This is a genomic window from Pseudomonas sp. GW821-FHT03E01, from assembly GCF_059420765.1.
The window spans coordinates 1-43,989 of the sequence record NZ_JBWKUI010000027.1; the positions used below are offsets into that span (position 1 = coordinate 1).

Annotated in this window: 50 protein-coding genes and 2 pseudogenes; 36 read left to right on the forward strand and 16 right to left on the reverse strand. The window is 56.6% G+C overall.

Features of this window, described 5'->3' with window-relative positions; all coding sequences use genetic code 11:
- Both AC07VO_RS29125 and AC07VO_RS29130 read left to right on the forward strand, forming a co-directional pair.
- Positions 1-2,241 (forward strand): DUF637 domain-containing protein (locus AC07VO_RS29125; RefSeq protein WP_492568355.1); only part of this gene is annotated, 2,241 nt, incomplete at its 5' end.
- Positions 2,238-2,510 (forward strand): colicin immunity domain-containing protein, encoded by a 273-nt coding sequence (locus AC07VO_RS29130; RefSeq protein WP_086944858.1) that lies wholly within the window; start codon positions 2,238-2,240, stop codon positions 2,508-2,510. The genes AC07VO_RS29125 and AC07VO_RS29130, both read left to right, overlap by 4 nt.
- 30 nt (positions 2,511-2,540) lie before the next feature.
- Here AC07VO_RS29130 and AC07VO_RS29135 read toward each other — a convergent pair whose 3' ends face one another.
- Entirely contained in the window at positions 2,541-2,768 is a 228-nt protein-coding gene (locus AC07VO_RS29135; protein ID WP_086944859.1) for a hypothetical protein, read from the reverse strand.
- Between the two features lie 374 nt (positions 2,769-3,142).
- Here AC07VO_RS29135 and AC07VO_RS29140 point away from each other — a divergent pair, with 374 nt between their 5' ends.
- The 11 genes from AC07VO_RS29140 (at position 3,143) to AC07VO_RS29190 (ending at position 12,944) form a co-directional block, all read left to right on the forward strand.
- Positions 3,143-3,790, forward strand: a complete 648-nt coding sequence (locus AC07VO_RS29140; protein WP_225609348.1) for a transposase — start codon at positions 3,143-3,145, stop codon at positions 3,788-3,790.
- Between the two features lie 9 nt (positions 3,791-3,799).
- Positions 3,800-4,156: a hypothetical protein gene (locus AC07VO_RS29145; protein ID WP_225609347.1), complete on the forward strand. Its 357-nt coding sequence runs from the start codon at positions 3,800-3,802 to the stop codon at positions 4,154-4,156.
- Positions 4,157-4,653: 497 nt separating this feature from the next.
- On the forward strand, positions 4,654-5,085 hold the full coding sequence (locus AC07VO_RS29150) for a hypothetical protein (protein WP_225609346.1): 432 nt from the start codon (positions 4,654-4,656) through the stop codon (positions 5,083-5,085).
- Positions 5,086-5,389: 304 nt separating this feature from the next.
- Positions 5,390-5,746: a hypothetical protein gene (locus tag AC07VO_RS29155; RefSeq protein ID WP_086946476.1), complete on the forward strand. Its 357-nt coding sequence runs from the start codon at positions 5,390-5,392 to the stop codon at positions 5,744-5,746.
- Between the two features lie 500 nt (positions 5,747-6,246).
- Positions 6,247-6,666, forward strand: a complete 420-nt coding sequence (locus tag AC07VO_RS29160) for a hypothetical protein (RefSeq protein WP_495007728.1) — start codon at positions 6,247-6,249, stop codon at positions 6,664-6,666.
- A gap of 143 nt (positions 6,667-6,809) precedes the next feature.
- Positions 6,810-7,415 carry a hypothetical protein gene (locus tag AC07VO_RS29165; protein WP_086946477.1) on the forward strand — a complete coding sequence of 202 codons (606 nt, stop codon included), beginning with the start codon at positions 6,810-6,812 and terminating at the stop codon, positions 7,413-7,415.
- A gap of 297 nt (positions 7,416-7,712) precedes the next feature.
- Complete coding sequence (locus tag AC07VO_RS29170; RefSeq protein WP_225609345.1) at positions 7,713-8,360, forward strand: transposase; 648 nt, start codon at positions 7,713-7,715, stop codon at positions 8,358-8,360.
- A 91-nt stretch (positions 8,361-8,451) separates the two neighbouring features.
- Positions 8,452-8,769, forward strand: a complete 318-nt coding sequence (locus AC07VO_RS29175; protein WP_173861196.1) for a hypothetical protein — start codon at positions 8,452-8,454, stop codon at positions 8,767-8,769.
- A gap of 675 nt (positions 8,770-9,444) precedes the next feature.
- Positions 9,445-10,440: an isocyanide synthase family protein gene (locus tag AC07VO_RS29180; RefSeq protein WP_086946167.1), complete on the forward strand. Its 996-nt coding sequence runs from the start codon at positions 9,445-9,447 to the stop codon at positions 10,438-10,440.
- Positions 10,440-11,156, forward strand: coding sequence for an HAD family hydrolase (locus AC07VO_RS29185; RefSeq protein WP_086946168.1), 717 nt, complete (start codon positions 10,440-10,442; stop codon positions 11,154-11,156). The genes AC07VO_RS29180 and AC07VO_RS29185 overlap by 1 nt, the downstream gene beginning before the upstream one ends.
- 27 nt (positions 11,157-11,183) lie before the next feature.
- The gene (locus AC07VO_RS29190) at positions 11,184-12,944 is read left to right on the forward strand and encodes an isocyanide synthase family protein (RefSeq protein WP_192351872.1); all 1,761 of its coding nucleotides are present in this window, start codon (positions 11,184-11,186) and stop codon (positions 12,942-12,944) included.
- Between the two features lie 72 nt (positions 12,945-13,016).
- Here the strand turns inward: AC07VO_RS29190 and AC07VO_RS29195 are convergent, their stop codons facing one another.
- Positions 13,017-13,310, reverse strand: coding sequence for a fructose-bisphosphate aldolase (locus AC07VO_RS29195; protein WP_086946169.1), 294 nt, complete (start codon positions 13,308-13,310; stop codon positions 13,017-13,019).
- A gap of 509 nt (positions 13,311-13,819) precedes the next feature.
- Here AC07VO_RS29195 and AC07VO_RS29200 point away from each other — a divergent pair.
- From AC07VO_RS29200 to AC07VO_RS29215, 4 genes are all read left to right on the forward strand, one after another.
- Positions 13,820-14,242: an HD domain-containing protein gene (locus tag AC07VO_RS29200; RefSeq protein WP_086946170.1), complete on the forward strand. Its 423-nt coding sequence runs from the start codon at positions 13,820-13,822 to the stop codon at positions 14,240-14,242.
- Positions 14,243-14,607: 365 nt separating this feature from the next.
- The gene (locus AC07VO_RS29205) at positions 14,608-16,299 is read left to right on the forward strand and encodes an Hsp70 family protein (RefSeq protein WP_086946171.1); all 1,692 of its coding nucleotides are present in this window, start codon (positions 14,608-14,610) and stop codon (positions 16,297-16,299) included.
- Positions 16,300-16,305: 6 nt separating this feature from the next.
- Entirely contained in the window at positions 16,306-17,688 is a 1,383-nt protein-coding gene (locus AC07VO_RS29210; RefSeq protein ID WP_086946172.1) for a J domain-containing protein, read from the forward strand.
- Positions 17,689-17,967: 279 nt separating this feature from the next.
- Complete coding sequence (locus AC07VO_RS29215) at positions 17,968-18,171, forward strand: hypothetical protein (RefSeq protein ID WP_086946173.1); 204 nt, start codon at positions 17,968-17,970, stop codon at positions 18,169-18,171.
- Between the two features lie 209 nt (positions 18,172-18,380).
- Here AC07VO_RS29215 and AC07VO_RS29220 read toward each other — a convergent pair whose 3' ends face one another.
- Positions 18,381-18,578 (reverse strand): PLDc N-terminal domain-containing protein, encoded by a 198-nt coding sequence (locus AC07VO_RS29220; protein ID WP_064618452.1) that lies wholly within the window; start codon positions 18,576-18,578, stop codon positions 18,381-18,383.
- 387 nt (positions 18,579-18,965) lie between these two features.
- Between AC07VO_RS29220 and AC07VO_RS29225 the strand changes: the two genes are divergently transcribed.
- Positions 18,966-19,877 carry a LysR family transcriptional regulator gene (locus AC07VO_RS29225; protein ID WP_018930232.1) on the forward strand — a complete coding sequence of 304 codons (912 nt, stop codon included), beginning with the start codon at positions 18,966-18,968 and terminating at the stop codon, positions 19,875-19,877.
- A gap of 15 nt (positions 19,878-19,892) precedes the next feature.
- Here AC07VO_RS29225 and argE read toward each other — a convergent pair whose 3' ends face one another.
- The 5 genes from argE to AC07VO_RS29250 form a co-directional block, all read right to left on the reverse strand.
- Positions 19,893-21,044, reverse strand: a complete 1,152-nt coding sequence (argE, locus tag AC07VO_RS29230) for an acetylornithine deacetylase (protein ID WP_086946174.1) — start codon at positions 21,042-21,044, stop codon at positions 19,893-19,895.
- Positions 21,041-21,718, reverse strand: coding sequence for a DUF1028 domain-containing protein (locus tag AC07VO_RS29235; RefSeq protein ID WP_086946175.1), 678 nt, complete (start codon positions 21,716-21,718; stop codon positions 21,041-21,043). The genes argE and AC07VO_RS29235 overlap by 4 nt, the downstream gene beginning before the upstream one ends.
- 156 nt (positions 21,719-21,874) lie before the next feature.
- Positions 21,875-22,291: a RidA family protein gene (locus AC07VO_RS29240; protein ID WP_018930235.1), complete on the reverse strand. Its 417-nt coding sequence runs from the start codon at positions 22,289-22,291 to the stop codon at positions 21,875-21,877.
- 24 nt (positions 22,292-22,315) lie between these two features.
- Positions 22,316-23,626 (reverse strand): flavin-containing monooxygenase, encoded by a 1,311-nt coding sequence (locus AC07VO_RS29245; protein WP_086946176.1) that lies wholly within the window; start codon positions 23,624-23,626, stop codon positions 22,316-22,318.
- Between the two features lie 659 nt (positions 23,627-24,285).
- Complete coding sequence (locus AC07VO_RS29250; RefSeq protein ID WP_086946178.1) at positions 24,286-25,080, reverse strand: NAD(P)H-dependent oxidoreductase; 795 nt, start codon at positions 25,078-25,080, stop codon at positions 24,286-24,288.
- A gap of 86 nt (positions 25,081-25,166) precedes the next feature.
- Between AC07VO_RS29250 and AC07VO_RS29255 the strand changes: the two genes are divergently transcribed.
- The 5 genes from AC07VO_RS29255 to AC07VO_RS29275 all read left to right on the forward strand — a co-directional run bounded on the left by AC07VO_RS29255 (position 25,167) and on the right by AC07VO_RS29275 (position 28,047).
- Positions 25,167-26,060 (forward strand): LysR family transcriptional regulator, encoded by an 894-nt coding sequence (locus AC07VO_RS29255; RefSeq protein WP_086946250.1) that lies wholly within the window; start codon positions 25,167-25,169, stop codon positions 26,058-26,060.
- Positions 26,061-26,155: 95 nt separating this feature from the next.
- Positions 26,156-26,944 carry a DeoR/GlpR family DNA-binding transcription regulator gene (locus tag AC07VO_RS29260; RefSeq protein ID WP_064618439.1) on the forward strand — a complete coding sequence of 263 codons (789 nt, stop codon included), beginning with the start codon at positions 26,156-26,158 and terminating at the stop codon, positions 26,942-26,944.
- A 61-nt stretch (positions 26,945-27,005) separates the two neighbouring features.
- Complete coding sequence (locus tag AC07VO_RS29265) at positions 27,006-27,242, forward strand: hypothetical protein (protein WP_007942075.1); 237 nt, start codon at positions 27,006-27,008, stop codon at positions 27,240-27,242.
- Positions 27,243-27,365: 123 nt separating this feature from the next.
- The gene (locus AC07VO_RS29270; RefSeq protein WP_081626573.1) at positions 27,366-27,590 is read left to right on the forward strand and encodes a hypothetical protein; all 225 of its coding nucleotides are present in this window, start codon (positions 27,366-27,368) and stop codon (positions 27,588-27,590) included.
- 58 nt (positions 27,591-27,648) lie between these two features.
- Complete coding sequence (locus AC07VO_RS29275; protein WP_064618435.1) at positions 27,649-28,047, forward strand: YfeK family protein; 399 nt, start codon at positions 27,649-27,651, stop codon at positions 28,045-28,047.
- Between the two features lie 43 nt (positions 28,048-28,090).
- Here AC07VO_RS29275 and AC07VO_RS29280 read toward each other — a convergent pair whose 3' ends face one another.
- On the reverse strand, positions 28,091-28,942 hold the full coding sequence (locus AC07VO_RS29280; RefSeq protein ID WP_086946179.1) for a CAP domain-containing protein: 852 nt from the start codon (positions 28,940-28,942) through the stop codon (positions 28,091-28,093).
- Between the two features lie 183 nt (positions 28,943-29,125).
- Here AC07VO_RS29280 and AC07VO_RS29285 point away from each other — a divergent pair, with 183 nt between their 5' ends.
- On the forward strand, positions 29,126-29,746 hold the full coding sequence (locus AC07VO_RS29285) for a cell wall hydrolase (protein WP_086946180.1): 621 nt from the start codon (positions 29,126-29,128) through the stop codon (positions 29,744-29,746).
- A gap of 35 nt (positions 29,747-29,781) precedes the next feature.
- Here AC07VO_RS29285 and AC07VO_RS29290 read toward each other — a convergent pair whose 3' ends face one another.
- A complete protein-coding gene (locus AC07VO_RS29290) occupies positions 29,782-31,128 on the reverse strand; it encodes a PAS domain-containing HWE histidine kinase family protein (RefSeq protein WP_173861195.1) in 1,347 nt (448 codons plus the stop codon).
- Between the two features lie 517 nt (positions 31,129-31,645).
- On the opposite strand from AC07VO_RS29290, the gene AC07VO_RS29295 reads away from it, so the two are divergent.
- The 3 genes and pseudogenes from AC07VO_RS29295 to AC07VO_RS29305 all read left to right on the forward strand — a co-directional run bounded on the left by AC07VO_RS29295 (position 31,646) and on the right by AC07VO_RS29305 (position 35,008).
- The gene (locus AC07VO_RS29295; protein ID WP_050563969.1) at positions 31,646-33,547 is read left to right on the forward strand and encodes a potassium transporter Kup; all 1,902 of its coding nucleotides are present in this window, start codon (positions 31,646-31,648) and stop codon (positions 33,545-33,547) included.
- A 20-nt stretch (positions 33,548-33,567) separates the two neighbouring features.
- Positions 33,568-33,738: pseudogene (locus AC07VO_RS29300) on the forward strand (LysR family transcriptional regulator); the annotation flags it as partial.
- A gap of 220 nt (positions 33,739-33,958) precedes the next feature.
- On the forward strand, positions 33,959-35,008 hold the full coding sequence (locus AC07VO_RS29305; RefSeq protein ID WP_086946182.1) for an alpha/beta hydrolase family protein: 1,050 nt from the start codon (positions 33,959-33,961) through the stop codon (positions 35,006-35,008).
- Between the two features lie 135 nt (positions 35,009-35,143).
- On the opposite strand, the gene AC07VO_RS29310 is transcribed toward AC07VO_RS29305, so the two are convergent.
- Positions 35,144-35,305, reverse strand: a complete 162-nt coding sequence (locus AC07VO_RS29310) for a DUF2986 domain-containing protein (protein ID WP_064618425.1) — start codon at positions 35,303-35,305, stop codon at positions 35,144-35,146.
- A gap of 229 nt (positions 35,306-35,534) precedes the next feature.
- On the opposite strand from AC07VO_RS29310, the gene AC07VO_RS29315 reads away from it, so the two are divergent.
- Positions 35,535-36,257, forward strand: coding sequence for a tetratricopeptide repeat protein (locus tag AC07VO_RS29315; RefSeq protein WP_064618422.1), 723 nt, complete (start codon positions 35,535-35,537; stop codon positions 36,255-36,257).
- A gap of 119 nt (positions 36,258-36,376) precedes the next feature.
- On the opposite strand, the gene AC07VO_RS29320 is transcribed toward AC07VO_RS29315, so the two are convergent.
- From AC07VO_RS29320 to AC07VO_RS29330, 3 genes and pseudogenes are all read right to left on the reverse strand, one after another.
- Positions 36,377-36,775 carry a hypothetical protein gene (locus AC07VO_RS29320; protein ID WP_225609344.1) on the reverse strand — a complete coding sequence of 133 codons (399 nt, stop codon included), beginning with the start codon at positions 36,773-36,775 and terminating at the stop codon, positions 36,377-36,379.
- A 227-nt stretch (positions 36,776-37,002) separates the two neighbouring features.
- A pseudogene (locus tag AC07VO_RS29325) lies at positions 37,003-37,230 on the reverse strand (transposase); the annotation flags it as partial.
- Positions 37,231-37,593 carry a winged helix-turn-helix transcriptional regulator gene (locus tag AC07VO_RS29330; RefSeq protein ID WP_086946184.1) on the reverse strand — a complete coding sequence of 121 codons (363 nt, stop codon included), beginning with the start codon at positions 37,591-37,593 and terminating at the stop codon, positions 37,231-37,233.
- 112 nt (positions 37,594-37,705) lie between these two features.
- Here AC07VO_RS29330 and AC07VO_RS29335 point away from each other — a divergent pair, with 112 nt between their 5' ends.
- The 4 genes from AC07VO_RS29335 to AC07VO_RS29350 all read left to right on the forward strand — a co-directional run bounded on the left by AC07VO_RS29335 (position 37,706) and on the right by AC07VO_RS29350 (position 40,075).
- Complete coding sequence (locus tag AC07VO_RS29335; RefSeq protein ID WP_018930253.1) at positions 37,706-38,440, forward strand: SDR family NAD(P)-dependent oxidoreductase; 735 nt, start codon at positions 37,706-37,708, stop codon at positions 38,438-38,440.
- A 59-nt stretch (positions 38,441-38,499) separates the two neighbouring features.
- Positions 38,500-39,099 (forward strand): NADPH-dependent F420 reductase, encoded by a 600-nt coding sequence (locus tag AC07VO_RS29340; RefSeq protein ID WP_064618415.1) that lies wholly within the window; start codon positions 38,500-38,502, stop codon positions 39,097-39,099.
- A gap of 80 nt (positions 39,100-39,179) precedes the next feature.
- Positions 39,180-39,611, forward strand: coding sequence for an ester cyclase (locus AC07VO_RS29345; RefSeq protein ID WP_225602926.1), 432 nt, complete (start codon positions 39,180-39,182; stop codon positions 39,609-39,611).
- A gap of 47 nt (positions 39,612-39,658) precedes the next feature.
- On the forward strand, positions 39,659-40,075 hold the full coding sequence (locus AC07VO_RS29350; RefSeq protein ID WP_086946185.1) for a nuclear transport factor 2 family protein: 417 nt from the start codon (positions 39,659-39,661) through the stop codon (positions 40,073-40,075).
- Between the two features lie 60 nt (positions 40,076-40,135).
- Here the strand turns inward: AC07VO_RS29350 and AC07VO_RS29355 are convergent, their stop codons facing one another.
- Positions 40,136-40,588 (reverse strand): winged helix-turn-helix transcriptional regulator, encoded by a 453-nt coding sequence (locus AC07VO_RS29355; RefSeq protein ID WP_018930255.1) that lies wholly within the window; start codon positions 40,586-40,588, stop codon positions 40,136-40,138.
- 161 nt (positions 40,589-40,749) lie between these two features.
- Here AC07VO_RS29355 and AC07VO_RS29360 point away from each other — a divergent pair, with 161 nt between their 5' ends.
- From AC07VO_RS29360 to AC07VO_RS29375, 4 genes are all read left to right on the forward strand, one after another.
- Positions 40,750-41,385: an NADPH-dependent F420 reductase gene (locus AC07VO_RS29360; RefSeq protein WP_495007729.1), complete on the forward strand. Its 636-nt coding sequence runs from the start codon at positions 40,750-40,752 to the stop codon at positions 41,383-41,385.
- A 47-nt stretch (positions 41,386-41,432) separates the two neighbouring features.
- On the forward strand, positions 41,433-42,398 hold the full coding sequence (locus AC07VO_RS29365; RefSeq protein ID WP_086946186.1) for an SDR family oxidoreductase: 966 nt from the start codon (positions 41,433-41,435) through the stop codon (positions 42,396-42,398).
- A 114-nt stretch (positions 42,399-42,512) separates the two neighbouring features.
- Entirely contained in the window at positions 42,513-43,133 is a 621-nt protein-coding gene (locus AC07VO_RS29370; RefSeq protein ID WP_086946187.1) for an NADPH-dependent F420 reductase, read from the forward strand.
- Between the two features lie 90 nt (positions 43,134-43,223).
- Entirely contained in the window at positions 43,224-43,640 is a 417-nt protein-coding gene (locus AC07VO_RS29375) for a nuclear transport factor 2 family protein (RefSeq protein ID WP_086946188.1), read from the forward strand.
- Between the two features lie 91 nt (positions 43,641-43,731).
- On the opposite strand, the gene AC07VO_RS29380 is transcribed toward AC07VO_RS29375, so the two are convergent.
- Positions 43,732-43,989: LysE family transporter (locus AC07VO_RS29380; RefSeq protein ID WP_158245537.1), on the reverse strand; the 258-nt coding region annotated here is incomplete at its 5' end.

Here is a 43,989-nt window from a genome sequence, read left to right on the forward strand (position 1 = left end):
TTCTTCGGTGCTGCCGCCAACGAAGAGCATTCCTATTTCAAGGACAAAAAAGAAACCCGTCAGGAAGACCACGTCAGTCAGATCGGCACCTCACTGGATGCGGGAGGCAAGCTCACTATCAAGTCTGGCAAGGACATGACGCTGGTTGCCAGCGATATCAGCGCCGGCAAAGAAGCTTATCTGCATGCCGACGGTGATCTGCAGTTGCTGGCCGCACAGGACCGCGACTACTCGCTGTATGACATGAAGAAAAAGGGCAGTTTCGGCAGCGAAAAAACCCAGCGCGATGAAGTCACCGACATCAAAAATATCGGCAGCCAGATCAAGGCGGGTGGTGACCTGAGTCTGGTCAGTGGCGGTAATCAGCGTTACCAGAACGCTCACTTGGAGAGCGGAAAGGACATCACCCTCGACAGCGGCGGCAGCATCACCTTCGAAGCGGTGAAGGACTTTCATGATGAAAGCCATACCAAAAGCAGCAGCAATGCTGCTTGGTTCTCGGCTGAAGGTAAGGGCAGGACCGACGAAACGCTTCGTCAAACTCAGATGGTGGCTGGTGGCAGCATTGCGATCAAAGCAGTCGAGGGGTTGCACATTGATCTGAACCAGATCAATCAGGACACCGTCAGCCAGTCCATCGATGCGATGGTCAAGGCCGATCCGCAATTGGCCTGGCTCAAAGACGCCGAAGCTCGCGGCGACATCGATTGGCGGATGGTCAAGGAAATCCACGAATCGTTCGATTACGACAATTCGGGGCTTGGGCCAGCGGCACAGCTGATCATTGCTATCGTCGCCAGTATGTTCTTAGGGCCTCTGATGGGGGCAATAGCCAGTAATTTCGCAGTAGGTACGGTTAACGGTGGCGGTGATCTGGGAGCAGGCTTTAAGGCCGCCACCAGTAGCGACGCACTCAAAGGCTATGCCACCCAATGGGCGACCGCTTATGCGTTGGGTTACATGGACAGCGCCGTTGATGGTTGGAAAGTAGACGGTGGGCAGATTCTCAATGGCACAGGTGTCAACAACCCAGGCTACTCATCGAGCCTCCTGAACTGGGACACCGCAGTGCAAAATGTACTGCGCAGCGGCTCGCATGCGCTGGTGGCGGGCGGGATTAACACCGCCATCAACGGCGGCAGCTTGAAGGATAACCTGGGCAACGCTTTCGTCTCTGAAGGGCTCGACTTCCTTGCCGCCTTCGGCAACAAACAAGTAGGCGATCTCGCAGACTACTTGGCCGTAGATCCAGGTACAGCAGGCAAGATTTTTATGCATGCGGTACTGGGTGGTGCGCTGTCCGCAGCACAAGGAGGAGACTTTAAGACGGGGGCCCTGGCGGGTGCTGCGGCTGAAGGCCTGACGCAGCTCACATCAGACGCCTTGGGACGATATCTAGATGATCGATTTGTTACCGATGATCAATTTAAGATCGGTACTGCGCAGATCATCGGTGTTTTGGCGGGCGCGTTGGGTGGCAGCGGGGATGCGGCGACTGCAAGTTGGGTTGCAGGCAATGCCGAGCGCTATAACCAGCAAGTGCACAGAGAGGCCGCCGCCCGTTTGGAGAAAGGTTTCGCCACCCTGCACGACCAAGGACAGTTTTTGGATCTGCAACCACAGGATGTATTGGCTGACCTGCAGAAAATCGTAGATGGTGAGAAAGACCCTTCAAAGCTAAATCCAGGGACCGTTGAGTTTCTGAATCAATTCTCTCCGGCAGACCTGCGTGAAATTTTCTTTGAGCCGACTCTGACGGAGCAAATCGTCGGGTTGGGAATCGATCTGTTTTTCCCAACGCCAACTGGTAAGGTGAAGGCGGCGGCTACAATATCGGAGGCCGTCAGCAAAGAAATTTTGGAGTCTTTGGAGAAGAAATTCGGTGCAGCTTTAGCCGAGGGGACTGCAAAAGGTAATAGTGTAGCTGAGGCTTTAACTGGTGTTACCCAGAAGCAGCTCGATAAAAAATTCAAACATGCATCTGATTTTGGTGTGGTGACTACTAAGAAAAATCCTGAGACACTTGCTCAGTATGAGACAGCAATCAAAACACACATGGCATCCACCTCTACGACTCAGCAAGGTACATATGGGTTTGTAAAAGACTCCAAAGTGTTCTTTAACTCAACCACTAACAATGCTGTTGTGCTCGATGCGTCAGGTAATTTTGTGACTGGTTTTAAACTCGCACCAGGAACTCAGCAGTTTGATAACTTTATTAAAAACGGAGTGCTGCGATGAGTCTTACCATCTTGGAGTTTGCAAGATCGTTTGTAGCGGGTAGGCTGACAGCCGAAATTTTTTCTGAGGCGTATATTGAGCTTTGGAAAATTGAGCGCGATAAAAACATACTTCAGCACGACGAGCCTTCGTTGAGTGAGTGTTTGTCTAGTATTTTTTGTGCCGCGGACATGTACGGACCAGACGAGTCGAGGGAATGCTATGAACTTGACGGTGAAATGCTGAGATCTGAAGTTGCGAGTCTGGTGCGGAATCTAGTCGCTGATTAGTTACTGCAAAATGTGCTGTTGACGCTGCTTCTATTGGCGGAAAGACTTGTGTTTATAGCTGTGTTGTTGATGGCGTGACTCGTTAACGACGGTGTCGCAGCCAATTTCTGCGCGAAAGGCGATGTTCTCCAGCACCTGGGTAACCGTGCGAATACGGTAATCCGCCATCGCGTGTAGCACGTCGAGTGGCGCTTGGATGTCGATGAGGAGTGATGCCGGGAATAGGTCGATTCCGGTGAGGGGCACGTATCGATTCATTTGAAATCTCTATTTTGATGAGCCAATGCCGTCACTCAGTCGTCGCCAAACGATTAGGTGGCAGCTGTGCGCAGGTTGGCGAACCGGCATAGAGAATACCGGCAGATCCGAAGATCTCCCGCGCACAGCCGCCATAAATAGCGGCTTTGCGGGTGCGTCGGCACGAAAAACGGGGACAGACCACGTTTATCCTGAGAATGGCAGAGAATGGGGGCAGACTACGTTTTTCTGTGTCGCACTTTAGCGATCTGAAATAGTGTGAAATAGATAGGGAGATTGTTTTTCATAGAATTGACTAAGCTATTGGCATCATTAATTGTGAACGGATTCACCATATGCCACGCAGAGCACGTCTCTTGATGCCAGGTGTCCCCTTGCATCTGATTCAACGAGGAAATAATAGATCAGTTTGCTTTTTTTCAGAGGATGATTACCTTTTTTATTTAGAGCTGCTTGCTGAGCAGGCCAACAAAAATTCGTGTGAAATTCACGCATGGTGTCTTATGACTAATCATATCCATTTGTTGATTAGCCCTCATGAGCACAGCAGTACCAGCTCGCTGATGAAAGGAATAGGGCAACGATATGTGCAATACATAAATCGTACATATGGACGTAGTGGGACTTTATGGGAAGGGCGCTTCCGTTCGTGCTTTGTTCAAAGTGATAGTTATGTATTGGCCTGTTATCGCTACATTGAGATGAATCCTGTCAGAGCCAAAATGGTGACGCATCCTGCGGAATATCGTTGGTCGAGTTATCGTGCTAACGCACAATCAGAGTTTTCGCATCTCATTACCCCGCATGCTCAGTACCTATCGCTTGGGGACACAGATGTATCGACTGCTGAAGTCTATCGTGAGCTTTTTAGAAGCGAGTTGGAGATAGGATTGGTTGACCAGATTCGGGCTGCCACCAATGGCAACTATGTACTTGGTGGTTCGCGATTTGCAGCCGAGATTGAAGCTATGATTGGGCGACGAGCTCGGCGGGGATGCCCGGGCAGACCGAAAAAGCACTAGATTTTTTAGATGGAAAACGTGGTCTGTCCCCGTTTTCCCTGCAGCCCGGAAGAACTATTGAGTGATGTGGATATGATTGTTCGAGAAATTGGGCGAGAAGAGCCTGTGCAGGTGTTTGGGATTTACTGGATAGAGAACGAGCGCTTTTACTGGGTCATTCCTTATGATGGTTACGGTGGCCTGATGGCACTCAGTGATAGAGAGGTCAATGTTGTTGACTCTTCGTTGTCAAGTGATCTCATCCTCTGCAAGGATGGGGATGGGGGTGACATGATTCTGCACTGGGCAGCCGAAGATTTGATTGAAAAACTCGTGGAGCGTGATCCACTAGCAATGGTGGAGTTCTTAGGGCGCATAAAAAACTGATGGTGCAAAAGCAACTTGAAGAACGAAAACGGGGACAGACCACGTTTACCCTAGAAGACTTAGCCACACAGGCGGGAATACCTCGTAATCTTGTGGGGCAGCCCTCTAGTATTTTGGGGGAAATCGATAGACGATATTAAACAGTCCTTCTCCATGGATGGTGCTACGGTTACGTCTATACCCGCAAAAGCCAGTTCATCAGGCAAGGGACGAAAGCGGGGACAGACCACATTTATCGAGGGCTGGATAATGCTCCTTCAATTTAATCGTGGTCTGTCCCCGTTTTCCCTGTTTGTGGGGCGAGTGATTGGCACTACTACGCTGAAGGATGGAGGAGCCCCCACTTCTGTGATAAAAGTGTTTACCGACAAAGCCGGTAACCTGATCACAACCTTTCCGGTTAAGGCGGGCAATTGATGCGATCTCTCTCTCCGAAGGTCTGGCACGAGTTGCAATCAGCTGTTACGCGCATGAGTGATAAGTCCTCACTGAGGAATATGCTTGACGTAATCCTTTTGTGGTTGCGGCGCAATTATGAGTGCTTTTCTGTTGAGCCGTTCTCGACCTATAATTTTTATGAACTTTCCCATATAGATGAGAAGTTGATGCCTGTAGAGTTTTCTACTTTTAAACTTAGCGAATTAGCTCACCTTAAAAAAGTAATTTTACGCTACAAGTCCAAAGACGTAGAAGCTATCGCGCGCTTTTTGCGCGATACAATAGAAGAGTTAGTTACAATTGAGATTGATGAGCAATGTCCTAGGTGTGAGTCTCATGGTATGCGCATTTTTGTAGGAAAACAGAACGGATTATTGGCTTTTCAGTGTAATGTCTGTGGTCACGCCCATTACTCAGACGGATCTAAAGTCGAGGTAGGTGGATTGGACTTTGTACGCGAGGTTAGGTTGCGAGAGCTTGGCCTGATTTAATGGTGCAAAAGCAACTGGCGGGGCGGGGGAAAAACGGGGACAGACCACGTTTATCGAGGGTGGGATACTGCTCCTTCAATTTATTTGTGGTCTGTCCCCGATTTCGCCCAGTGGTTGTTCGGCTTTTTGACAAAAGCGGAGGCTCTGACTTCTCTCACTTTGTGGTGGTGGATGGAGTTACAACTAAAAACGGTATTCCTGTTGTTGCTATTCGTGATCCTCATGGTACGCAGTATTTCAGTCCTGTTACTACCTTTGAGAGAAATTTCTCGGGTGAGGTTGTTGTTCCTCGGAGTGCTTTGGAATGAAATTAAATATTAATTTTCCTGATAACTTGATTGCTGATGAATTGCTCAGGCAAGAGCGAATTCCTTGTTTGTGCAAGATATCAAAAGAGTTTGAAATTTCTTTTTCGGACACTATCCCGGAATCGTCTGGGATAGTGTCCGAGTGGGATCGTAAAGAATTGGAGTTAAGGGCTGTTGCGAGTGCAGGAGGTAAATACACGCACTATGCTTTTGGCCTGATCACCTTGAAAGAAATTGGGTTGGGTGTTTACAAAATTATTGATCTTGAGATGTTTTATAGGAATTTTGGTTGGTGCGTTATTTTGAAAGGTGGTGAATATGCTCCACCAGGTAATTTCTGGGACGAAGAGTGATAGCTGTTAGCCTCTACTGGTTAGTTGGTACAAAGAGTCCGATCCTATAGTAAAATTTGACAGTGTCCCGTCCTGAATAAGGTTTACACCTTCTGATCAATTTTCAGGCGAAAGCGGGGACAGACCACATTTATCGAGGGGCTGGATAATGCTCCTTCAATTTAATCGTGGTTTGTCCCCGTTTTCCCCAATGATGTAGGGACGTTTTATTCTCCTAAGGTGACGCTAAATTCAACAGAGATAATATTTAATGATTTTTCCGTTGGGACGTCGAAAGGTTTTATTGGTGTCGGTGCAGATGGGGCCGCCGAATTGGTGGGACCTTTGAAAAAACTGGTAGAGTACTCACAGGCGCAAGGAGCAAAAACAGTAACGTTTAAAGGTTATTATGCTACCGAAGAGGGAGCGTCCCTAGGTGGTGGCAAGGTCGGCGAGAAGTTCTCCCTCAGTTTTCCAGCTACGAATGACGAGCTTAAAGAGTTTCTTAGAGGCTTAAGGAAATGAGCATTAGTTCTTCAGTAAAAAAACGAATTGTAAGCTTGGTGTCTTCCGGTTTTGGGGAGGATTATGATGCAGTGGAGTCTGTTGGCAGTTATTTGTACTCAGTCAAGCTTCCGGAAGGTGTGTTTTACATTTCGGAAACTGGTGTTCATTTGAAAGGTGGTAGGGGGGGTGTTGATATTTTGTTTTTGGATATTTCTGAAATAATAAGCCACCTTTCGGCAGAGCTCTGCTCTGAGGTATCTAATAAGCGAGATGTAGAGTTTTTTGTTCCTTTGGAGATTTTTAGTCAGAGGTTTGTAATGGCGTTGCATGTGCCTTTTTTGGCGTACTCTAGACTTTTAAATGTATTGACGGAGTTAAGGTCGGCGAATTTAACGAAAGCGGGGACAGACCACATTTATCGAGGGGGTGGATAATGCTCCTTTAATTTAATCGTGGTCTGTCCCCGTTTTCCCCCGGATGCTTTGCGTCCGAAGACAGTCAGAGAAGAAGGGGGGATCACCCCGAAAGCGATTATTGATACCTGTCCGAACTGCAAGGTTGTCTGGCCGGAGAAGAAATGATGACACTGAATAAGTATTGGGAACCCGGGTTTGGCGAACTGGTTACTTGGTTCGCAATGGATAAAAATGGAGCCATTGCGGTCATGGTAAATAACTGCTTTGGGGCGCTCCCAGCTATACTTTTGGAAGTTTCCGATGTAGATGAAAGGCTCGATAGCTTTAATGAATTTATTTGGGGGGAATCTGCTGAGTTTGATGAGTGCTCGGAAAATAAAAAAGGGCAGACGATATTGGGTTTTTATTCGGCTTATGCCTATAGGCATACTTCATCTAGGCGAGAGATTGAAGAATGGGTAGCCAACAGATCATTATTTAGTGGAAGGTTGACGGAGTATAGTCTGCCATCAATTAAAGGTTTTTACGTTTTTCATGGTGTTGAGGGAAGTGTGCCAGGTGAGGATTTTCCTGTTGGATATGATGGGAATACTGTAATGGGTGACTACTTTCGATATTTGATACCCACTGCCTTTGCTAGGGTAGAAGATATTCCCGTTGAGCTCAGAGGATTGATTGCGGTGTCCGATTCTTTGGAGTTTTCCAAAAGCTCTGTCATTTGTAATGAGAAAATTGATCATTTATTTACCCATCTTTATGGGGGGTAGATGGTGATGTTTATGCGGCGGTGTTTTTAGTAGTTTGAAGCTGTTAGGTCGGGTAGTGCTGGGGCGCTAAAAATGCGAAAAACGCACGAAAAACGGGGGCAGACCACGTTTATCCTGAGAATGGCAGAGAATGGGGGCAGACTACATTTTTCTGTGTCGCACTTTAGCGATCTGAAATAGTGTGAAATAGATAGGGAGATTGTTTTTCATAGAATTGACTAAGCTATTGGCATCATTAATTGTGAACGGATTCACCATATGCCACGCAGAGCACGTCTCTTGATGCCAGGTGTCCCCTTGCATCTGATTCAACGAGGAAATAATAGATCAGTTTGCTTTTTTTCAGAGGATGATTACCTTTTTTATTTAGAGCTGCTTGCTGAACAGGCCAACAAAAATTCGTGTGAAATTCACGCATGGTGTCTTATGACTAATCATGTCCATTTGTTGATTAGCCCTCATGAGCACAGCAGTACCAGTTTGCTTATGAAAGGAATAGGGCAACGATATGTGCAATACATAAATCGTACATATGGACGTAGTGGGACTTTATGGGAAGGACGCTTCCGTTCGTGCCTTGTTCAAAGTGATAGTTATGTATTGGCCTGTTATCGCTACATTGAGATGAATCCTGTCAGAGCCAAAATGGTGACGCATCCTGCGGAATATCGTTGGTCGAGTTATCGTGCTAACGCACAATCAGAGTTTTCGCATCTCATTACCCCGCATGCTCAGTACCTATCGCTTGGGGACACAGATGTATCGACTGCTGAAGTCTATCGCGAGCTTTTTAGAAGCGAGTTGGAGATAGGATTGGTTGACCAGATTCGGGCTGCCACCAATGGCAACTATGTACTTGGTGGTTCGCGATTTGCAGCCGAAATTGAAGCTATAATTGGGCGACGAGCTCGGCGGGGATGCCCGGGCAGACCGAAAAAGCACTAGATTTTTTAGATGGAAAACGTGGTCTGTCCCCGTTTATACCTTATAGTTTATACCCGTTTATATACCCGTTTATACTCTTGGGATTGATTTAATGAAAGATTTCGGACTGATGGGTATTAAGCTGGAGCCGACCCTGCTCTGGGGGGGCACGCCTCTATTTAGCTTGGATGATGCGATTAAACTGTTGGGGTTTTGCGAGCAAAATGACGCCGCAGTGCTCGGAATTGAAGGCTTTAAAATAGCAGGAGGCAAAAGAGTTCCTGATATGGACTGTATTGCTGACTTTTCCACTCTGGTTGCTGTAGCCGGGAGAGAATTTCCGACAGCATCCAGAGAAGCAGCTAAATTGTTTATTGAATCGATCGCAGATAGCGATGTGTTTTTGGAGTTTGTTCTAGTCAAAGCTTAATAAAGCAAGAGAGGGCGGATCTAATTGTTTGTTATGTCCCATCTTCAATAAATATTGCGACAAGAAAGTGGGCGGATTTATTTATTTGGTTGTGGTGCGCGCCCCAAAAAATAGATCTGTCCCGGGGAATAAACGGGGACAAATAAACGGGGACAGACCACGTTTTTTGGGAGCAGGGCAGTGCTCTTTCGATTAAACGTGGTCTGTCCCTGATTTCCCTTTATCGGCCCGCCGCTGAGGGTAACGGACAGGCAATATGTGCGTTTAGTGTGTATGAGGTGGTCCCGTCCGGGAAATCTAGTCGTCCATTGTCGAACGTACTCAATTTTGAGCCTCCCGCTGATTCTAACTGTGGCCGGCACTGACCAGATTGTCAGGCTAACGAGAAAAGGGGACGGTGTCCCATCCTGAACAAGGTTCACACCTTCCGATCTATTTTTCAGGAAGAGCGTAATGGAATCAGGACCAGACACACTTGTGTGGCCGCAGTATGGCTTTGCCAGCTTGGACGTTGCATGAGCCTGTGTGAGGGTTTTCGGTGATTTTGGTGCCGTAATATTCCGGATTGCCACGATTGACAGCCCTCACAACTTGTAGGAATTTAGCCGCCCGCAGGTAAGGGATATCTGCTGATGGCCAAAAGATGGCCGTTGTTCACCACACAAGGGATTGTCTATGCAAGGTTCAAACACCGTTGCTCAACAGGTGTGCGGTCAGCTGGTGCACGAGCATCAGAACACCCCACACATGAACATTGCCGAGCAAATCCTTGAATGCCTGTTTCGCCGTCGTAGCCTCGCCCCGGGGCAGGATCACGAACTTTCGTCGCAGGTGCTGGAACCCCATCTGACCAAGGTCATGCAGGCGGTCGAGAGCGGTCGCAAGATTGAAATGGTCTTGCCAGCCTTTCCCGGCAAATCGCCCAGCCGCAAGAAAACCCTGAGTCATCTGCCCGATTTTGCGGAACATCATGCAATCGACGAGTTACATCGCCTGTGCAAGGAGATCCAGGAGATCTACGCACCGGGAGCGCTGATTCATATCTGCTCCGATGGCTATGTGTTCTCTGACTTGGTGCATGTTCCCGATGCGGACGTTAAGGCCTACACCGACGCTATCCAGGACTACGCCGAACAGCACTATCCCGGCACGTTCGCCCATTTCGACCTCCAGGATGCCTACCCACAGCTGGATTGTCTGGACGCCATGCGTGAAGAGATGATGATCGAGCACGGTCAGTCATTGATCTTGTTGCAGCAGCGCTTCAAGGATGATCCGCACATGATGTTGATGTACTGCGGCATCCATCGCTTTCTTTCCGAGGATTACTCGGGACTGAAAGTATTCGCTGGCATGAGCCTCAACGCGGTGAAGAAGGTCGCCAAACCGGCCTCGCAGCGGGTGATCCAGCGCAGTGAAGCCTGGGGGGCGCTGTTGCAGGCGCGTTACCCGCATTGCCTGCGCTTGTCGATTCACCCGCAGTTGGCGGTCTCGACGAAGATCGGTATCCGGTTGGTGCCAACCAGTGACCTGTGGCGTACGCCCTGGCATTCGGTGGCCATCAAGCGACGGGGTGTGGTCACCCTCGAAAAACGCAGCAATGTCGATGAGCGCTACCACCGCCTGGTGTTCCGCAAGGGGCGTCCTTGTCACTACGCCAGTGCTCAATGATGGCGTCTCGGTTGCGGGTCGAAGCCGTACTCTTCGATTTGGACGGGACTCTGGTCGACACCTTGCCCGACATCACCTGGTGCTTGAACCAAGTGCTGCTCGAACATGGTTGCCCGGCGCTGACCTCGGAAACAGTGCGCGGATACATCGGCGGCGGCACCACGGCGATGAGCGAGCGGGTCGCCGCGCAGTTCGGCATAGTCGATGCGGTCGCCTTGCACCAGCGCTATGTGGCGCTCTATCAGCACAACCTGGTTCAATTTTCCCGTCCATTCAGCGGTGTCTTGGAATTGCTCGAAGGCTGCCGACAGCTACAGCTACCGCTGGCTATCGTGACCAACAAGGCCGAGGAAATGGCGTTGCAGGTTTCCAGAACGTTGCTGCCGCAGAATGCTTTCGGGCCAATTCTGGGGCATCGCGCAGGCAGGTCGCTCAAACCGCAACCGGAGGTGGCATGGGAAGCCGCCCGGCGGTTGTCGGTTGATCCGCAACGCTGCTTGTTCGTCGGTGACACGGAGATCGATCTGCAAACGGCTCGTGCTGCAGGCATGTATTCGGCGGCAGTCACTTGGGGTTATGGCCTGACACCAGACTTGCAGACCCAGGCCCCGAACTTGTGCTGTGAACACCCGGCCGAATTGCTGCGCATTTTGCAGCAAGCCTGCGGGGCTGCGCATGCGTTCACCGAGCATGGCGACACCGTCAAATCCTATTGATACACACACCCTCAAGGAAGTTGTTCTATGGAACATAGAGACGTCTGGATCGCTGCCGTCAGCGATTTGCTGGCCGGTTATCTGCTCAAAGGCACGGATGATTGTTTCGACACACAAGGCAGGGCACACCTGGCGCTTCGATTGGGGCACTGCTTCGATCAGGGCTTGCCAGTGCGTCTGGTTTTGCCAGGCTTTCCCTGCAAGTCGCCAAACGCCAGCGACCAGACTTTCGGCGTGCTGCCGGACTACGGCGAGGTCATGGCCATCGAGCGCCTCGACCAACTCGGCCAAGCCATCGCCGCGTTGCACGCACCGGGCTGCGTGGTGTCGATCCTCAGCGACGGCACGACCTTCAATGACATCGTCGGCGTGGCCGACGACGTTCGCGCCGCTTACAACCGGGCGTTGCGTGAACTGTGCACCACCCACACGATTGAGTGGGTCAGCATGGAAGACCTGTTTCCCCAGGCCCAAAGTGCCGAGTCGGTTCGCGCCAGCCTGATCAAGCAGGCCCGTCTACCGTGGAAAAACCTTGGTGACCTGATCGAGCAGAGCCGCGACGATGAGTCCCTCAGCCGGGCGCATGACAACCTCTGCAGTCACCTCTACAACGACCTGCGTCTGTGCCGCGAAGAAGGACAGAGCGAGGACGAGTACCTGCAACAAATCAATTTCAAAGCCTACCAAATGATGTATCGCGGGCAGGCATTGAACGCGGCGGTGGACCGTTTCTTTGGCGATGACATTCGCTTGTCGGTCCATCAATACAACAATGCCGGCCCCAAATTCACCTTCGGCCTCGCCGAAGGGCTGACCCGCGCGGACAGCCCTTGGCATGCCGTGCCGGTGTGCAACCTGGATGGCGGCCAAACCCTTCGCGCCCGCGCTCAGGTCGACCTCGACCACCATGTGCTGGTCACCTATGAGGGGCGGCCATGGCTCTACCATCAAACAGAAAACCCGCAGGCCCAAGGCTTCGAGTACGAACTGCAAAAACTTCCGCTGTTTGGCCTGGTGGTGCGAGACCCGTTGGGGCTGGGTTTCGAACGACTGTCCACCGGCCTGCTGGAAGCTCTGGTGGAAACCTTCGGTTTCGTCTGCCTCAAAGGTTGCCGTTTCGACGACCAGGATAGCTTTGCTCGCAGCTGCGAACGCTTCGGCACGCTCTACGAATGGGCCTTCGGTGCCGTCCACGTGGTCAAGCCTGCGGACAAACCCCAAGGCGTGGTGCACTCGCTGGAAAAAACTCCGTTGCACTGGGACCTGAACATGCTGCCCGACAGCGATGCGCAAGTTCAACGCAACCCGAAATTCTGCGCCAGCAAATTCATGTTGTATTGCAAGACCGCGCCGCTGCCGGGCGAGGGCCAGACCACCATCGTCGACAGCCGCAACGTACTGCGCAAAGTCGGGCAGCAAGTCGCCCGACAATGGCAGGGCGTGAACATCACCTACTACACCAAAATGACCTACTTCGGCGGCTCGCCGCGCATGTACAGCCTGGTGGACCACCACCCCCGAAGCGGCGAGCTCATCCTGCGCTACCAAGAGGGCACCGACTCGACATTGCAGACCTTGAGCCAGTCGGTGCAGGACCATGACGAGCAGGCTCAGCAGGCGTTGCTGGAACAGGTCAATGCGCTGGTTTATGACCCGGAGTGTCTGATTGCTCATCAATGGAGTGAGGGTGATCTGGTGCTGATCGACAACTATCGGACGTTGCATGGGCGACTGCCGATGTCGGCGGGTTCTTCATCGCGGGAGTTGTGGCGGGTGCAGGTTTACTGATTGTTGTTGTCAGAGTCGGAGCAGGAAGCAGAAAAACCGCAGTAATGCGGTTTTTCTACGACTGAAATTTAATCACTGCCCCTTGGGCGTATCGAACCCACGCTGCTCAATCACCCGAAACACATCACTCACATCCTGGACCATGATCCGCGCGATGTTGGTGACGGTGTTGATGTCGTGTTCGGCGTAGTCGGGGAGGCTGGTGCAGGCCATGAGGTTGAGGTATTTGAGGACGGCGTTGAGGCGTTCGCTGAGGCAGCTGTGGAGTTCGCGTATCGGGGCGTCGGCGTCGATGAGGAGGACGGGGTGGTCGGTGGCGAAGTGGGACATTGGGGAGTAGTGGCGGAGCGGTTTGTTCATAGTCATAAGGTTGAACTCTTCAAAGGAAAATGAAGTGCCACCTTTCTGCTGCGAAACAAATGGGTGGCAGCTATGTGCGGGTTCGCAGACCGGAGAAGAGACAAAACCGGCAGACCCGAGGGTCTCCCACACACAGCCGCCATAAAACGTAACGGCGGCAAATTTTGCCACAGTTGTCATTTAACGGTGTGTGTCATCTTCTGCAGGGCTGCGAAACCCTATCGCTGAATTCGCTCAGCGACAGACCCACTCTAGGCAGTGATTTTGGTAGCCGCAACCGGGCTGTAGGACCACACGCGGTCACTGTGGCGAGGGGGCTTGCCCCCGTTCGGTGGCGCAGCCGCCGCAAAACCGGGCGCTGCGGTGTGTCTGAGGAAACGGGCTATCAGGGTTTGGGGCCGCTTCGCAGCCCAGCGGGAGCAAGCTCCCTCGCCACAAAGGGCAGATTCCTACATATTTTGCAGACTTCAAAATCATGGCCGCGTCGTTACGGCATTTAACCCGAGGAGAATCCCATGAGTCAGTCACTGGAACGCGCCATTGCCATTGCCGCCGCGGCGCATGAAGGGCAGGTGGACAAGGGCGGGGCGCCTTACATCCTGCATCCGCTGAAAGTCATGCTGCGGGTGAACACGCTGGAAGAGCGCATCGTCGCGGTACTGCATGACGTGGTCGAGGACTGCGGCATCAGCGTCGACGATCTGCGCAAGGAAGGCTTCAGTGAAGCGGTGCTGACGGCGATTGCGTCGGTGACCAAGGTGCCGGGCGAGTCCTACGAGGCGTTCGTCGAGCGCGCGGCGAAGAACCCGATCGGGCGGGTGGTGAAGCTGGCTGATCTGGAAGAGAACAGCGACTTGTCGCGGATTGCGCAGCCGTCCTGGGACGATCTGGAGCGCGTGGAGAAGTATCGGCGGGCGATAGGGGTGTTGCGTTCGTAGCGGGTGTTGCCAACGCGTCGCCGGCGCGAGTGCCGACCATTCCGGGATTTACGGAGGGTGTACCCGCCAGGAACAACAAAGCCCCGATTATTCGGGGCTTTGTTGCTTGGGTATGCACAGTTCTCAGATCGTTACCGCACGCCGTCCGGCGTTAATTAGTGATTTTATTGCTGAAACATCCAGGATGAGCTCGAAAGGCGACTTAATGTCGGACCCGGCAAAGGCAAAGCGGGCGGGTTAAAGCCACCATCAGCACTGCCGATAACTCCGACTACGAATCCGCAAATCGCGCCTACATCAATAATGACTGAGCCTACGACCAAGGTCCTCTGCTGGCCGGCCGCCTCATTTAAGGAAAAGTGACTGTGATCATTGGTATCGACCTGGGCACCACCAACAGCCTTGTGGCTGCCTGGGATGGCGAACATGCCCGGCTACTCCCCAATGCGTTGGGCAACCTCCTTACACCCAGCGTCGTTGGCCTCGACGACCACGGCCAACTGATCGCCGGGGATATTGCCTGCGAACGGCTGCACACCCACCCCCACCTCACCACATCTCTGTTCAAGCGCTATATGGGGAGCGCCCGTGAAACGCAGCTGGGCGGGCGCGCCTATCGAGCGGAAGAACTCTCGGCGATGCTACTGCGTAGTCTCAAGGCCGACGCCGAGCGCGCCTTAGGCGGGCCCGTTCACGAAGCAGTGATCAGCGTGCCCGCGTATTTCAGTGATGCCCAGCGCAAGGCCACGCGTATTGCCGGCGAACTGGCCGGGCTGAAAATTGAAAGGCTGATCAACGAACCCACCGCTGCAGCCTTGGCCTATGGCCTGCAACAGCGAAACGAAGCGACCTTTCTGGTGTTCGACCTTGGGGGTGGCACCTTTGACGTGTCCATCCTCGAGCTGTTCGAAGGCGTCATGGAAGTGCGCGCCAGCGCGGGGGACAATTTCCTTGGGGGTGAAGATTTCGATGACCGGCTCGTGGAGCATTTCATCGCCAAAATCGGTGCCGCTGACCTGCCAGACACGGCCCACCCTGCCATAGCACAGCGGTTGCGGCGTGAGGCACAACGGGTTCGTCATGCCTTGGGGCAGGCGCAAGTCACGAGCTTTATCCTTCGCGAGCAAACGCGTGAATGGAGTCTTGAACTGACCCAGAGCGACCTGGCGGACATCGTCCGGCCTCTGCTGGACCGCCTGCGAGCCCCGATCGAGCGCGCGTTGCGCGACGCCCGGATCAAGGTGGCTGACCTGAACGAAATATTATTGGTGGGCGGCACCACGCGCATGCCGTTGGTGCGAAAGCTGGTCGCGGCCCTGTTCGGGCGAATCCCGGCGATGCAGCTCAACCCGGATGAGGTGGTGGCGCAGGGGGCGGCTATCCAGGCGGCGCTACAGGCGCGCCATGCCTCCCTCGAAGAAGTGGTACTTACCGACGTATGCCCCTATACCTTGGGAATCGAGACCTCGGTGCAGCTAGGCGCCGGTTACCAAAGCGGCCACTACTTGCCAATTATCGAGCGCAATACAGTGGTGCCGGTGAGCCGCTCCCGTAACGTGTCCACCCTCAGTGATAACCAGAAAGTAGTCAGGCTAGGTATCTACCAAGGCGAAAGCCGGTTGGTGGCCAACAATATTTTCCTGGGTGAACTGGAAATCCCCGTACCACCGCGCAAAGCCGGTGAGGTAACGCTGGACATACGCTTCACCTACGACAATAACGGTTTGCTCGAAGCCCAGGTGCATTTGCCAATCAATGACGAAACCCATCGGCTGGTCATCGAGAACAACCCCGGGGTATTGGCTCCTGAAGAAATCGCCCAACGGTTGGCGGCCCTCGAAGCACTGAAAGTGCACCCGCGCGACCAGCAGATCAATACCTTGCTGCTGGCCCGGCTGGACCGCTTGTATCAGGAAAGCCTGGGCGATGGCCGGGAACGTATTGCCGGGCTGGCGAACCATTTTCAGCAAATGCTCGACACCCAGGATGAACGCCTGATACGCGAAGCCCGTGGCGACATTACCCAGCGTCTTGCCCATTTCGAGCGGGAGGGTTGAGTCACCATGAGCCATTGGAAAGTGCTGGACCTTACCCCGGACGCGGACGAACGCAGCATCAAACGCGCCTATGCGCGGCTGCTGAAAATCCACCGCCCAGACGAAAACCCCAATCAGTTCCAGCGCCTTCGGGAAGCCTATGAAGCTTCGCTGGCCGAGTCCCGCTGGCGCGCGCAGATTGATGAGGAAGACGTTTATTCCCCGTTAACCGCAAGCGCATCAACCCCGGAATACCATCCGCCCGCGCAAGCCCCTACGTGGGTAATCCCTCAGGATAGCGTCGACACTCCAACCGCCATCAGTCCTCCGGAACCGTCCCTGGAACAGATGCAGCAGTGGTTGGCCGAGGGTAAAGAGCGCCAAGTGCGGGAAGCGCTGTGCCTTTGGCTGGCGAGCGACTGGCTATTGCCCTTCGAGCGCCGCCAGCAGTTCGAGCAAAGCATATTGGATTGGCTCGAGTCCGCCGAAAAATGGTCGCCAGCCTTTTTCGATGGTGTGTGTCAGGTCATGGGTTGGAACGAAACCCAAGGCGATCTGCCGTGCGAGTACTGGCGCTGGGACAGACTGATCCGGCGGTGCGAGGCGCAAGCTTTTGCAGAGACCCTACGCGGCGATCTGGCCAGATTCGACGCCGATAAAATCCATGGGCAGGCAGCCGCCATGCTGTTCAAACCCATGACTGACCGCCGCCGGCGTGAAATGGCCGATTGCTTTAGCAACCTCGACTGGCAACGCTTTGCAGAGCTCGCCCAAGCCATTGAATATCAATACCCCGAAGTGCCCCAGCGTCTTGGGCTGCAACCACTCGACAACTGGCGGGATTGGTTGCCGGCCACAAACTATCGAGGGGTTTACCTTTTCCTATGGATGGCGCTGTGTGCTGTTCTTATGGCTTCGGTGCTTACCGGGCCTACGAAGAAAGAAGCGTTCGGCATGGTCATCATGCCACTGATAATGCCGGTATTGATCTGGATGGGCATGAAGGTTTACCACGTTTGGGCCATGGTAGCCGTGGTAGCGGGGCCGTTGGATGTGTTGCTTAGCCGATTGTTACTCCCGCGCCGTTGGTACCGACAAGGCGCTGGGCTCTTGTTGCTCCGCCACATACTCCCCAGTGCAGTGCCCGCAGCCCTGGCGTGCGCATGGTCCGGTGGTGTCCTGTGGCTGCGATGGGTAAGCCCGGTGGTGGTGTTCCTCGGTACGATTTACTTCACAAATGTGGCCCTGAGCGGCGGTAGGGTCTCGATGTGGGCTCGGGCACTACGAGCACTTAAACTGAAGGCCGGGCAACTGCCTTGGCACATGCTGCAACGCGAAGGCCTCGTTGTCGTGATTGCAGTGGCCGTGATGGCGGCTACAGTCTATTTCCGTATGAAAACTGTTGTTTAGCGGACAACACGCAATTTACTGGGCTGTGGATGAAGAGAAGGAGATGAGTGGGGACAGATCCCTCAGGGGCGGATTTATTTGTTTGGTTCGTGCGATGGTTGGAAAATAAATTCGTCCCCTTTTCCCTCTGGTGAAGGCCAGGGTTGGATAGTGGTTTCCGAGCGCAGGAGAGGAGCGCGCCAAGGCTGGCCGCCCCTTCACGGCTTCACACACTGGGCCGGCAAAAAAATAGCGCTTTTGCTCGCCTGTTACGTTCATAGTCAGGTCGAGGAGAACAGCATGAAATCCCGGATCATTGGATTGCGAGTGGCCGGTACCGTCTACGCACTGATGGCCTTGGCGCAACTGGGGCGCCTGATTATTCGCCCCGAGGTTCTCGTTAATGGGTATCCCATGCCCCTGTGGCCAAGCGTGCTTGCCTTGGTATTGCTCGCGGTATTGAGCATCTGGATGTGGTCGCTCACACAGTCGCGAGCAGAGTGAGGCTGACTCATCCAGGCCAAACCGCTTCTTGGGCCACTTCGGAGTGATGCTGATGCAGTCATGCTGCGGGTGAACACTCTGGATGATGGATTGGGTGTTCCAGGGAAAAACAACAAAGCCCCGATTATTCGGGGCTTTGTCGTTTGGGTATGCGCAGTTCTCAGATCGTTACCGCACGCTATCCGGCGTTATTGTCTGGCTTGCGGTGACTACGGGTTCTGCGCAATGTGTTTCGGTCCCGCCATGGCCCACCCTATCAGCCCGAACAGCGGCACAAACACGATCACCACGATCCACACCAGTTTGTTGCTCGATTTGCCCTCGGCTTTACGTACCCTGTTGATCGCCCACAACTCGATCAGCAAAAGCACTGCCGCGAGCACGATCCAGATCGTTTCGATTTGCATGAGTCACCTCCTGATAGTCATTCAGTTAGGTGAGTGGTGATGGGCGGGGTTCATTAAATTTCGGAGGGAGTGGGGGAAATGGCCGCCGAGTGAGCCGAACTGGGCGCGGCTCTGGACCATTTGTGGAATGCCGATTTCGGGGATGGATAAATTAGTAAGTTTGTTGCTTCAAACCTTAAAAAATATATGCCCGTGGTTTGGGTGTGTCGGGTATGTTCAGCCTTGATCCTGAGCGTTCTCGGAGACTCCGTAATGCCTGGTTTTGCCGAGCCTGGCGAATAACCTGTGGTGAGCGGGCTTGCCCCCTCGCCACAGAGTTGTGCATCGACTGACTCCTGTAGGAGCCTGCGATCTTTTGATTTTGATGTGTTGTGTCTGGAGGTCCCCATGGCCGCTTACAACCTGCGACAGCTTCGATATTTCGTCACCACCGCCGATTGCGGCAGCGTGGCGGAGGCTTCGCGCAAGCTTTATATCGCGCAGCCGTCGGTGTCGACGGCGATCAAGCACCTTGAAGAAAGTTTTGGCGTGCAGCTGTTTATCCGGCATCACGCCCAGGGTGTTTCGCTGACGCCGAGTGGGTCGCGGTTTTATCGCAAGGCGCTGGAGCTGCTGCGGGTCGCCCATGAGTTTGAACAGAATGCGCTGGCGGACAACGACGTGGTCGCGGGGCAGATCGATATTGGCTGTTTTGAAACGGTGGCGCCGCTGTACCTGCCGCGTTTGATTGCTGGTTTCAAGGAGCGTTGGCCAGGTGTGGAGATCCGCATTCGCGATGGCGAACAGCAGGAACTGGTGCAGGCGCTGACCGCCGGCAGCATCGACCTGGCGATGCTGTTCGAACACGATCTGGACAGCACGATTGAGACAGTGCCGCTGATGCCGCCGCAACAGCCCTACGCCTTGTTGCCGGCGGATCACCGCTTCGCGCAACAGGCGAAAGTGTCGCTGAATGACCTGGTGCTGGAGCCGATGATATTGCTGGACGTGGTGCCGAGCCGGACCTACTTCGTGAGCATTTTTGAAGAGCGCGGACTGACGCCACACATCGTGTTCAGCTCACCTTCGATCGAGATGGTGCGAGGAATGGTCGGGCGCGGTTTTGGCTTTTCGATTCTGGTCACCAAACCGTTTTCCGAATACACCTATGACGGGCAGAAGGTCGTGTGCATACCACTGGCCGAAACCGTGACCGGTTCGGGTCTGTCGGCGGCATGGTTGAGAAGGTCGCAGCTGACCAAACCGGTACAGCTGTTCGTGGATTACTGCCAGGAAGAACTGGCCCGACTGTATACCTGAGCGTCGGGCCAACCATCAGCGGCTGATTGATAACAGCATCCGTTGCAGCATTTCATCGCAGCCGTTCAATTGTTCGAGGCTAACAAATTCGTCCGGCTTATGACCCTGATCCATGCTGCCCGGACCGCACACCACTGTCGCAATTCCCGCCGCGTCAAACAGACCGCCCTCGGTGCCGAACGCCACCGTACCGAACTCCCCAGAACCGGAAAATGCCGCGATCAGCTCAGCGGCTTCGCTGTGCGCATCGGTCGCCAAACCGGGATAGGCCGACAATTCACTGAAGCGGATTTCACTCTGATCACTCACGGCGCGCATGCGCGGTAGCACTTGTTGCTCGGCGTAGGTCTGCAATTCCTGCGCAACGAGGCCAGGGTCTTGTGAGGGCAGGGCGCGGATTTCAAAGTCGAAGCGGCAATCGGCGGGGACGATGTTCAAGGCTTTGCCGCCGGAGATGACGCCGGTTTGCACGGTGCTGAACGGCGGGTCGAAACGGGCGTCGTGATGTTCTGGTGCCTTGAGCCTTTGACCTATTCGCCCCAGTTCACCGATCAGTTCGGCGGCGTATTCAATCGCATTGACCCCGAGTGGCGCGTACGCCGAATGGCAGGCTTCGCCATGAATGTCGCAGCGCATCGCCAGCTTGCCCTTGTGGCCGAGCACCGGTTTGAGTTCGGTGGGTTCGCCAATGATGCAGAGCATCGGTTTGACCGGGCGCTGTTGTAGTGCTTTCAGCAGCGAGCGGACACCAAGGCAACCGACTTCTTCGTCGTAGGAGAGCGCGATGTGCACTGGCAGCCGCAGCGAGGCCTGCACCAGTGACGGCACCAGGGCAAGTACACAGGCGATGTAGCCTTTCATATCCGCGGTGCCGCGACCGTACAGGTTGCCGTCGCGTTCGGTGAGCTGGAATGGCGCGACGGTCCACGGCTGGCCGTCGACGGGCACCACATCGGTGTGCCCCGACAACACGATGCCCGGCTGATCCGCCGGGCCAATGGTGGCGAACAGATTAGCCTTGCTGCGCTCGTCGTTGTAGATCAGTTCGCAAGGCACCTCGAAGCGGGCGAGGTAGTCGCGGACGAACTCGATCAGCTGCAGATTTGATTCGCGGCTGGTGGTGTCGAACGCCACCAAGGCTTCAAGCAAATCGCGGCTGCTGCTCATCGGTCGTCTCCGGCGACACCGTAGCCAGGGGATTTGTCGGGGGTGAGGGCGCGGTCGATGTAGTCCTTGACCTGTGGGCGATAGGCGTCCCACAACTGCTGCAATTTGCCTATCGGTTCTTCATCAGCCCAATCGACCCGCAGGTTGATGATCGGCCAGGTCAGTTCTCCGACCACTATAACGGCAGCCGAATGCACCGGCCCGGCTTCACCGCCTGCGACCACCGCCGCTTTCATCGCGGTGAGCAAGCGGTCGGTCAGTTGGCCCTCGCCATGTTCGTACGCCTCGACCATGGCCTGGATCACGGCTCGGTCCGCGAGCATGTTGCCGGCGGCCACGCATTGCTCGCCCGACACGGCGTTGTGGTTGCCCAGGGTTTCTGAGCCGCTGAAATGCGCGGTGCGACCGAGGTGGTCAATCGCCGTGATTTGTCGGTATTGGCTGTAGCCGTTGCGGGTCAATGCCTTGTCCAGAGCCTCGGCAGGTGAGAGGCCTTGTTCCATGAGGGCGAGGGTTTCCGGGCCGAGGGATGGCAGGGTGATATTTTGTGTGGAGACCGCGCCGACACCGGGCAATAGCCAGGGGCAGCGGGCGCCGACGGCGATGCTTGAGGAACTGATTGCAATGCCGAACTGACCGGTTTCGGGGCAACGGGCGGCGATGGAGAAGGTCATGGTTTTGCTCCTTGGTTGGCCTTGGCAAAGTTGTTGTCTGTGCGGGCGTCTTCGCGAGCAAGCTTCGCTCCTACAGATGATCAGGGTCGTTCATGAAACAGCGATCTACTGTAGGAGCGAAGCTTGCTCGCGAAAGCCGCGACTCGGTCTACCTGCTTACTCAGGAATCACCGCAATCACATCAATCTCCATCAGCCACTGCGGCTGCCCCAGTGCCGACACCACCAACCCGGTGGAAATCGGAAACACCCCTTTGAGCCACTTGCCCACTTCCCGATAAACCGGCTCGCGGTAACGCGGGTCGATCAGGTAAGTGGTGGTTTTGACGATGTGGCTGAGGTCGCTGCCAGCTTCTTCCAGCAACTGTTTGACGTTGCGCATGGCTTGCTCGGTTTGCGCACGCGGGTCGCCGAGGCCCACCAGGTTGCCTTCGAAATCGGTGCCGACCTGGCCGCGAACATAAACGGTGTTGCCGGCCCGCACGGCCTGGCACAGGTCATTGTCCAGGCTCTGGTTCGGGTAGGTTTCCTTGGTGTTGAACATGCGAATACGGGTATGGGTTGGCGTGGACATCTGAGGCTCCTGAAGAACTATTCGTTAAGCGCTGACGGTGGTTTTATGCGCGACGGGGGCGGTTTCAGCCTCGCGTTGCAGGGCATCGCGGTAGTCGTGGTATGAGCGCTGAATGGCGATCTGATCAGCCACGTACTTGGCATCGTGCCAAACACCCCAGATGAACGAAGAGCCGCGACGCGATTGCCATGGCAGGCCGAGGAAATACACCCCAGGCTCGCTCGACACTCCGCGCTGATGCTGCGGCTTGCCGTTGTCGTCGAACGCGTTGACCTTCAGCCAGCTGTAATCCGTGGCAAACCCGGTGGCCCAGATGATCGACGTCACGCCAGCCTTGGCCAGGTCGAGTTCAAGAATCGGGTTAGTGACGCAATCCGGATCCGGGAAGGTATGCCGCGCCTCAGGTTCTTCCGGCAGGTCCAGGCCATTGCGCTCGACGTAGGCGTCGGCGGCATTGAGCAGCGCCAGATAGTTCTCATCGCCGCGTGCCAGGTTGTCGGCAAGGTTGGGCTGGAACGTCGCCACGCTGCCATTGAACGATTGGGTCAGACCCACCAGCGTCATTCCGCGATGGGCCAGCCCACGGAAGTCCACCGTGCGGCCGCCATGGGCGCCGCTCACCGCGATGGTCACGTGTTCCCGGCCGGGTTTCATCGCGGCCTGATCCCACTCGCCGAGCACGCCCAGCCACCAGCAGAAATCACGGTTGCGATAGGCGCGAGGAGGGCGATCGTGCGCACCCACCGAGAGGTAAACCTGCTTGCCGGCACTCTGTAATTCATCGGCGATCTGCACCCCGGACGAGCCGGCGCCCACCACCAGCACAGCGCCCTCTGGCAGTTGCTGCGGGTTGCGGTATTCGGCGGAGTGGATCTGGGTGAATGGCTGATCTTTCGGCGCGATCGGCGGAATAACCGGGCGCTGGAAAGGTCCGGTGGCGGCCACTACGCGGTTGGCCTCGATCACGCCTTCGGAGGTTTCAATGGTGAAGCCTGGACGACCGACATTGCGCTCGACTTTCTTCACGTCCACGCCGGTGCGGATGGGGGCGTTGAACTTCTTCGCGTAGGCTTCGAAGTAATCCGCTACCCGTTCTTTCGGGGCAAAGCTGTCGGGGCTGAGATCGTCGAACTCAAGACCCGGAAACCGATCGTGCCAGGCCGGGCCGTTGGCCACCAGCGAATCCCAACGACCGCTGCGCCAGCGCTCGGCGATGCGGCTGCGCTCCAGTACGAGGTGAGGCACGCCGAGTTTGCTCAGGTGTTCACTCATGGCCACGCCAGCCTGACCGGCGCCCACAATCAGCGTATCTATTTTTGTTTTTTCAGTGGTCATCTCTATACCCATCGAAGTTGGAATCAGGTCGGTTGTGGCCTGCCATTTCTTGGGTCAAGACTAGGGATCACCCCTGGATCGGTAAAATATTATAAAGCTGGCATTTGAATACAAATTACCGATGTAGCGCCTGCAAAGATTGCGGGCGTGTTGGAGGCAGCGCGGAAGCCCGTCTCGCGGCGTTAGTATTTTTCCATTTACCCATCATTTCTCTTGAAAATAATCAGTCTAAAAACCCCGACCCAGGCTTCGAATGGTTTGCTATTCTGAGGTTGTAGGTGAAGACGCAGACTGATGCGCAAAGGGATAGCGAGGAGGCGTGGGGCGCGCTCCCAAGGGTACACGGTTAGAAAGATCTCCGCGCTGAGATCCAGCCCTTATGCCGTGTGAGGCAGAACAGCCCAAAGCTAAAAATCCTGTTCTGTGAGAGGCCCGATAAACCTTGTAAGCCAGAGACCAGCGCTGGCCACCTACTCGATTTCCAAAGCCCGCCTTGTGCGGGCTTTTTCGTGTTCGCCGTAGCAGCTGTCGAGCTAGCGAGGCAGCGTTCGGCTGCGCAGCAGTCGTGAATCCGGCCGACGCGGTCTGCCTGACACACCGCGAGTTCTGGTTTGACGACTGCTTCGCAGCCGAACGCAGCCTCGCAGGCTCGACAGCTGCTACAACGAGTGTGTTGCCTGTTTGATGTGAGCCGCAAAGCCCGTCTGATCTGCAGCAATCTCATCACGCAATGTGAGTTGCGGAATGTCATACGCCCCTGAATTTTGCGGTCGGAACGCAATCGGCGCGGTTTCCCACAGGTCATCCAGCCGTTGGCCGAGCGCCTCACAAGTTGCTGAAAATCTCGCCTCATCCATTCGGCTGGTCCGATAGATCACGAACGGTGGCAGCACGTCGAAGCCGGGGTAGAACAGTACGCCATGCTGGATCGGGAATAGCACATCGTCGATCGGCCCATTGATGCCCCGTGGGCTGTAATGAGATTCCCAGCCTCCGGTGGTGACGATCAGCATCGCCCGTTTGCCCGCCAGCGTGCCTTCCCCGTAACGGTCGCCCCAGCGCGCATCGGAATGCTCCCCTACGCCGTAGGCAAAACCATAGGCATAGACGCGTTCCACCCAGCCTTTGAGGATCGCCGGCATCGAGAACCACCACAGCGGAAACTGCAGAATGACGGTATCGGCCCAGAGCAGTTTTTCCTGTTCGAGAACGATGTCCTGTCGTTGCCGGCCTTCTTTGAAGGCACGCTTGGAGTCTTGCGACGGATCGAACCGTGCGTCGGCAGGCCGGCCGAAACTGTCATCGGCGTCCAGCGAGGCTTTCCAGTCCATCGCATACAAATCGGAAACCTGTACCTGGTGGCCGGCAGCTTCCAGGCGTTTGACGGCAAAGTCCTTGAGCGAACCGTTTAACGATTTGGGTTCGGGATGGGCGTAAACGAGCAGAACATTCATGGGCTGAGTCTCCGTTGTCAGTAGCCAGCAGGATCAGGCCTTACCCGGTATATTGGAAATGAATAACCAATATGCCAGGTATTGTCATGAATAATCTTCGTCGTCTGGACATCAACCTGCTGCTGACCCTTGATGTCTTGCTCTCGGAACACAACGTGACCCGTGCGGCGCAACGCCTGAATTTGTCGCAACCGTCGGTGAGTGTTCATCTCGCTAAATTGAGGGATATTTTCAACGATCCACTATTGCTGCCGGGGCCACGGGGCATGCGGCCCACGGCTCGGGCCGATGAGTTGCGCGAGCCGTTGCGCCAGGCCCTGGAAGCCCTGGAGCGCGCGGTGTCGCCTGCCAGCCCTTTCAACCCGGCCGAGGCACGGCAGACGTGGAACGTCATGGCGTCGGACTACGGCGAGTCGACCATCATCTTGCCCGCGTTGGCCGGGCTGCGTTCGGCGGCACCCGGCACGCGTTTGGCGGTGTTTGACCTGATGCCGTCACAACTGGCCAAACAAGCGGAGCAGGGGGCAATCGACCTGGCGTTTCATACCACTGAGGATGCTCCCCCAGGCTTGCGACGTCGTGCATTGTTCACCGAACGCTATGTGTTGGTGGGGCGTACTGGCCATCCGCTGTTGAGACAGCGACCGACACTCGCGCAGTTCTGCGAACTCGACCACGTCATCGTATCCCGGGATGGCGGAGGCTTTCAGGGTGTCACCGATCAGGCGCTTTCCCAGCTGGGCGTGACGCGCCGAGTGGTGCTTTCGCTCCCCCATTTTCTGTTTGTCCCGTCGGTGGTGGAAAGCACCGACATGGTCGCGATGCTGCCAGCGCGCCTGGTTCGCGATACGCACGCCTTGACCATGGTCGAGCCTCCCCTTGAAGTGCCGGGATACGAGATGTCGATGCTCTGGCCCGAGCGCTGTCACCGCGACCCTGGGCATCAATGGTTGCGTGAGTTCATCGTGAGTGCCTTGTGATGGGTATCAATCAAACACAATCCCTTGTGGGAGCGCCTTGTGTTCATTGAGGTGTTTGGCTAATCTCGCACAAACACGCAAAAACAGGCATAACCATGCAAGCCGAGCATTCCTCCGCCGAACTCCCCCAACTTCGCCGCCAAAAAATCCTGCTGATCCTCGAACGTGATGGCAAGGTCATGGCTTCCGAGCTGAGCCAGCATTTCGCCGTGTCCGAGGACACCATTCGCCGAGACCTGTCGGAGCTGGCAAGTGCCGGGCTGGTGCAGCGGGTGCACGGCGGGGCGTTGCCGCGGCCCAAGGACACGGGCAAGGATTACTTCACTCGGGTCAGCGAAACCGACGAGGTGAAAACCCGGTTGGCGCAGCTCGCCGCGCGCCGGGTCAAGGATGGCCAGATCGTGATGTTCGATTCCGGGAGCACCACGCTGCAGATCGCACGCTCGCTGCCTTCCGACATTGTCATCACGGCCGTCACCGCGTCGCCGATGATTGCGATCACGCTGGCCGAATACAAAGGCATCACGGTGATCGTCGCCGGTGGTCAGCTCAACCCTGCGACGATGTCTTCCAGCGGGCATGAAACCCTGCGATTGATCGAGGGCATCAAGGCCGACCTGGTGTTCACCGGGGTCTGTGCCATTCATCCGGAAGTCGGCCTCAGCTCGCTGCATTTCGATGAAGTGCCGGTGAAGCAGGCGATGCTCGCCAGCGCCTCCCACGTGATTGCCGTGACCACCGCGGACAAACTGGGTGCCGTGGAGCCCTTCGTGGTTGCGCCTTGCGCCCGTGTGCATACGCTGATTACCGAACGTCACGTGGCCTCGGGCAATCTTGAGGACTATCAAAGACTGGGGATCGAGGTGGTGCAGGCAGACGCCTGAGCGTCATCGCGCCCGGCGCTGCATGGGTTACGCTGATAGCAACGACGGGAGGAATGCAGTCATGACTGAGCGTCATATAACCCACTCGGAAACGCTGTCGAACGGATGCACGATTGAGGTCAAAGCCGAGATATTGAGAGACGGTTCGCTGAAGATGTTCATGGGGGTCTATTGGCCGGACGGCTCGGCCATTGTCGAGGACAAGCACCCCTCGCCGCATCTGCTGGACATGGAAGCGGCGATGGAGTGGGCCATCGAAAAAGCCAAAACCATCGGTAACAGCCAGAGAACGCTGTAAGGCCCGGTGATAACGGAATCATTGACCGGCTTGAGGGTCGTAATTATGGGTTTGAACGCACTGCGATCGATTCGCCGCTAGCGTCACCTCATCCCCGTAGTTCTGACCTTTTAGGACGTTAAAATGAAGCGCACCGCGATAATGACCCTGGCCATTGCAAGTACTCTCCTGCTGGGAGGTTGCTTTCCTTACTGGGAAGAGGGAGACAGGTACGATCGGGATCACCGTGAATACCGTCGCGACCATGACCGTGGCTATTATTACCGTGATGATCGTGGGTATGACCGGGATTACGATCGTCGTGATGATCGCCGTCGGCACCGCGACCATGACGACCGAGACGATTGACCTGTCTGCGCCCAGCTCCAGAGCGGCCATCACCGCTCTGATCTCCTGAGGAATAATCATGCGAAGGCTGACTGGGCATATTGTTGCACCCCTCACTCAATGGCTGACGGCGGCAGGTATCGGCCTGACTGCCGTGGTGTTCAATGCACAGGCACAAATCCCACCTCAAGCCACTCAGGAAATAAACAGCTTGCTGGACTTTGTCGAGCACAGTGAATGCCGGTTTGTGCGCAACGGAAGCGAATACGGCGGCCCTCAAGCCCGGGCGCATCTGGAGAAGAAGCTGGAGTACCTTGAAGAACAGGACAGGGTGAACAGCGCCGAAGACTTTATTGAGCTGGCGGCCACCCAAAGCAGCATGAGTGGCCGCGCCTATGAAGTGCGCTGTCCGGCAGGCATACAACCGGCCAACCTCTGGTTGAAGACCGAGCTACAGCGGCAACGGCAACGTCATTGATGGTGTCTTGATGTGCTAGCGCAGCACAATCAAGCAGCCGCCTTTACGGCGTGCCAAACATCGCCGTCCAGTAAATACCCGCGTCACTCTTCGGGTCCACCGCATAGGCTGCACCCAATTCGCGAAATTGTGGGTTCATCAGGTTGGCGCAATGCCCCGGGCTGGCCAGCCAGCCATCGACCACCTTGCGCACTGTGTCCTGCCCGGCGGCGATGTTCTCGCCGACCTGCTGGCCGGCGTACCCCGCCAGTTCAGCCCGATCACCTGGCGTGCGGCCGTCGCGGTCCTTGTGATCGAAAAAGTTTTGGTTGGCCATGGCCCGGCTGTGGCCCTCGGCGGCTGATCCCAGCGTGGCGTTCCAGACCAGCGGCGTGGTGGCGGTGAAGGATTGGGTACCGCACTGGCGCGCTTGCGTGCGGGCGCTGTTCATCGCTTCAAGGAGTTTCTGTCCCTCCGCCTGCCAGTCGCCCAAGCGCCCCGTCAACAGCGGGCGCGCCAGCACGATGCGCCACTCGCGGCCCTCCCGGCTGACGCCGATATCGACAAATTGCGGGTCCAGCACCACCCGGCAGAAGCTCTCCTGAATCGCCTTCATCGCGGCGGGCGCATCACGCGGGCCGGACAAGCTGATTGCCTGCACATTAACCATCGGGTACGCCGCGCGGGCCAGTGCCTGCTGCAGGTCGCCGATGCTGTTGGCGGACAGCACCAGGCGCGGATCGCTGGCCAGCGGTGGTAACTCCGACGACGCCTGTCCGGCACAGCGCTGTACCTGGCTGCGGTAAACGTTGATCGACTCTACCAGCTGTTGTTCATCGGCCGCCGATGCGATGACGCTGAACACCAACCCGAATGACAACACGCCAAGATGCAAAACGGATGACAGGCTGCGCATGAAAATCTCCCCCTGAACGGACTGCGCTCATGATGCGCGAATACACCCCTCCCGATGCAATGCCTTTTCGCGCCCAAATGCAGTTTATTGCCTGCCTGTCGGTATGAATTGCGGCTACTACAATCAACCCAGGTCTGCGATCGTTTCGTTGCTCACGAAGGTTTCAATCAGAAGGGTCGGAACATGCGATTCAAAGGGGTAGCCACCTGCTTCGCAATCAGCCTTCTGTGCGGCCAGGTGTGGGCAACCGACCAGGAGCAAAAAAAGGAAGTGGCCGAAGAAAAGGCGCAGGTTCTGGAGCAGAAAGCGGCAGAGAAGGGTAGCGAAGCTCCGGTGCCCAAATCCGAGGTCATCACCCCCTCCGAAGCGCAGGCGGTCGATCCGGCGGGCACGGCGCCGCTGGAGGATGCCATTACGTGCCTTGCACGCAGTATCTACTGGGAAGCCAAAGGGGTGACTGCTGCCGACATGGAAGGCGTCGCCAGCGTGGTCATGAACCGGCTGGGTCACGAAGGTTTTCCGGAAACGGTGTGCGCCGTGGTCAAGCAAGGTTCCGAAAAGCATGCCTGCCAGTTTTCCTGGTGGTGCGACGGGCGTGCGGATCAGGTAAAGGAAGACGACGAATATGCCATCGCCAAGGAGATCGCGCGCAAGGCGCTCAACAAGCAACTGACGGACCGCACCCACGGTGCCTTGTATTTCCACGACAGAACGGTGAAACCCGACTGGGCGAAGCAGTACATCAAGACGGGCGAGACCCGGAAGTTTCTGTTCTATAAACCTGGTGGCGGGACGGCAAAGTAGGTGCGAATCGCTTCGCACCATCTGGAGCCAACCCTCTACTGGCCGCTTATGCTACGGGAGGGAAACGCTACGGTGATGGTCAGCCCCTCGCGCTTCCAGTCACGGCGGATTTCGCCGTGAAGCTGGCCATGCACGGTCGCTTTGGCGAGAAGGGTGCCGAACCCGGTGCTGTCGGGCTCCCGGTCAATGAGCGGGCCATTCCTTTCGCTCCAGACCACGGTGAATACCTCCTCACTCTCGCTACAGGCAATATCCAAAAGCCCTTCAGGCAAAGAGAGCGCCCCATATTTCGCGGCGTTGGTTGCAAACTCATGCAACAGCAAAGCGAAGCTGGTGACTGATGCACCGTCAATCGTTATGTCAGGGCCGGTCACGACGGCGCGTGACTGGCTGGTATCCCCGCTATCGGCATAAGGCGCGAGAATGGTTTGAATGAGGGCATGCAATGTCGTTGGCTGCTCGTTACTCAAACCGTGCGGTATGGTCAGGGTGTGGGCTCGCGCCAATGCGTTCAGCCGTGCGCAAACGGCGGAGGCGAGTTCACCGGGGGTCGTTGCCGAACGGGCGCTCAGTGAGACCACGCTGTTTGCCAGGGTGAACAGGTTTTTCACCCGGTGATCCATCTCTCTGATGAGCAGGCTCTTTTGTTCTTCCGCCTGTCGTCGCTCAGTGATATCGCGAGCGATTTTGGCCGCTCCGACAATACGGCCTTGCCGATTTCTGATAGGGGAGACGGCGAGAGAGATCTCGACCAGGCTGCCGTCTTTGCGCCGCCGGAGGGTTTCATAGTGTTCGATGCGCTCGCCTCGACGGATGCGCGCCAAAATGCCGGGTTCCTCATCCCGTCGATCCAGGGGGATGAGCATATCAATGGGTTGGCCGACCGCTTCCTCGGCCGTGTAACCGAAGAGTCGCTGGGCGCCAGCGTTCCAGTTGGTAATCGTGCCGTTCAGGTCTTTGGCGATGATCGCATCGGCGGACGATTCGACCAGCGCGTCATGGATCAGCGCGGCTTTGTCGGCGACGGTCTGGTCAGTCAGATCGATCAGCATGTTAACGGCGCCTATCAGGCTGCCTTCTGCATCGAAGATCGGCGAGGGGCACGCCAGAAAACGAACGCGTGTGCCATCCGGACGCTCGGCGATGGCTTCAATCCCTCTGACAGGACGTTGTTCCTTCAATGCCATGGACATGGGGCATTCATCGTGGGGCAGCGGCGTGCCGTCAGGCCAATAGAGCTTCCAGGAGCCGCAAAAGGCGCTCTCCCCAAGCGCCGGGGTCATTCCCCACAGCGCCACCGCTGCACGGTTGTAAAAGGTGATCAGACCCTTGGCATCGGTGGTGTAGATGGCCTCGGGCAGTGCCTCAAGGACATCGCTCAACCCCAGGTCGTGAAGGAACGGGGAGGTTTGCTCGCTACCTTCTGAGGGTGTACAGGTAGGTCCAATAGCGGTGTCGTCCTCATGGACAGGCCCTTGGCTCATTCGCAAACTCCATGCTGGTGGTGCCTTGGCACTCGATTCAGGTGATTCGGGTTGAAACACAGGATATAGCGATGTGGCGAGGTCCCGGAAAGAACCTTGCCTCTAATTAAGGACTATTTTTGGTCGCGCACAAGAAGCTTGATCGAAATTCGCTCGCTGCTGCCCGTACATTTTTACGCTTTCTTTACGGTAGGTGTTTTCCCTTGCGAGGATACTTGCCGCGTTTTTTTGATCGTCGACAGGCCTGCAAACTCTCCAGGTCGCTTGAACGAACGGCATGACACCCATGGACTAATCTCATTATCAAGCCGTGGGGTTTCAAGGCTGAGTTCCAATGTTTACCCGGTAGCCCCGCAAACCCTCTTGCTCGAAGGTGGCATGCCATTTATTTCCTTCAATCTCAGAGAAGCTACCCGTGAGCGAAACAGCGATCCCCGCCCATGAAAACTCCCACGCCAAAACATCAGGAGTGGGCTTGCTCGTCGCCGCGGTCGGCGTGGTTTATGGGGACATTGGTACCAGCCCGCTTTACACCCTCAAGGAAGTGTTCGCCGGCCACTATGGCGTCCAGGCCAATCAGGACGGTGTACTGGGCATTCTGTCGTTGATTTTCTGGTCGCTGATCTGGGTCGTCTCGATCAAGTACGTGCTGTTTATCCTGCGCGCCAACAACCAGGGCGAGGGCGGCATCATGGCCTTGACGGCACTGGCACGCCGGGCCTCGGCGCCTTATCCGAAAATGAGCCGGAACCTGGTGTTGCTCGGGCTGTTTGGCGCGGCACTGTTTTACGGGGACAGTATGATCACCCCGGCCATTTCGGTGCTATCCGCGGTTGAAGGTCTGCAACTTGCGTTCGAGGGCATCGGGCATTGGGTCGTTCCGCTGTCCGTTATCGTTCTGGTAGCACTGTTCCTGATCCAGAAACATGGCACGGCGCGTATCGGCATCCTGTTCGGCCCGGTCATGGTGCTGTGGTTCGTGGTGTTGGGCATTCTCGGTACATTCGGCATTCTGCAACGCCCGGAAGTGCTGCAAGCGCTCAATCCTGCTTGGGCGGTGCGATTCTTCGTGGTTCATCCGGGCATTGGCATCGCCATTCTGGGCGCCGTGGTATTGGCATTGACCGGTGCTGAAGCGCTGTATGCCGACATGGGCCATTTCGGTCGCAAACCGATTGCCCGTGCCTGGTTCATGCTGGTGCTGCCTGGCCTGGTGCTCAATTACTTTGGCCAGGGGGCGTTGATCCTCGGGAACCCGGAAGCGGTACGCAACCCATTCTATCTATTGGCACCCGACTGGGCGCTGCTGCCGATGGTCGCGCTGTCGACACTGGCCACCATCATCGCCTCCCAGGCGGTGATTTCCGGGGCGTTCTCACTGACTCGCCAGGCCATTCAGCTGGGTTACGTGCCGCGTATGTTTATCCAGCACACCTCCAGTCAGGAGCAGGGGCAGATTTACATCGGCCTCGTGAACTGGGCGCTGATGGTCGGCGTCGTGTTGCTGGTCATCGGCTTCGAGTCGTCCAGTGCGCTGGCAGCGGCGTATGGCGTGGCGGTGACGGGGACCATGTTGATCACGACCATCCTGTCCTCGGCCGTGGTCCTGCTGCTGTGGAAAACACCGCGCTGGCTGGCGATTCCGATGCTATTGGGTTTTCTCGTGGTCGACAGTCTGTACTTCGCCGCCAACATATCGAAGATCTTCCAGGGTGGTGCGTTCCCGGTAATCGCCGGTATTGCCCTGTTCATTTTGATGACCACCTGGAAGCGCGGCCGCAAGATCATTGTCGAGCGACTGGACGAAACCGCTCTGCCGCTGCCGTTGTTCATCAGCAGCATTCGCGCGCAACCACCCCATCGTGTGCAGGGTACGGCGGTATTTCTGACGGCCAGATCCGATGCAGTTCCCCATGCGCTGTTGCACAACCTGTTGCACAACCAGGTGCTGCACGAGCAGGTGGTGTTGCTCACCGTGGTGTCTGAAGACCGCCCGCGTGTGCCTGCGGATCAGCGGTTCGAGATCGAGTCTTTTGGCGAAGGGTTCTTCCGGGTCAGTCTGCACTTCGGTTTTATAGAGGAGCCCGATGTGCCGCTGGCGTTGAGTCTGTGCCATTTGAAAGAGCTGGATTTCAGTCCGATGCGCACCACCTATTTCCTCAGCCGCGAGACGGTCGTCCCGACCAAGCGTATCGGCATGGCCCGTTGGCGCGAGACCCTGTTTGCGTTCTTGCTGAAGAACGCCAACAGCAACCTCAAATACTTCAATTTGCCGCTCAATCGTGTGATTGAGCTGGGTACGCAGGTTGAGATGTAGCGACTCATCCCTGTGGGAGCGGCGGTGCGCTGCTCCCACAGGTAGACCTCGCCGATGGCACGCTACGCAGAGTCTTGCCGCTGTGGCAGGCTCCGCCCGTCTCGGTTTATGCCCTCACCGAGACGCGACTGTTACCGGCGAAAACCCAACGGTTCATCGAGTTTCTGCGTGAGAAATTGCAGGATGCTTAGCGGGTGGTGACTGCCTTTCACTAGGCAAGACCCGCGGGAAAGCGGACGTTCAGCCTTCTCTCTAAAAGACCGCGAAAGTTTATGCCCGTGGATTCGATTGTGGGCTTTAATGTCCGTGCTCACTATGCAGCCACGTTAGCTTCGACTCCGTACGAAGGTGGATGCGCCTGACGGCGGATTCAGGTTGCTGTGCACTTGTCCAATCAAGGAAGAAACGACATTGAAAATAGCTTTTGGCGCCCTGTTGTTGATCTGCCTGACTACTCTCGCACTCGCTGACGAGAACCCTGTCGGCTTCCAATCTTCCACACTGGCGGACCCGCACAGTGACCGCTCACTGGAGATGGTCGTTTGGTACCCCAGTGCGACTACCGCCGCCACGCAATTGATCGGCGATGATGTGGTGTTTGTCGGTGCTTCTGCCGTTCGTAACGCGCCGCCCGCTGCTGGCAAGCATCCCTTGCTGGTGCTTTCCCACGGATACAGGGGGAACTGGAGCAACCAGATCTGGCTTGCCAGTGCTCTGGCTCATAGGGGGTACATCGTCGCCGCAATCAATCACCCTGGCACCACCACTCATGACCGTAGCCCTCAAGCTGCGGCGCAGTTATGGCAGCGCCCGGTTGATTTACGCCGAGCCATAGATGCGGTCACGACTCAACCAGAAAAATTCGGCTTGGTCGCCAATGACCGAATTGCAGTAGTGGGCCATTCACTCGGCGGCTGGACCGCCCTGGAGATAGCCGGCGCTCGTTTCGATCCAGACCGCTTCGCCCTTGACTGCAAAGCCCACCCGCAGTTAGCGAGTTGCACCGTCTACGCAACGATAAACCCTGCAAGCACCTCAAAATCAAAGGCCGCGTTGGCCGCCGATTTGCGCGATAAACGCGTCTCTGCTGTGGTCACATTGGATCTGGGCCTTTCACGGGGCCTGACCGATGAAAGCCTGGCGGCGCTGCCGGTACCAACGCTGGTGATCGCTGCCGGTGTACCGTCGCGCGAGCTTCCTGCTGAGTTGGAGTCTGCCAACCTGGCCAAACGCTTGCCTGCGGCGACAAGCCGTTACGTCGAAATCAGCGACGCAAGCCATTTCAGCTTCTTGTCGATGTGCAAACCTGGCGCGCAGAAACTGCTCGAAGAAGATGTACCAGGCGATGGCATCATTTGCCTGGATGGCGACGGCGGTCGCTCACGTGGGGAGATTCAGCAGCAGATCACATCGCTGATAGCAGAGTTTCTTCAGTCATCCTACAAAGAAGCAAGATTGTAAACTCGTGGTGCGGGAACTGCTGCAGCTCAACAAAAAACCGCTGTAGCAGTTTTGGCGTCCGCGCGATCTGTCAGATCGGTTGGGCAGGGAAGTGGGCTCTGGGGCGGAAGCGGTCGGTCGCGAAGGCTAGGTAGATCAGCTCTCAGCGCAAGTGATTGCGTCCTGACCGGCTTCAGCCGCCAGCTTCAATCGGTCAGCTTTACTAATGTATTTAGTCTTGCTTTTCGGTGCCAGTTTGGCGCTGGCCTTTTTGGCGTTAGCCTTTAATAACTGATTTATTTTTTTACGACGATTCATATTTTCTGCTCGGTTTGTCAGTGCTTGAATGATACCAGCTTAAAATTTCAGGTAAAAATTGATACCGGTTGCGGTGGCCCGCGGATTCCACTCCGTCTGCAGTGGCGGTTGCGGCGGGAACTTCAGGGTACTGGCCAGGTCAATGGGGGCCCTGTATCGCAGATGCCGAGCAGTGCTGGTGGCCTGTTTTACGACAGTGCCGTCCGAGATCAGCTGAGTCCGCCCCCTGATGCCAACCAAGATTTCTCTGCCGAGCCTCCTCCTGGCGTTCTGCGTCGTCACGTCGCTTTGTTCGGTTGCTGCCGAGCGAAGGGCGCCCTCGCAAAGCAACAGCGCATCAACCACCCTGATCGAAACCGCATCGCGGCAGTATGGAGATGGCCAGTTGGACCAAGCCGCTGCCACGCTGGAGCGTGCTCTGCATATCCAGCCGAACAATCCCGCGACGCTGCATTATCTCGGTGTGTTGCGTCTTCAGCAGGGGCAGTACCAACAGGCTGAAACGTTGGCGGTGCGCTCGAACATGAGAGTTGGTAGCAACGTAGCGTTACGCAACCGCAACTTCCAATTGATCCAGGCGGCGCAGCAGGCCAACGCATCGAGCACCTCACCCAACGCCAAAGAGGACCAGGTCGCAGTACAGAAGGGGCTTGAAGAGGAGGCCCAAAGGCTGCGCGAAGCAGAAATGGCCGCTGCTGAACAAGCCGCTCCGGATACTGGGCGCGATGCTGGCAACTTCGCTCGCGCAATGCCCGAAGGAGAATTGCAATCGGCTTCCGCCGAGCCAGCGCCCGCGTACGATGGTGTTGAGATTCCCCGTGGCCATTGGCCGCCTCCGGGTAAATGCCGAATCTGGTTTCCTGATCGTCCGCCCGGGCATCAGCCCCCACCGGGCAAATGCAAGAAGCTACGGCATCGGGTTCCGTTGGGAGCCTATCTGGTACACGGATGAGTTTCTGAGTGTCTTCTGGCGGGTCGGCGACGGTCCAGCTTCGACCGTCGCGTCACATCAATTGTCAGACTTCCGTCTGTTCCGCCATTCCCAAGGCATCATCGATATCTATTCTCAGGCTAGCGACGATAGTAGCGGTGATCGTCCTCGTAGCGGTGCCGCATGGGCCGATCATCGTGGCGCTCCCAATAACGATGGCGTTCAGCTTCTCGACGGGCTTGCTCTCTGCGCCACTGTTCTCTACGCCATTCATCTCGGCGCCAATCGTCTCTACGATCGTGCCAACGGCCGTCATGCCAGTATCGGTCGTCATGGGCCAGCAAGGGGCCTGGCTGTTTGCCGGCCATACTGGCCAAGGTTGGCCAAGGGTTGCCGGCGGCCTCGACCGGAGCCTGAACGGCTGCCACTTCAGTTGCGTAAACAGGGGTTGAGGTCTTCATTTGTGTTGCTGATGCGGAGCCCACTGCCGCGAGCGCGAACAGGCCGAAGAGCACCATCCGTGGGTCATGGAATTTCATGAGCGAAGACAACCTCTGATTGACAATGGACGTGTGGCCATCTGACTGCGGGAAGCCTGCGAGGTCGCGCTTACCGAGGATGTGCCTGTCCACATAGACCGATAAAAAGAGAAAAGTTCTAGGGCTCCGCGGCTTAAATAGCCGACGACCTCATTGTTCGGCCTCTTTGAGGTTTGTTATCTAGTGGATTGGGTCAATTTGAGATTTATTACTTGGTGCAGGCGCACCTATCCCGTGACCGGTGGCCCTTGCGGTAAAAGTTTGGCCAGCCGGCGCAGGTTCTGCACTGCGGCGGCCAGCGTGAACTCATCGGTTGCGCCACTCATGCCACGTAGTCGTAAACGATCCACTTTCAAGATGCGCTTGAGGTGGGCAAACAACATTTCAAGATTCTTGCGTTCGTGGCGAGAGCGCATGTACTCCGGTGTCGCTGCAATATGCCGAGCCACATCCCGCTAGGGCAGCGTGTCGCGCTTGGCGAAGATGCTTGCCACTTCCGCCATGTTCTCGGTTCCCCAGGTGCACAGCGGGATGATCGCGTCAGCCAGGCTGCGACCGAGCGGGGTCAGCGTGTAATCCACGCGCGGCGGCACTTCCTTGTAGTCGGTCCGCGCCAGCACTTGATCGGCCTCCAAATCCTTCAATTGCTGGATCAGCACCTTGTCACTGACGCCAGGGATCAAACGCTTGAGTTCGCCATAGCGCTTTGGGCCGTCGCGCAGGAAAAACAGGACCAGCGGTTTCCACTTGCCCGAGATGATGCGCAGCGTGGCGTTGAGCCCGCAGCCGGGGTCGCAGGTTTCAGAAGGTGTGGTCATATTGGGTACTTACCTAAAAGTGCATACTTGTCGTTAGGTTATTAGATCCGCATAGTCGTTCTCAAGCAAGCAGCTCCCTGCTTCCATACAACGCTTAGGAAGGATGTACGACATGACCAGACTGAATGGAAAGACCGCTGTGATCACCGGTGGCGCTACGGGCATCGGCCTCGCCGCTGCAAAACGCTTCATCGAGGAGGGCGCCTTCGTCTTCATCTTTGGCCGCCGGCAGGAAGCGCTTGACGCCGCTGTGGCCGAACTTGGGCCCAATGCCCGCGCGGTGAAGGGCTCGGTCTCCGATGAGGCCGACCTCGACCGACTCTACGCGGCGGTGAAGGCCGAGCGCGGAACCCTCGACATCGTTTTCGCCAATGCCGGGGCGGGAGGCCCGCTTCCGCTCGGCAAGCTCACTGCCGAGCACATTGACGAAACCTTCGAAACCAATGTGAAGGGGACGATCTTCACGGTCCAGAAGGCGCTGCCGCTGATGGGCCAGGGCGGTTCGATCATCCTGACCGGGTCGAGCGCCGGCACCACGGGCGCCCCGGCATTCAGCGTCTACAGCGCGAGCAAGGCGGCAGTGCGCAACCTCGCGCGGACCTGGGCGGAGGACTTGAAGGGCACTGGCATCCGGGTAAACGTGCTGTCGCCCGGGCCGACGGCGACCGAACTCGCGAAGGCCGCGCTAGGCGAGGAGGGCATGAAGGTCTTCGCCTCGATGAATCCGCTCCAGCGCATGGCCGATCCAGCGGAGATCGGAGCGGTGGCTGCCTTTCTCGCGTCGCAGGACAGCAGCTTCATGACCGCCAGCGAGGTCGCCGTCGACGGCGGCCTGGCGCAAATCTGACTCGCCACGCCCGGCCCGCTATTTGGCGCCGCCGGGGGTGGTAAACCTGAGGAGAATATATGAGCTACGCAATCATCGGTTTCGGCAATATCGGCCAGGCCCTGGCCAAGGCGTTTGCCCGCAACGGCATCGAAGTAGCCGTTGCAACCACGCGCGCCCCGGAAAGCTTTGCATCCGTCGCAGCAGCGATCGGACCTCAGATCATTCCCAAAAAACTGGCGGACGCGGTCAAGGCGGACATCGTCTTTCTGGCTGTCCGTTTCGAGTCGCACCCGGATGTCGCTAAGGCGTTGCCGACCTGGAAGGGGAAGACCATCATCGATGTGACCAATGCCTACGGCGTGTCCCCTGAAGAACTGGGAGGAGAGCCATCTTCCAGAGTCGTCGCGCAGGCCTTTACTGGTGGACGACTGGTCAAGGGCTTCAATCATTTGGGCGCTGCCGTCCTTGGCCAGGATCCGGCCGTACAGGGTGGCAGGAGAGTCGTGTTCCTGGCGAGCGACGATGACGGCGCCGCAACGGAAGTGGGTGCGCTTGCAGAAAATCTCGGTTTCTCGCCGATCAAACTGGGTGGGCTTTCGGAAGGTGGACTGCTTGTGCAGGCGCGCGGAAATAGCTGGGGTCAACTGATCTTCAAGGACTTGGTCAAGTTCGGCTGATGAATCGCGATCGTAAATGTTGGTGCGGTCCTGGCCACAATTTATACGAGTTGGTAAGTGCTCAATAATGAAGGAGAGGAATGATGATGCTTGATAATGAAAGAATAATCAGAGAACTCTGCGCCGCCGCGGAAGGGCAGGGAACGGATATCGAGAAGTTTGTTTCCATGTTCTCTGAGGAAGGCTACATGTGGGATATGGCATCCGGCATGAAGTTTCGCGGCAAGGCCATTGGTGAGTCTATCGCGGGTATGGTCAGTGCGTTCCCCGATGTCCACCGTGAGATATTCAACGTCCATGTCGCGGGAGACGTCGTCGTTGTCGAACTCGCGATTCGGGGAACGCACAAGGGTGATCTGCCACTTGCTTCAGGGACGCTAGCTCCCACGGGCAAGAAGATAGATGTCCCGTCATGCGATGTTTTCCACCTCGAAGGCGGGAAGGTCAAATCTTTCCATTGCTACAACGAGGCTTCTGCGATGCAGCAACAACTCGGCCTCGTCCCCCGCTGAATGACGGACACTACGCGATCCTTTGTAAGAGCAAGGGAGAAGTCTTTATGAGCAATCAAGAGAATATCCAGATTGTGAAGGACTTTTTTGCAGCAATGGGCAGCGGCGATAGGCAAGGTCTGCTGGCGTTGTCTGCCGAAGATATCGAGTGGATCATTCCGGGAGAGGGGTGGCCGCTGGCCGGCACGCACCGCGGGCACGCGGGATTGGCAAACGTGCTTCAGAAGGCTTGCGCAGAGATGGAAGTTTCCTCCCCGCAGCCCCCCGAGTTCGTAGCGCAGGGAGACCGGGTCCTGGTCGTCGGCTTTGCTACGGGGAAAGTCAAAGCCACGAACAGGACGTTTGAGGACCATTTTGTCTTCGCCATCACTGTTCGCAATGGCAAGCTGACGAACATCCGGGAGTACGTCGACACGCAAGCATTGTCGCGGGCCTCGGAAATGGTCGCGAGCCCTCGGACCTGAGTCATCGGAACCGATACCAACTCATTTGCGCGCCGTGACAGGGCGCGTTCGCCGCTTTGTTCATCCCCCGCTCTCAGGAAAGAGGCACCCGCCATTGCGGACCAGCGCCTTCACTTCCTCGCTCACCTGCATGGGGTTTTGACTTAATCGAGCAACCAAATCCTCGTGGCGCCGCACGTACGACTTCGAATCATGCTTCGCGCTCCAGAGCACAATGTTGATCACGATGGGAATGAGGTCCAGGCCCTTCTCGGTCAACGTGTAAAAGTCCTTGCGTCTGTCGTCGGGGCTGGGCGCCTTCGAGAGAACGCCTTGCTCCTCAAGAAAGGCAAGTCGGGAAGCAAGAACATTGGTCGCGATTCCCTCTTCCGATTTCAGAAACTGGCCATACGTCTTCTTTCCAACAAAAACGATGTCGCGAATGATCAAGAGCGACCACCGGTCGCCAAAAATCTCCACGCCGTAGTTCACCGCGCAATGGGATCGAAAGTCTTCTTTAAGAGTTGTCTTCATGGCTGGATCTTAGCATCGCTTGCATGTCGCAAGTAAAATTCCATAGATCACTTGCTATTTGCAAGTAAAGCGACCAGCATGGATCGCACGTTGAATGAGTTCGCCGGATCGCACCAGCAGCCATGGAATGATCAACCCCCATACCTGCAAGGAAACTGCGCATGAGCACTATCAGCATCATCGGCTCAGGTGGCATGGCCGCAGCGATCGGCGGCCTTGCCGCCCAAGCCGGACACACCGTCGGGGCGATGAGTCGTGACGCCATCAAGGCGCGGGCGCTGGCCGAGCAGATCGGAGCCGGCGCGACGACAGGAACGTTCGGCGCCGCGCCGGCCGGGGATATTGTCATTCTGGCGGTTCCCTATTCAGTCGTTCTCGACGTGGTGAAGCAGTACGGCGAAGAATTGGCAGGCAAGCTTCTTGTCGACATCACCAACCCCGTCGCCCCCGACTTCACAAGCTTTGTGACTCCTGAGAATAGTTTCGGCGCGCAGGAAATCGCTAAAGCAGCCCCAGCCGACGCCGAAGTCATCAAGGCGTTCAACACCCATTTCTCCCACGTCCTGGCTGCCGGTCCTGTCGAGGGCCACCCGTTGGACGTGTTCATCGCTGGAGACGACGCGCAGGCGAAGGCACGCGTCTCGGCATTCATCGAGAGCCTCGGATTACGCCCGATGGACACCGGGCCGTTGCTCATGGCGCGAACGTTGGAGCACGCCTGCCTGCTTTCGCTGGGCCTCATTGCCCACTCCGTCAAGCACACGCACTTCTCAATCGGCGTCAGCCTTCTCGGCTGACCGCACCCGCAGCACCATTTTTTATCCCACTTACAAGGAACACCAACATGCGCGTTTTCGTAACTGGCGGGACCGGCCATTCCGGTCCATACATCATCTCCGACCTCATCGCTGCCGGCCACGAGGTCACCGCTTTGGCCCGGTCAGACAGCGCGGCGGAGGCGATCACTGCGCTCGGCGCAAAGGTGCGTCGCGGTGATCTCGATGATCTCGAGGGGCTCAAGGAGGCGGCTGCAGCCGCCGACGGCGTAATCCACGTCGCGCACCGACAAGACCTGCTTCCGGTCGGCGGGATCGACGCTGTTGCCGCAGCGGAGGTCCAGATCATGCTCGCATACGGTGATGCACTGGCTGGAACGGGAAAGCCGCTGGTCGTGTCGGGCAGCATCGGTTCGCCGACTAACGAGGGTTGGCCGGTTCCTGGGCCGCTCCAGAGCCGACCGGCGACCGAGGAGGATCCGGCTCTTTCTCCGGCTGGCGATCAATATAAGGGCTCCCTGCGGGTTCGTAACATCGTGGAGCTGACTGTAATCGGTCTCGCTGAGCGGGGCGTGCGGTCTTCGGTCGTGCGCATTTCTGAAATCATGCACAGCTCAACCGACAAGGCCGGTTTCCTTCAGGTCCTAATCGGGCAAGCAAAGGAAAAGGGCGTCGTTGGCTTCCCCGGCGACGGCTCCAACCGGTGGGCGGCAGTGCATGCCCGCGACCTCGCTACCCTGTTCCGCCTGGCGCTGGAGAAGAGTCCCGCTGGCAGATCCTGGCATGCGGTTGCTGAAGGGGCGATCCCGTACCGCGAGATCGCGCAGGCCATTGGCAGCCGTCTGAACCTTCCCGTCGTGCCCATTCCTGCGGACGTAATGATGGGGCCGGGTTTCTTCGGCTTCCTCGCGAACTTGGTGACGCTGGATACCCCGGCGTCGAGCGATATCACGCGCCGGATGCTCGGCTGGACACCAATGCAGCCGGGCCTGTTTGCCGATATGGACAATGGCCATTACTTCCCTGCCGCCTGAGTGAGCTGAGGCTGTTCGCCGGGTCGCAACGAGCCCGGCACAACACGGGATACCAACCGGGGGAAGCCCGTTCAGAGATTGCGGGCAATACCCCAACTCATTTGGAGATTACACATGAGCACTATCAGCATCATCGGTTCAGGAGGCATGGCTGCGGCCATCGCCGGTCGTGCCGTCAAAGCTGGACACACCGTCGAGGTGGTCAGCCGCGACCCCGCCAAGGCGCAGGCGCTGGTCGACAAGCTCGCAGCGGGAGCGACCACAGGAACCTATGGGGCCGCGCCCGCCGGCGACATCGTCATCCTCGCCGTGCCTTACACCGGTGCGGCCTCGGTGGTGGCCGATTACGGGGACGCGCTCGACGGCAAGGTGATCATCGACATCACCAACACGGCCTCGCCGGACCTCACGGGTCTCGTCTCTCCCGCCGGCAGTTCTGGTGCGCAGGAGATCGCCAGGATCGCCCCCGCCAGCGCGCATGTCGTGAAGGCATTCAACACCCTTTTCGGCCACGTCCTTGCCAAGGGAGGCCCCCTCGATGCGTTCATCGCCGCCGACGATCCGCAGGCCAAGGCACGCGTCTCGACGTTCATCGAAAGTCTCGGGCTGCGTCCGTTGGATGTTGGTGGCCTGCACATGGCCCAGACGCTCGAGGCGCTCGGCCTGATGATGATCGGCCTGGCGAAAAACGGCGCCGGCACTTGGGACATCGCCTTGAAAGTCGATATCGGCTGAGTCTCCGACACCACGCCCCTCACCGGCAGGTCCACAAGGTATCTGATTAGAACGGACGCGAGCAGATGCGAGAGAAGCGGAGAGATTTTGATGAACACACAAAAGAATGTTCAGGTTGTTAAAGACTTCTTTACTGCAATGGGCCGCAGCGATAGGCGAGGTCTAATGGCGCTGACTTCCGAAGATATTGAATGGATCATTCCGGGCGAGGACTGGCCGCTGGCTGGCACGCATCGCGGGCACGCGGGATTGGAAGATCTGCTTCAGAAGGCTTCCGAAAAGATGGAAACCTCTGTCATGGAGTTCCATGAATACGTGGCGCAGGGTGACCGGGTTCTGGTCGTCGGCTTCGCCAAGGGGAGAATCAAGGCCACGAATAAAACGTGGGAGGACGATTGGGTCTTCGCCATTACCGTGCGAAATGGAAAGCTGACGAACATCCGGGAGTATATCGATACGCAAGCACTGTCGCGGGCCTGCGAAATGGACGTGGGCTCCAGGCCCTGACCCATCGAGAAGAACTGTACGCAGCCGGGGAGGGGAGCGGGGAAGACATCGCGAAGTGTGTCTCCTTCTTCTCGGATAAAGGAGAGGATTGCTAAACCAGTTGGCGAATCCCCAAAGACAAAATCAACCCACCGCACAGTCGATCAATTGCTTTTTTCCTCCCTTGGTACCCGGCAGCGATCTTGGATTGCGAAAGAGCGATTGCGACCATTCCATACCAGGTCATTGAAACCACCACGACAACTGCCAGCATCGACAAAAACGTGCCTGGCGAAACGTGGGCGGGGGCTGCGGCTGAAAAGACAGCGGCATAGAAAGCCATGGACTTGGGGTTGCCAATATTGGTAAC

Bases quoted from the DNA above. Each gene is read 5' to 3' on its own strand.
- AC07VO_RS29130 (WP_086944858.1), top strand. From the start codon at position 2,238: ATGAGTCTTACCATCTTGGAGTTTGCAAGATCGTTTGTAGCGGGTAGG.
- AC07VO_RS29135 (WP_086944859.1), bottom strand. From the start codon at position 2,768: ATGAATCGATACGTGCCCCTCACCGGAATCGACCTATTCCCGGCATCA.
- AC07VO_RS29145 (WP_225609347.1), top strand. From the start codon at position 3,800: ATGGAAAACGTGGTCTGTCCCCGTTTTCCCTGCAGCCCGGAAGAACTA.
- AC07VO_RS29150 (WP_225609346.1), top strand. From the start codon at position 4,654: ATGCTTGACGTAATCCTTTTGTGGTTGCGGCGCAATTATGAGTGCTTT.
- AC07VO_RS29155 (WP_086946476.1), top strand. From the start codon at position 5,390: ATGAAATTAAATATTAATTTTCCTGATAACTTGATTGCTGATGAATTG.
- AC07VO_RS29160 (WP_495007728.1), top strand. From the start codon at position 6,247: ATGAGCATTAGTTCTTCAGTAAAAAAACGAATTGTAAGCTTGGTGTCT.
- AC07VO_RS29165 (WP_086946477.1), top strand. From the start codon at position 6,810: ATGATGACACTGAATAAGTATTGGGAACCCGGGTTTGGCGAACTGGTT.
- AC07VO_RS29175 (WP_173861196.1), top strand. From the start codon at position 8,452: ATGAAAGATTTCGGACTGATGGGTATTAAGCTGGAGCCGACCCTGCTC.
- AC07VO_RS29180 (WP_086946167.1), top strand. From the start codon at position 9,445: ATGCAAGGTTCAAACACCGTTGCTCAACAGGTGTGCGGTCAGCTGGTG.
- AC07VO_RS29185 (WP_086946168.1), top strand. From the start codon at position 10,440: ATGGCGTCTCGGTTGCGGGTCGAAGCCGTACTCTTCGATTTGGACGGG.
- AC07VO_RS29190 (WP_192351872.1), top strand. From the start codon at position 11,184: ATGGAACATAGAGACGTCTGGATCGCTGCCGTCAGCGATTTGCTGGCC.
- AC07VO_RS29195 (WP_086946169.1), bottom strand. From the start codon at position 13,310: ATGACTATGAACAAACCGCTCCGCCACTACTCCCCAATGTCCCACTTC.
- AC07VO_RS29200 (WP_086946170.1), top strand. From the start codon at position 13,820: ATGAGTCAGTCACTGGAACGCGCCATTGCCATTGCCGCCGCGGCGCAT.
- AC07VO_RS29210 (WP_086946172.1), top strand. From the start codon at position 16,306: ATGAGCCATTGGAAAGTGCTGGACCTTACCCCGGACGCGGACGAACGC.
- AC07VO_RS29215 (WP_086946173.1), top strand. From the start codon at position 17,968: ATGAAATCCCGGATCATTGGATTGCGAGTGGCCGGTACCGTCTACGCA.
- AC07VO_RS29220 (WP_064618452.1), bottom strand. From the start codon at position 18,578: ATGCAAATCGAAACGATCTGGATCGTGCTCGCGGCAGTGCTTTTGCTG.
- AC07VO_RS29225 (WP_018930232.1), top strand. From the start codon at position 18,966: ATGGCCGCTTACAACCTGCGACAGCTTCGATATTTCGTCACCACCGCC.
- argE (WP_086946174.1), bottom strand. From the start codon at position 21,044: ATGAGCAGCAGCCGCGATTTGCTTGAAGCCTTGGTGGCGTTCGACACC.
- AC07VO_RS29235 (WP_086946175.1), bottom strand. From the start codon at position 21,718: ATGACCTTCTCCATCGCCGCCCGTTGCCCCGAAACCGGTCAGTTCGGC.
- AC07VO_RS29240 (WP_018930235.1), bottom strand. From the start codon at position 22,291: ATGTCCACGCCAACCCATACCCGTATTCGCATGTTCAACACCAAGGAA.
- AC07VO_RS29245 (WP_086946176.1), bottom strand. From the start codon at position 23,626: ATGACCACTGAAAAAACAAAAATAGATACGCTGATTGTGGGCGCCGGT.
- AC07VO_RS29250 (WP_086946178.1), bottom strand. From the start codon at position 25,080: ATGAATGTTCTGCTCGTTTACGCCCATCCCGAACCCAAATCGTTAAAC.
- AC07VO_RS29255 (WP_086946250.1), top strand. From the start codon at position 25,167: ATGAATAATCTTCGTCGTCTGGACATCAACCTGCTGCTGACCCTTGAT.
- AC07VO_RS29260 (WP_064618439.1), top strand. From the start codon at position 26,156: ATGCAAGCCGAGCATTCCTCCGCCGAACTCCCCCAACTTCGCCGCCAA.
- AC07VO_RS29265 (WP_007942075.1), top strand. From the start codon at position 27,006: ATGACTGAGCGTCATATAACCCACTCGGAAACGCTGTCGAACGGATGC.
- AC07VO_RS29270 (WP_081626573.1), top strand. From the start codon at position 27,366: ATGAAGCGCACCGCGATAATGACCCTGGCCATTGCAAGTACTCTCCTG.
- AC07VO_RS29275 (WP_064618435.1), top strand. From the start codon at position 27,649: ATGCGAAGGCTGACTGGGCATATTGTTGCACCCCTCACTCAATGGCTG.
- AC07VO_RS29280 (WP_086946179.1), bottom strand. From the start codon at position 28,942: ATGCGCAGCCTGTCATCCGTTTTGCATCTTGGCGTGTTGTCATTCGGG.
- AC07VO_RS29285 (WP_086946180.1), top strand. From the start codon at position 29,126: ATGCGATTCAAAGGGGTAGCCACCTGCTTCGCAATCAGCCTTCTGTGC.
- AC07VO_RS29310 (WP_064618425.1), bottom strand. From the start codon at position 35,305: ATGAATCGTCGTAAAAAAATAAATCAGTTATTAAAGGCTAACGCCAAA.
- AC07VO_RS29315 (WP_064618422.1), top strand. From the start codon at position 35,535: ATGCCAACCAAGATTTCTCTGCCGAGCCTCCTCCTGGCGTTCTGCGTC.
- AC07VO_RS29320 (WP_225609344.1), bottom strand. From the start codon at position 36,775: ATGAAATTCCATGACCCACGGATGGTGCTCTTCGGCCTGTTCGCGCTC.
- AC07VO_RS29330 (WP_086946184.1), bottom strand. From the start codon at position 37,593: ATGACCACACCTTCTGAAACCTGCGACCCCGGCTGCGGGCTCAACGCC.
- AC07VO_RS29335 (WP_018930253.1), top strand. From the start codon at position 37,706: ATGACCAGACTGAATGGAAAGACCGCTGTGATCACCGGTGGCGCTACG.
- AC07VO_RS29340 (WP_064618415.1), top strand. From the start codon at position 38,500: ATGAGCTACGCAATCATCGGTTTCGGCAATATCGGCCAGGCCCTGGCC.
- AC07VO_RS29345 (WP_225602926.1), top strand. From the start codon at position 39,180: ATGATGATGCTTGATAATGAAAGAATAATCAGAGAACTCTGCGCCGCC.
- AC07VO_RS29350 (WP_086946185.1), top strand. From the start codon at position 39,659: ATGAGCAATCAAGAGAATATCCAGATTGTGAAGGACTTTTTTGCAGCA.
- AC07VO_RS29355 (WP_018930255.1), bottom strand. From the start codon at position 40,588: ATGAAGACAACTCTTAAAGAAGACTTTCGATCCCATTGCGCGGTGAAC.
- AC07VO_RS29360 (WP_495007729.1), top strand. From the start codon at position 40,750: ATGAGCACTATCAGCATCATCGGCTCAGGTGGCATGGCCGCAGCGATC.
- AC07VO_RS29365 (WP_086946186.1), top strand. From the start codon at position 41,433: ATGCGCGTTTTCGTAACTGGCGGGACCGGCCATTCCGGTCCATACATC.
- AC07VO_RS29370 (WP_086946187.1), top strand. From the start codon at position 42,513: ATGAGCACTATCAGCATCATCGGTTCAGGAGGCATGGCTGCGGCCATC.
- AC07VO_RS29375 (WP_086946188.1), top strand. From the start codon at position 43,224: ATGAACACACAAAAGAATGTTCAGGTTGTTAAAGACTTCTTTACTGCA.